Raw genomic sequence first — 57,671 nt, forward strand, 5'->3', positions numbered from 1 at the left:
AATTAAATAATCAGGTATTAGCCAATAAGCATAGTCCGCTATTATAAACTAAAGGGTTAACCCCACAGTCAAGCTAATAAAAAGAAATTTTTCCTAAAAAAATCCGTATTTCTAATCATAAACAATAAAGATATTGAGGGTGTACGCACCACAAAATATAACGTTCAACAAGATGTAACATTATGAACCAGTTAAAATTATGTTGTTTTTTGGTTAATGAAGCTGATTTTGTACATATCTAAAACTGTATTTAAGAAGTGTCATGTAGACAGCAAAACATTGTATTTAGCGATATCTAAAATCATTTTTAAATTTAGTTAAGCTGTATGGGTTGCTATTAGGGAGTGTCCTCAATTCAATTGATAGACATCTAAATGGGTTAAAAATGGCTAAATCTTGCCAAACAGCGTCAAATAACTGACTAATATCTCGATATTATCTGCGCTATTTTCCTTGTTTGACGACAATTTATCTCATTTTCATCACCATTTTTTAAATGAGGACACGCCCTAGAACAAATATTATTTCGTTATAAAAAGCAACCATCACGCAATTATAGTACTGCTTAGACTTATGAAACTTAAAGAAAGGTAACGATTTAACTAAAAGAACAAGTGTGTCAGTAATTAGAATGTTTAGCGAATGATATCAAATAGATAAATTTTGCCCAATTATATTGGACTATATTGAATACTTACAGGTTTGCATCTGCTCATAAGTGATACTGCTGATCATAGCAGTCTTGCGCTTGCAAGTTCAGTGAGTTGATATAAACCTAAACGGTAACGATTGTCCGGCAGTGTGCTAAGCGCATCTTGAGCCAGTTTGGTTTCTTCCAGCGCACGCTTTTTACAGTAGTCCAATGAGCCTGAGCTTCGCACTAGTTCAATCAGCTGTTCTGCATTTGGCGTTTTACCGGTTTGTACGGCAACTCTCAACTGCTCATAACCTAATGCATCACGGTCTTTTAATAGCTCAAGTGCTTTGATAGTGGGTAGCGTTGGCTTGCCTTCCGCAAGATCATCGCCAAGGTTTTTGCCCATTAATTCACTATCACCACTATAATCAAGCACATCATCAATAATTTGAAAAGCATTACCAAAGTGTTGACCGAAATCACCTAGTGCCTGCATATATTCTGTTTTACCTTGTAAGATAGCAGCTCCTTGCGTTGCCATCATAAACAGACGTGAGGTTTTACCATCAATAATGCGCAAGTAGTCTGATTCTGTAGCGCTAGGGTTATGCTGATGTTGTAATTGCAATACTTCACCCTCAGCGATATCGCATGTGCCATCAGAGAACACTTGTAATAATGGCAAGTTTTGAAAGCCAACGAGTAGATTAAAGGCCCGAGCAATCAGATAATCACCAACCAATACGGCGGTAGCGTTATCCCATGTAGCATTGGCTGTAGGTTTGCCACGACGTTGACCTGACTCATCAATAACATCATCATGAACTAAGGTAGCGGTATGTAACATCTCAGTGATAGCGGCCAAATGCATGGCTTGTTGTGATGGGTTGTCGTTGAACATACGTGCGCATAACAAGGTAATTAACGGGCGCATACGCTTGCCACCAGCATTAATTACATGCTGTGAAACGCTCATTACTAACTGAACCTTGGAGTTCAGACTACCGAATACTTGCTTATCCATAATCTCAAAATCACTAGACACGATACTCTGGATATCAGCATAGTTAAGTGTTGATGGCATGTTTAGATCTGTCTTATTTAGAGGAGTACTGGTCATAATAAATAGTCGTATTATAAAAGTGAAGAGAGTTTTCAGCCTTGGATCTCTAATGGATAAGGCGTTTTTTCTATAATAGCATAGCTGTGTCTTTAAATTGTTGGTTAAAGTATTTAGAGAGCAATGTACCTTTTCTATATCATGTTTGTTGAGCGTATGTAGACATTGAAATAAAACACTCAAAATTAGCTGAAATGCTACGTAGGTAAATAAATCTCTTTTTACTAGGGCATGTCTTCAATTCAATCGATAGTTATCTAAATGGGTTAAAAATAGCTAAATCTTGCCAAACGGCGTCAAATAGCTGACTAATATCTCGATATTATCTGCGCTATTTTCTTTGTTTGACGGCAATTTATCTCATTTTTATCACCATTTTTAAAATGAGGACACGCCCTAGATTTATAAAGAAAAAAGATATCTATAAAGAACTATAAGTAACTGATTATATAAGTTATAATAACGACCTTTAGGCATAAACCACTATCCACTATTATTTTGCGATGCCTCTTTTGTTGAGCGTTAGAATAGATGTGTTCACAATCAATAGCTTATATAGTAGCAAAAGGTATGCTTATTCGTGTAACCACCTTACAAAAACAAGATGTGCGGCTTGCTTTTATGAGCAAAAAGCCGTAAAATCTTGCCTTTAATTTTTCCCTGTCGTGTTCGTCGTAAAAGCGTTGGTATAACATCAGCCACGGCACACGGGTTAAACGGAGTCAGACAATGTACGCAGTAATCAAAACTGGTGGTAAACAGCACCGTGTAGTCGTCGATGAGTTGCTTAAAGTTGAACTACTAAAAGCAGAAAAAGGCGAAACTATCAAATTTGAAGACGTATTAATGGTTGTTGACGGCGATAACGTCAAAATCGGTCAACCTGTCGTTGAAGGCGCTAGCGTTGAAGTTGAAGTTGTTGAGCATGGTCGCGGCGAAAAAATCCGTATCATCAAGCACAACCGTCGTAAGCATTATCACAAAGAACAAGGTCACCGCCAATGGTACACCTTGTTAAAAATCAAAGCTATTAATGCCTAATTACCCATTTAGCAATTACTGCTAAACAGCGCACTAAATGCTTAAGAGTTGCCGCATCAGCGGTAAGTCAAATTAACAAGGAGATTTTCTCATGGCACATAAAAAAGCTGCCGGTTCGAGCCGTAACGGTCGTGATTCAAACCCAAAAATGCTAGGCGTAAAAATCTTTGGTGGCCAAGCTATCACAGCTGGTAACATCATCGTTCGTCAACGTGGTACAGAATTCCATGCAGGCGAAGGCGTTGGCATGGGTCGTGACCATACTTTATTTGCACTGAATGACGGTGTTGTAAAGTTTGCGACCAAAGGTAAATTTAACCGTCGTTATGTTACGGTTGAAAACGTATAATTATCTATTTAGGTCATTTTGTTCTTTGAATGCAATGATCGGATAATTAAAAAAGCTCCTATTGCCTTGTGGTAGTAGGGGCTTTTTTATATGTATTGATTATAAAAAGTATTGTCAAACGATGATAATAAACAACAATAGTCATTACTCATCCTGCTGAATATTATGTAACAATCATAATTACAAGCCTGTATGGCAGGTGTAGTAATGATTGCAAATCATGACTATGCGTGTGATAAAAAAACTGGCACACTACCTCTATTGTTTATAGACACTAGTTTGATTCTCGTCAAATAAGCACTGGTATAAAATTTTAATTGAAATACTGTATTTTTAAGCGATTATGCATTTTAAAGAGGATTAATGATGACTTTATTAACCAAACAATCAAAAAAACAGATAAGCTTAAAACAAAAAGTAGCGAATGGTGCTTTAGCAGGTATATTGCTGACATCGCTTGGCGTGGCGGCACCTATGATTGCGATGACACAGTCTGCTACTGCAGCACCCGCAGATAACCTAATCGCTGCTAAGCGCTTGAATACGCTTTTGACAAATACGAAGAGCATGACGGCTAACTTTACTCAAACGACTAAAGGTGCGAACAGCGGTACGTTCAGTGGCTCTATGAGTGTGCAACGCCCGAATAGTTTCCGTTGGGAGACCAAGTCACCATCAGAGCAGTTAATTATTGCTAATGGCAGTTCAATGTGGGTATATGATAAGGACTTAGAGCAAGCGACTAAGCAAAACGTGGATAGCCAAGTCGGTAATACACCAGCGTTACTACTATCAGGTGATCCGAGTAAAATTGATCAAAGCTTCAAAATTACTCAGCCATATGATAATAAAAACTACTACGTGCTGTATCCAAAATCAGACAATGCCAGCTTTAAGAGCTTGTCAATGAGCTTTAGTGGTGGCAAACCTGTAATGATGGTGTTGAACGATACTCTTGGCCAAACTACCTCTATTAAGTTTAGCAGTATCAAAATGAACCCAAGTATTAGTAGTAGTCAGTTCAAATTTACACCGCCTAAAGGTGTTGATGTTATCAATCAGTAAAATCAATTTCTGAACGGTATGACTACTCAGATAAAAACAGTATGATTACTCAAAAAAAAGGACAAATCTTAAATGATTTGTCCTTTTTTATGGCAATGAGTATAGCTATAAGATGGTGATAGTATTGCTATCTCGATATTGTGCGTTGAGTGCTTTCAAAGCGTTGATGTTTTAAGACATGGCTTTGATGGTCTCTATATCGGGCATTGGTGGTAACTCATCCAAGCTTGTTAGCCCAAAAGCATCTAAAAACTGTGGTGTGGTGTGTAGCAATGCAGGACGACCTAAAGTTTCTTTATAGCCATTTTCTTTTATCCACCCCTTATCAAACAATTGCCGTAATATATTGCTCGACAACGTCACACCGCGCACATATTCTATGTCGCTACGGGTGACTGGCTGTTTGTAAGCGATCACACTTAGGGTTTCTAGTAACGCTTGGCTTAGACGCTCCTGCCGCTGTGGAAAGACGCTTTGAATCAAGCTGCTATAGCCATCTGATATCTGTAGTCGATACCCGCTAGCGGTCTCGTGCAAGCTTAATACACCGCTATCTAATCGTATCTGCAATAAAGAAAACGCTTGATTCAACTCTTTCGCCGATAAAGAAAGGTGTTTCTTTAATGCATGAGCAGTTAGTGGCGCCTCCGAGGCATGTAATAGCACCTCAATATCTTTACTGATACTTTCTAAGTGCTGACGTTGCTCATCGGTCAATGACAGTAGCGCTACTGATGATGTTTTCTCATGGCGTTGCTTTAGGTTAGAGGTATCTGTCATGACAAAGCTACTCTTTTTAAATGTTGGTATGTATAAAGGCACGCTTTAATAGATAAATGATGATTATGCCAACCACTGTAACGTCAATAGGCCGGTTTGCTGATCTTGTTCAGTATCAGTGTTTTGATCAACAGTAGCGTTGTGATCAATAGCAGGGACACTTTCTAATTCAGTGTTCATGACACCAACCAACTGCCGTTTAATCAGCTCTAATACCGCGACAAAACTGACCACGACGCCTATTTTACCTTGTGATTTATCTAACAGTTCATAAAAAGAGTGTGCACCATCTGTGCTCAGTTGCCGACTGATACTAGCGATACGGTCAGCAAGTGGTACGATATCGACCTTAATATTATGCATTTGATAATCAGGCTGTAGCTGCATCTTAAATAAGCTATCAATCAACAGATTGGGTGAGTAGCTAGGTAACTCTGCATGCATAATGTCTTGGCTAGGCATGCTAACCATCGCCAAAAATACATCACGTTCTAGGCGAACTAAGTTATCCAAGCGCTGACTGGCTTCTTTGATTTGTGCATACTCTTCCAACCGCTCAATCAACTCTGCTTTTGGATCACGCTCATCAGTTGGTGTTTCTGGTTTTGGAAGCAGCAGCTCTGTTTTAATAGCAATCAATGTCGATGCCATTAGCAGATAGTCACCGGCCAACTCAAAGTGATCGGTATCCAACTCACTGATATAAGCCAAATACTGCTCAGTGATGGGCAGTATTGGCATTTGGGTTAGGTCAACGTTATTTTTTTTGACCAAATACAACAAAAAATCTAAGGGTCCAGCGAACTGCTCTAGCCAAATGGCAAAAGCTTGCGGCGGCACGTACAAGTCTTCTGGCAAGTGCTGCACTGGCGTCTGATAGATACGTAATGACATATCATGAGTGCTGGCAGCGGTAGCCGGTGCTTCTTCTAACAACTGACTCGTATCCAATGGATTATTTGAGCTTGGCAAGTGGTTTGATGCCAATGGCTCGGCGTGTTTTATCCAGTTGCTTGCGGCTATGACGACGTGCTTTTTCTGCGCCCATTTGTAGTATTTCTTCAAGTTCTTTTGGATTAGCCATCAGCTCTTGGTAACGTTCGCGGAATGGCGCGATTTCGTCATTTATTTTGTTGAATAAGGCTTTTTTTGCATCTCCCCAGCCTATACCAGTAGCAAACTGCTCACGCATATCCGCTATTTCTTCAGGCGTTGCAAAAGCTTTATAAATCTCAAAGATAGCTGAGTCGTCAGGGTCTTTTGGCTCATCAGGCAGCTGCGAGTTGGTGACGATTTTCATGATGGCTTTTTGCATTTGCTTTTCGGCGCTTACTTGCGGATTAGTATCGCCAAATAGCGGAATGGTATTGCCATAGCTTTTACTCATTTTACGGCCATCAAGACCTGTTAGTAATGGAATATCATCATCTACAACCGCAGATGGTAGCGTAAATAAAGTTTTGTATCGATGATTGAAAGTACCTGCGATATCACGCGCCATTTCGATATGTTGTATTTGATCACGACCTACAGGTACATGGGTGGCATTGAACATCAATATATCGGCTGCCATTAGTACCGGATAGCCAAATAGTCCCATGTTGATACCTTGATCAGGATCGACGTCTTCCTTTTCCATATTGATATCGACGGCTGCTTTATAGGCATGAGCACGGTTCATCAGACCTTTGGCACATGAGCAGTTCAATACCCACGCCAGCTCTGGAATCTCTGGTACATCTGACTGACGATAGAAGGTCACACGCTCTGGGTCTAGACCACAGGCAATCCAAGTCGCGGCAATGGCTTTGGTTGACTCATGAATGATAGTGGGATCGTAACAGCCAATAATACCGTGATAGTCTGCCAAAAAGAAAAATGCTTCATCATCACTGTTTTGAATCGCTTGGATGGCTGGACGAATCGCACCAACATAGTTACCCAAATGTAGGGTGCCAGTCGGTTTAATACCAGTCAAAACACGCTTTACAGCTGGTGCTTCGGTAGAGGTTTGGTTGTTAGATGTACTATTACTAGTCATAGGAATTCCGTTATTTCGTTTATCAAATTATTATAAATGCGTTGTTATTTATGAATGATCATATTGAAAATATTGACCATAAAGTATAACAAATTTTTTGACCATTTTTCTTTGGAATGACCGCTACTTATAGATATTCGTGCGACCTGACGGCCCATGCTTAAAGCGCCGATGAAACCACATCCACTGGGTGAGATCGATACGAATGAGTCCTTCTAAAATTTCATTAATCTGAGTGGCGTCAGCAACCTCATCATTACTAGGATAGTTACTTATTTCAGGTGTAATCGTCAGATGATAATGTGGGCGTTTGCCACTGGGTAAATTGTCTGGCGTTTGCCGATAAGTATGTAGCGCCATAAACGCTGGTGGATGAGTCTTGTCGCCCAATTTAGCCATACGCCGTGAGGCAGTTATAGTGGCTGCTGGCACACCGAAAAATGGTGCCATGACGCCCTGCTTAAGACCATAGTCTTGATCAGGAGAATACCAAACAACGTGTCTTGCCTTTATGGAGCTGACCAAGCTACGCATATCTCGACTGGAGATTTGTTTACCGAAGATATTGGTACGACCGTTATAAATGAACCAGTCAAGGAGCGGGTTATTTTGCGTACGATACATACAGTCTAAGGCAAAAAACTGAGCACAAAACAAGCCACCCAAATCAAGCATGGTGTAATGCGCACCGAGTAAGATAACAGGACGACCTTCATTCTGTGCGTTAACTAAATGCTGTAAGCCCGAAATAGAAACCGTGCGGGTAAATATGTTTGGTCGAAACCAAGCACATAGGGTTTCAAATACGCCGATTCCTTGATTGACAAAGACTTGCTTGGCCATTAATTCTCGTTCAACTTCTGGCTTTTCTGGAAAGGCTAGTTTGAGATTAATCAAGGTATCACGTCGGCGTGAGCCCGCTATTTTATACAGTAAAATACCCAAGTTACGACCTAGCCAAAACTGATAGCGTAAAGGTAAATAAATCAGCGGCAAAACCAAAGCGAGTAATAACCATATCCCCCAGTATTTAGGCGATAAAAACTGCCATTGAAAAGGTTTTTTATCAGCTTGCGCTGTACGCTTATGGGTTTGTCTAATAGTTGGCGTACCATCAGGTAGGGCAGGCGACTTCGCTGACGGCTGTATGCTTGGTGGAGGCATGCTGTCTTTTGAAGGTGGTTTACTGGGATCATACTGTTCGGGCGCTTTCATAATATCCTTTTGCAGCACTTATTATGGCATCGAATCATTGCTATTTTACCGCATTGAAGCTAATGATGAAAAGTTATTACGATAATGGGGTAGTGCTTGCTAGTTTACAAGTTAGGTTTTGATACAGTGGGTCTGTGGTGAGTTATTGATATTGAAAGTTAGGCATAAAAAAACCTTACAAGCTGCGAACAGCTTGTAAGGTTTTGCAAATCTATTCTTAGTATTTAATGCGATAACTGCCGCTCCGAGAAAAAGACAACAGCCGTAAAATAGTAAGAAATAGCTTTGATTAACGTTTTGAGAATTGTGGACGTTTACGTGCTTTACGTAGACCCAACTTCTTACGTTCAACTTGACGTGAATCACGAGTAACAAAGCCAGCTGCTTTTAGAGCAGGTTTTAGCGCTTCGTCAGCTTCGATTAGTGCACGAGTGATGCCGTGGCGGATTGCGCCAGCTTGACCACTGATACCACCGCCTGCAACAGTTACATATAGATCATATGCGTTAACAGAGTCTAGTAGTTCTAATGGCTGACGTACAACCATGCGTGAAGTTTCACGGCTGAAGTATTCGTCAAGTGGTTTACCGTTAACAACGATGCTACCAGTACCTTTTGATAAAAAGACACGAGCAGTAGAAGTCTTACGACGACCAGTTCCGTAATTGCGTTCCATAAGTGTATCCTTAGATGTCTAGTGCTTTAGGTTGCTGTGCTTCATGTGGATGTTCAGTACCCGCATATAGTTTCAGCTTCTTGATCATCGCGTAGCCGAGAGGGCCTTTTGGAAGCATACCCTTAACTGCTTTGTGTAGAACATCTTCAGGCTTATGTGCAAGCAATTTACTGAAGTTAGTTTCTTTGATACCACCTGGGTAGCCACTGTGACGATAGTACTTTTTATCTTGCGCTTTTTTACCCGTTACCGTGATTTTGTCAGCATTGATGACAACAATAAAGTCACCAGTATCAACGTGCGGCGTAAAAGACGGCTTGTGCTTGCCACGTAAGCGACTAGCGATTTCAGTGGCTAAGCGACCAAGGGTTTTGCCGTCAGCATCTACGACATACCAGTCATGGGTCACTTCAGCTGGTTTTGCACTAAGTGTTTTCATGATAAAACCTTAAAATTAGAATTCGTTGAGAGTTTAGCTGGGAACGGGGCTCTCAAAAAACAGACTGCACATTATAAGCAGTAGAGCCTACGCTTGCAAGCTGCATTAGGGTTTATTTTTGCCTTATATACATTTAACTGCAGCGTTTGGCCAGTTTTAAGCAGTTTTAGACATTTTTTAGTGATATTAAATGATTTATCAAATGTGACAAATGACACAATCGTCAATGTTACGTTTGGTAATCACCGTGCAATTATGACGATGATAGACGATAAAGTCCAGCAACAACTTGTCCAACTTTGGTTTGTTTTAAACATTCAAAATTTAAGTGCTGTAGTATTGTTTGCCGCTGAGCGGCTAAGTCATTATTCAAAGTATCTGCTAGTTGCTGCAGTTGACTCTCTAGGTCTTTGTCGGCCTCTAAATAGATCAACGTATTTGTATCAATTAATGATTGAGTGATGAGGGCCATCAAAATCGGCTGCCACAGATCCTGAGCATAAGGTGGATCAATAAAAACAATATCGAAAGTATGAGCAGTAAGCCGCTCCCGTATTAAGATTTGTTCTGCTGTACCTGTGATGATTTGATGGTTGTCAGTATTGAGGCGTAATTGCTCAGCACTTTTTTGCAGCATAGTGCTTTGAGCACGATTTATTTCAATAAAAGTACAGTGTGCAGCCCCGCGAGACAGTGCTTCAAAGCCTAGCACGCCACTACCTGCGCAGCTATCAAGCACATAGGCATCATGAATATCAGCGAGTAGCCAATTAAATAACGTCTCGCGCAGTCGATCAGGGGTTGGACGTAAACCTTCTGCATCGATGAAACTTACAATACGACGTTTAAATTGACCTCCAATGATACGCACATCGCCTGCTGCAGAGACTTTTTTGGTTTGAGTATTTTTTTTAGCTTTATGGCGGCTCATAGGTTTATTCATTATCTTATCTCACGGGCAGTCTTCTTACTCGGAGGTAGCGACTGCTTCTTCTTGTGCTTTTAGTGTAGCCTCTTCTTTATCACGTAAGGCATCACTCATGGCTTTTTCAAAGGCTTTTTGGCGTTTAATGACTTTTAATTCATCAGTAGTCGGTGGCAAAATAGGATTGCTCTTGCGTTGTAGGACCCAATAGTCAAAAAGTGCGCGGCCGATAGGGGCGGCAACCGTACTACCGCCACCACCGTTTTCGACCAGTACTGCAAGGGCAATCTGAGGGTCTTCGACTGGCGCAAAACCATTGAACCAAGCATGATCCCAATGGCGTTTATCTATTGCGGACTTATCATAACGTTTGCCCTGTGCAATAGACTTTACCTGAGCAGTACCGGTTTTGCCGGCGATACGGTAACGAGGGGTATAAATACCACGAGCAGTCCCGCTTTTTACGGTATTTTCCATCGCATCGTGCATACGTAACCAATCAGAAGATTTACCATTATAATCAATTTTACCATCAGGTTTGGTGATGACGTCAACTTTGGCTTCACCGTTACTATTTTTGAGTAAGTGCGGGGTAATATGGTAGCCTTTATTGGCCGTCATGGCTGTGGCGTTAGCTACTTGTAGCGGGGTAGCCAAAAAATATCCTTGACCAATACTGACTGAAATGGTCTCGCCCGGTAACCAGTTTTTATCGTAGGTATCTTTTTTCCACTTTGGAGAGGGCATAATGCCTGTTTTTTCATTAGGTAAGTCAATACCAGTTTGTTCGCCAAAACCAAAGCGTACCATCCAGTCATGAAAACGTTGGATACCCATCTCGTAGGCCAACTTGTAATAATAGGTATCTACCGACTGCATGATGGATTTTTTTAAGTCGACGGTACCGTGTCCTCCTCGTTTCCAATCACGAAAACGGTGTGAATCACCAGGTAAACTGAAATAACCGGGGTCGTAGATAGTGCTATCCCAATTACGTAAGCCGTAGTGGATACCGCCCAAGCCCTCAAAAGGTTTGATAGTAGATCCGGGTGGATACATGCCTTGAAGCGCACGATTATATAATGGCTGATCAGGACTATCTCGCAAGTCGCCATAGTCTCTAAAAGAGATACCTGAAATAAACGGGTTAGGGTCATAGCTTGGATTGCTGACAAAGGCCAATACATCGCCGTTCTTGGGATCGATCGCTACGATTGCGCCGCGTCGGCCATCAAGCTGTTGTTGAGCGACTGTTTGTAAGCCATAGTCCAGAGACAATGTGATGTCATTACCAGCGATAGGCGGCTTGGTATCCAGTTGGCGAATGATATTACCAAGAGCATCCGTTTCGACTGATTGATAGCCTGGTTGCCCGAGCAACACATCTTCATAATAGTCTTCGATACCGATTTTGCCGATTAGATCTGTACCAGCGTAACGGTCTTTATCAATACGTTTGCTTTCTTTGTCGTTAATACGACCCACATAGCCAATGACGTGTGCGAATAGCTCGCCATAAGGATAGTCGCGCGTTAACTTGCTTTGGATACTCACACCACGAAAAAAGGGTTTGCGTTCACTAAATTGTGCCAGCTGTGCATCAGTTACATCAATTTTTATGGTCACAGGATCATTTTTATTTTTGTTAAGACGCGCCAAAATATCAGTAATGTCTTTTGTTGTTAGATCGAAAATAGGCGCAAGTAACTGTAAGGTACGTTCTGGGTCTTCAACCTCATCAGGGCTTATCATTGCGGTAAATACAGGCTGATTGTCTGCCAGTGTTATTCCATTACGATCATAAATATAACCACGGCTCGGCGGTGAAGATATTAGCTTGATACGATTGTTATCAGCTTGTGTTGTGTATTTATCATGGGCATAGACTTGTAGATAGCCATACCGCGTTATTAAACCGCCTAACCCAAGAAATATCAAAATACCAAAAACGATAATACGATGGATAAAGATACGACTGACCTGTTCAGTGTTGGGAGTTATTGGTTTATTCATATAAAATTAGAGCCTGAACGGTCAGATTAAGTCAATAAAATAAAAATAGGCAGGGTCGTTAACCAGTATGCAGCAAACATAAAGGATAATATAAGGGATTTCAAATATATAGAAGCAATCGTTTGAAATAACAACGAATCAACTTGTCTATAGATATGCGTTGTCACTGAATCATAAATTATAACAGAACAAGTTAGAATACGCAGTATTTTGCTATCTGTTTTGCTTTTATTATTGCTATCTCAATGATAGCTTATATTTGGGTCTTTTCTATCTGCGTAGGCTGATAAAGCATCTCATCTCTAGCCACAACTTGCTTAAGGTCTGCGTGTGCTAATACATAGCAAGTATGCTAAAATCAGGCGATTTATTTTATAGTAATTATTATGGGTAGAGCGTGTTTTTGTAAAGCGTTCTAATTTAGAAACGGCGCGTTATACGTTATTAGTAAGACAATATCGGCAACGACAATATTAGCAACGATAATCAACCTGTCAGGGACAAGATAAATCATGGACCCAACTTCATTGTGGCAGACGATAGCTGAACACCCAGAATTTTTTGCCATGCTAACGATTCCTCCTGTGACCGCATTTGTCACATGGATACATGTGTGGATGGCACTAAAAATGCTGTTTTACCCCATTAAATTTTGGGGTGTTCGTATTCCAAACCTACCTTTTTTTGGGTTGCCAGGTGTTGGTTGGCAGGGTATTGTTCCACGCAAAGCTGGCAAAATATCAGGTGTCATCGTTGATCAAACGTTATCAAAGCTTGGCTCACTTGATGAGTTTTTTCAGGCGATGGAACCTAAGCAGCTGGCGACATTTATCACGGATACTGTTGATAATAACCTTGAAGCACTGATTGACGAGATCATGTTAGATCATTCGCCAGGACTGTGGGGTAATTTGCCTTATGCAATCAAACGCCGTGTTTATGCCCAAGCGCATCAAGAATTACCTAGTATTATGCAGTCTTTAGTGACGGACTTGACCCAACATGTCGAAGACCTGGTTGATATGCGTCGAATGATTGTCAATACGATGGAGAGTGATCGTCGTTTGATGGTTAATATGTTTTTAAGAGTGGGCCAAAAAGAAATCGATTTTATTTGGCATATTAGTGCTTTTATTGGCTTGTTCTTTGGTATTACTCAAATGTTTATATTTTTGCTAGTGCCGCAACATTGGACGGTACCATTTTTTGCAGCAATTTGGGGGTTTCTCACCAACTGGATTGCTATCTGGATGGTGTTTAATCCAGTAGAGCCGCGCTTTATATCCTATGTGAAGTTTTTTTCTGTGCAAAGTCATTTTCCCTTTATCAAACCGCAGTTGCCACGTATTGAAAAGTATCGTTTGCAAGGCGGTTTTATGAAGCGTCAAGAAGAAGTTTCTGAGGTTTTTGCTGAGATTGTTGTAAAAGATTTGGTCACGCTTGAAAACATCATGAATGAGATGATGTATGGTGATCGTGCTGTGCAAACGCGTGAGTTGATGAAATCGCATTTATATACAGTATTAGAGTCACCTGTTATTAGTACGACGTTGCGTGTGAGTTTAGGTCGACGTGAATACGGTCAATTAAAAAATACGATTATTGATAAGTCAATTGTAGCAACAATGGTGCCACTGCGTGATCCTGAATTGAATGAAAGTCGTGCTAGTAAAATATTTGGGCTGTTTCGTGACCGTATTCGTGCACTGACGCCAAATGAGTTTCAAAATTTATTACGTCCAGCTTTCCGTGAAGACGAGATGACATTGATTGTACTTGGTGGGTTGACCGGATTTTTGGCTGGCTGGTTGCATCTGGTGTTAGTGTTTTTCCCCGCAGTTCAATGATAAGTATCTTTTTATGTTGTTTACACACATCACATACAGAGTGGATACAAGAATGTGACAAGTTGGCGCTAATGTACCATGCTGTAAAGGTCTCGAATTACACAGGCTGGTGGCGATAATCATCGCAGTCATACATACAGCAGTCATAAATATTAGATGTTCTAGATATTTTAAATGTCTTAAAATTCCAATCCCTAAAATAAACTATGACCGTATTAAGGTAAACAAGGTTAGACCGTATGTTAATCACAGAATTGGGTTATTTTGCCTTGCTGGCCGCCTTTATGTTGGCGATCTTGCAGGTGGTATTGCCGACCGTTGGCGTCATGCGCGACCATGTTGCATGGCAGCGTCTAGCACCAAGCCTAGCATGGGCACAGTTTGCTGCAATGATCACATCATTTGGCGCACTGATGGCAGGTTTTTATTACAATGACTTTAGCCTTGTCTATGTCACGCAACATTCTAATACATTGTTGCCTTGGTATTATAAACTGTCAGCAACGTGGGGTGGACATGAAGGTTCATTGCTACTTTGGATGACTATTATGGCCACTTGGTGTGCGTTGGTTTCTTATTTCAGTCGCGGTTTACCATTGTCGATGCGTGCACGAGTCTTGGTTATCTTGGCAGGTGTGCAGATGATGATGCTAGCGATGCTTATCTTTACCTCATCGCCATTTGATCGTACATTGCCTAATTTACCTGTTGATGGTGTGGATCTAAATCCTGTGCTACAAGATTTCGGTTTGATTATTCATCCGCCTATGTTGTATATGGGTTATGTGGGCCTGGTCGTGCCATTTGCTTTTTGCATGGCTGCATTGTGGGAAGGTCGTTTAGATGCGGTATGGACACGCTGGTCGCGTCCATGGGCGCTCGCTGCTTGGGGCTTTTTGACAGTCGGTATCGCACTTGGCTCGTGGTGGGCTTATTATGAGCTAGGCTGGGGTGGTTGGTGGTTTTGGGATCCAGTAGAGAACGCCTCACTGATGCCATGGCTAGCTGGTACTGCTTTACTACATTCACTTGCGGTAACTGAGAAGCGTGGTGTCTTTAAAGCATGGACCATCATGCTAGCAATTTTTGCTTTTGCGCTCAGTTTGCTAGGTACATTTCTTGTGCGCTCAGGTGTGATTACCTCTGTGCATTCGTTTGCCGCTGATCCAACACGTGGTTTGGTGATCCTTGTGATTCTTGGCGTGATTATCGGTGGCGGCTTATTTATGTTTGCTGTCCGAGGCTGGCGTTTGACTGTTGAAAGTCAATATCAATTGATTTCACGTGAGTCTTTTTTAGTTATCAATAACGTCATCCTGTTGATCTCAACCTTAGTCGTCTTACTTGGTACGTTATATCCTATTATTGCTGACTCCTTTAATTTAGGACAAGTATCCGTCGGTCCTCCGTATTTTAATGCGCTGTTTGTGCCATTGACTTGGTTGATACTGGTCGCAATGGGTATGGGATCCAATATTCGCTGGAAAAAAGACAGCCGACCGCTATTGGGTTCTGGTACGGTCATTGCGGCAAGCAGCATTGTATTGGCAGCGATTATCACCTATTTCGTCAGCCCGTCTGCGATGCTCAATATCGGCGTTACATTGGCAGTTAGTTTTTGGGTATTGTTCTGGATGGTCGTAGACTTTAAAGACAAAACTAAAAATGCACCTAGTTTCTTCAAAGGTTTACGTCAGTTACGTCTCAGCTATTGGGGTCAGCAGACCGCTCATATCGGTGTAATTGTGGCGGTTATCGGTGTTGCGTTTACCAGCACGTTGAGCATTGAGCGTGATGTTGCGCTTGGGCCAAATGATAGTGTTCATGTTCAAGGTTATGACTTTACCGTCAAGGGCTTTAGTGAAATAAAAGGCAGTAATTTTGATGCCACGCAAGCTGAAGTTGACATCACCAAAAATGGTGAGGCTGTGACAACACTATACCCTGACAAACGTAATTATATTATTAGTATGATGCCGATGACCGAAGCCGCTATTGATGCCAGTTTGATGCGCGATGTTTATGTGGCACTTGGTGAGCCTATTGCCGAAGGTAGTAATGAATGGGCAGTACGCATTTATGTTAAACCGCTCATTCGCTGGATATGGCTTGGCGCGCTGATTATGGCGTTTGGTGCATTATTGAGCATGTTTGATAGTCGTTATCGTATCAAGAAAATCAAGACGCCTGCACAAATAGCGGCGAATAAAGCAGGATTTTCGACTGTTGCCGATTTAGAAGCAGCCACTATGAAAGCGGGGGATAAGTAACATGAGTACATCAAACCATACCCCTGATCAGCACGATAAGAAAAGCAGCAGTAAAACCATAAACAAAAAGCAACTTAAGTTATGGTTTTTAATACCGCTCATTGTTTTCTTCGGATTGGTCGTTATGCTGTACATGCGTCTGGGTAAGCCAACAGAAATTGTTACTAATACCGCGCTTGAACGTCCAGTACCAACTTTTGAGCTACCATTATTGTCAGATACCAGTCGTATCATGACCAACGCGAATTTGCCCAATCAGCCTTTTTTGATGAACATATGGGGCTCTTGGTGTCCTACCTGTATCATTGAGCATCCTTTTTTGATGCAGCTAGAAGAACGTGGTGTCAATATAGTAGGCGTTAACTATAAAGATGAAATCGGTGATGCTTTGGGGTATTTGAACCGAGGTGGCGATCCCTTCTCAATGTCTATTCAGGATTTATCCGGTCAGTTTGCTTTAGATTTAGGTTTAACTGGTGCGCCCGAGACTTTCGTTGTGGACGGTGAAGGTATTATTCGCCAGCACATTATTGGTGAGATTAATGAAAGTAACTGGCAAAGCCGTATTACACCTTGTTTGATGGTACTCAATGACGCTAATAATAACGACGTTACTCCAGAGTTAAGTCAGATTGAGGAGGCGTGTAAATGATTGCTCATCAAATGAAGGCAGGGTTGTTAACGCTAGCAGGCTTTATTATAGCTGCTCTATTGAGTGTGACCAGCTATGCTGCGATTGAAGTCTATGATTTTGATTCTCCACAGCAAGAAGCGCAATATCGTGGTCTCATAGAAGAGCTACGCTGTCCAAAATGTCAGAATCAAAACTTAGCAGGCTCTGATGCACCTATTGCTCAAGATCTGAAACAAAAAACCTATGACTTGATAAAAGATGGTCGTAGTGACGGTGAAATACGTGCCTATATGCAAGAACGTTATGGCGATTTTATCAGTTATAAGCCACCTGTACGCCCATCAACATGGATATTGTGGTTTTTTCCGCCATTATTGCTCATCATTCTATTGATAGGCTGGTTTTGGCAAAGCAAACGACGCCAGCTTGTTGTTAGTGGCGAAAGTGGCGTGTCAGCGAATAATACTGCTACGGCACTGTCTGCTGCCGAAAAAGCTGAACTGGATCGCTTGTTATCACGTGCTGATAGCAATGATAAGAAAGATCAGGACATCACCAGTCTCGAGGACAAAAAATGACCATATTTTCTACTGTGGGCTTATTTATCTCTATAAGTTTACTTATTGCCTTAATACTTGCTGTGATTGTTATCATGCCGTGGTTAAGAGCGCCTCGTTCGCAACAGAAACAGATAGACAATCAGCTGTTAGATATTAATCTTGCTGTATTTCGCGAGCGTTTAGCGGAGCTAAAAACAGATAAAGATAGTGGTACTATTGATGACAGTCATTATCAAAATCAAAAACTTGAGCTTGAGCGTCAGCTGCTAGATGCTCAACGTGATGTCACACCGATGGTTACACCTGGTATTAAAAGTCGACTGATTATTATTGTTTGGGTACCTGTATTGACAGGTATGTCTTATCTGATGGTTGGTGACCGTACACCTGTATTTGAACTTTGGACAGCTGAAGACAAAGTTGCTCAAGTTGCTGATGATTTGTTGACGGGTAAAATTGATCAGCCACCTGCTTGGGCAGTCGAAGATGGTCAGCAGCTGATCAGTGCTATGCAGACCAATGTATATCGTCATGCTGATGACCCAGATCGCTGGATGCGTCTATCTGAGTTGTTCTTATCATTAGAAGCGACAGATTCGGCGTTAGAAGCGTTGTCACGTGCTTATCGTTTATCACCAGAAAATGAAGAGATTGCGACAACTTACGCACAAATTAGCTTTTTTGCTAATAACGGTCAGCTAGATGGTAATAGCCGCCGAGTATTAGAAGGTGTGTTGGCCAAAAATCCAGGTCATGAAGGCGCGCAAATGCTCATGGCAATGGGTGAGGCTCGTAGTAGTAATTTTGATGAAGCACAAGGTTGGATTACGCGTCTACGTGACAGTATTTCTGCCAAACCAGGTGACCATACCCAAGCACTGGCAAGTTTAGATGAGTTAAGTGCTAGCGTAGCTAATCAGCGTGCGCAAGCGTCTGAAGGGGTTGAAGTTACTGTGAAGGTAAGTGCTAGCTTGTTACCTTTAGTCAAGGGTGATGACGTGTTGTTTGTGGCGATACGAGATGTTAATGGTGGACCACCATTTGCAGCTAAGCGCTTACCAATTAGCGTTATTAAGCAGGGCGAAGCCAATATTAGCCTAAGCGATTTAGATGCGATGATGCCTGAACGTACGTTAAAATCTGCGCGAGATGATAAAGTTCAGTTAGCCGTCATCGCACGTATTAGCCATAGTGGTACAGCCACTGCAGAGACAGGAGATTTGTCAGGAAACCCTGTTGTTATTGGTCCTGAGCAAACTGAGGTCAATGTAGAAATTAGTCAACAAATCCCATGATACACTCAATCTATTGTAGGTTTGTTTTGCTGTGAGACTCTATAATATAAGCGCTATCGCCAGATATAGTATCGTGCAACTGTGTTATATGAACAGATAAGTCATGGTCACGTATCATCGCAAATAATTAAAGTACTTGAGCTTTGCAAAGCCACAAGGTAAGGTAGCTTTGCAAACAACCAATCCCAACGTTCAATCCCAACGTTGTATTAGTCCCAAAATCCTATCTATTAAGAGGAGAATCGTATAATGATGCGTATTATTTTGCTAGGCCCACCAGGCGCAGGTAAAGGCACTCAAGCCCAATTCATTTCGAAGGAATATGATATCCCGCAAATTTCAACAGGTGATATGCTGCGTGCAGCGATCAAAGAGGGTAGCGAGCTGGGTAAAAAAGCCAAAGATATCATGAATGCTGGTGGCTTAGTTTCTGACGACCTCATTATTAACTTAGTGAAAGAACGTATCGCCAAGCCTGATTGCGTAAATGGCTGTATCTTTGATGGTTTCCCACGTACGATTCCACAAGCTCAAGCGCTTGCAGATGCAGGTGTTGCCATTAATCATGTGGTCGAGATTAGTGTTCCTGATGACGAAATCGTTAACCGTCTGTCTGGTCGCCGCCAGCATCCAGGCTCAGGTCGCGTCTATCATATCCATCATAATCCACCTAAACAAGAAGGTTTAGATGATGTCACTGGTGAAGAATTAATTCAGCGCGAAGATGATAAAGAAGCCACTATTCGTGATCGCTTAGCGACTTATCATGAGCAGACATCAGCTTTGGTTGGTTTTTATCAAGACAAAGCAAAAGAAGGTGCTGATGCGCCTAACTATGATAAATTTGATGGTACGCAAGGTATCGATGATGTGAAGCAACAAATTTTATCAGCACTAAAAGGCTAATCATTCATTTTAGATGATTGATGACGCTAGCGCAGACCCTGCCCATTATTTATTGGCAGGGTTTTTTTATACCTAGTGATAAAAAAGGTTGTTTCTATAAAGAATAGGTGTCTAACAAAGCACAAATAACAGAGCACAAAAAAGCCGCTAACTCATGCATAATAAGTCAACGGCTTTTAGATGCTGTTATCTTGATATATTATCAATCCAAGATCTAAGCGTTACCCTGCGCACCGACTTGTGCTTGCTGCTGGCTTTGCGCGTAAGCTTGATCAAAGTTTACAGGGGCAAGTAGTAGTTGTGGGAAGCTACCACGTGTGACGATGTCACTGATGACCTCACGAGCATATGGGAATAGCACATTAGGGCAGTAGGCACCTAGGATTTGACCAATTTGGTCTTCTGGAATATCTTTCAATAAGAAAATACCTGCTTGATGAACTTCAGCGATAAACGCTGGCTCTTCAGCATTTTTTGCGGTAACGCTCACGGTCAAAATGATTTGATAATGATCATCATCAAGCTTTTCTGCGTTGCTAGACAGGTTGATATCAAGCTCTGGGTTCCACTCTTTGGTAAATACGCCAGCACCTGGCACTTCAAGTGACATGTCTTTTACGTAAATACGCTCTAGTGCCAATTGTGGTTGTGCTTGTTCTTCAGCCATAATAATTCCTCTAAAATTGAATCAAATAATTAAGAAAATATAATTGTAATATAAATCGAGACTGAATTTGGATATTTCATCTCGATATTTTTATCACCAGTTTCACTATCTATCTTTATAATAGTTGAAGACGGTAAAGTAACGGATTAACCTGCTAATAGCTCGTCTAGTTTACCTTGTTGGTTCATTTGATTGAGTTCATCAAAACCACCAACAAAGGTATCGCCAATGAAGATTTGTGGCACAGTACGATAGTTATTGGTTTTTTTCATTAATGCTTGGCGCTCTTCTCTGCTTATGTCGTGCATACCAATCTCTTCATAATCTACGCCTTTATTTTGTAATATTTTTTTGGCATTTGTACAGTATGGGCAAATAGGCGTAGTATATACTTTAACAGATACAGTCATGGTAAATCCTTATTTATAAGTGTGTATGAGGCAAGGGGTTAATTATAATTAGTTTGGTAAACTATCATAGTTTACGCCTTGTTATAATATGTCATCCATAAGTAATGCCATTCACAAAAATGAGTTCAGCAAGCAAAATGGGTGTAAATACTACACATGGTAGACTAGACAATTTTGATACGGCTAATGGTATTTTTAGGGTTAGTGTAAAGGGTAAATATATTTTGTGCCGCTTATTACTACAGTGGGGATGAGCATCGCGAATTCAAGATGTTGTCGCATAAAAGTACGGCAGGTGAGCATAAATATCACAAAAAAAAGACACCCATTGATAAGGTGTCTTTTTAATTGTTATTACCAATCCACTGCTAATAATTGATACTGGTAGAAGGCTACTCTACTTATGTAAGCTGGGTTTGGCTTTATTTTTGCCTTTACTTTTTGACTTAGTATCTTTTAACTCCACCAGTGGCATGCCTGAGGATTTCCAGCCACCGACACCACCTTCTAAACGGTAGACATCATCTTTACCGATCATCTGGATTGCAGCGCCTGCTTGCACGCCTATATCACATACAATGATTACTGGCTGTTCTATCGCACGAATTTCTTCTAGGCGATCTTTTAGCACAGTAAAAGGTATGTTGCGGCTACCTTGAATATAGCCTGACTCAAACTTCTTTTTTTCACGAATGTCGATAAGCTGCGCATTTTGCGAGTTCACCATCATACCAAGAGTGTTGGGCGATATTTTTTTGCCGCTACGTTTGCTTTCAATCGTAAAAAACATGACGGCAAGTACGGCTAATATACCAAATAAAAACGGGTGATTGCCCAAAAAATCCAGCGCACGTTCCAAACCATACCTCCAAGAAAATAAGTGTTCTATTAAGCTGAGATATCAGCCTAACGATATTGAACAAGGCGCTATTATACCGATTAGACCATCCAGAGTAAACGTGCGATAGACAACCTAGCAGTTAAGCGTTAATAAGACCTTAATAAGGCTTGGTATCTGCTTCTTCTCTGAGAGTGACAAGGTTTTCGACACGGCGCTGTAATACGTCACCGTTAGCCACTGCTTGCCATAACGCACAACCTTTACTGTTATGAGTATGACGACAATCCCGGAACTGGCAATCACCTGCGAGTGGTGCAAGCTCTATGAAGCCTGAGATAATATCGTCAGGACTTAAGTGCCAAATACCATACTCACGGATACCAGGGGTATCGACGATACCGCCTTGGGTCAAATCATTTGGGTGAAAAGGTAGTAAACGGCTGGTCGTCGTGGTGTGCTGACCGAGTTTTGAGTTCTCAGAAATAATATTGACGCTCTGTGCTGACTTTGGCAATAGTGCATTAATTAGGCTGCTTTTACCGACGCCAGACTGACCAGCAAAGATAACCAGCTTTTTATCTATATAGTGTTTTAGCTCATCAAGTCCTTGCTGGTCAGTGCTGTCTGCAATATTTTCAGGACAGTCTACTGACGTGAGCACGCTCTCATAACCGAGTGCGGCATACTGCGCTAGTAGTTCATTGGTATCTACGCCGTTTTCTTGCGCCAGTAGATCGGCTTTATTGAGCACCAATAACGGCTTTACACCAGCGTGATGACAAACGACTAAATAACGATCAATAAGCGTTGGCGCGGCAGCAGGCAATGGGGCAAAAACAATGGCCAAAATATCAACATTGGCGGCGACGGGTTTGAGCTTATGATAGCGATCAGGACGCGACACAAGCGAGCTACGTGGTTTGACGGACTCGATACGTCCAAAACCTGTATTAGAGTCCGCAGTCCAGCGTACTTGATCACCTGCTGCCAACATTGGCAGGTTGGTACGTACGTGACAGCGCCAGATATCATTTAATTCAAGCGTCTGCCAAAACGGTTCAGGATCGTCAGGGGCAATCTCTGGCTGTACGGGTATCACAGCTGGCAAGCTAGTGACCTGTACTTCCAGTTGTTTGCCATAATGCGCCATGACCACGCCATCCATCAAACTGTCATCGATACTGTCTTGACTGTCCAATTGTTGTTTATCGATGCGACGAATCTGCTGTTTGGTCAGTTTGCGCTGCCTGATTAATGCCATGGGTTTTGACCTATTAAAAAAATATTGCTAAGTGTAGCGTGAAAATTTGCTAACATACAGCCTAAAGCGCCTATACCAGACGGTGGTTTTGTAATGTTTTAATTTTTAAACGCATTATAAATTGGTAAGCGCAAAATAATATCATTTGAGCATGACCATTTATAGATGGTTTATCTAGTTAGAATTGCGCCAACGTTGAGCCAATGTTGTGCCAAAATTTATTTACCATAGGATAAAATATGAGTACCGATGACCATCCCAATAAGATTAAAATCAAAAACCAAGGCAAAAAAGGGCTGGTATGGATTGACCTAGAAATGACCGGACTCGATACCCTAAACGATGAGATTATCGAGATTGCTACTGTCGTAACTGACGAAGATTTGAACATACTTGCTGAAGGCCCTGTGTTTGCTATCAAAGTATCGGACCAAGTCTTAAATAAGATGGATGACTGGAATACCAAGCAACATGGTCAGTCAGGGTTGGTCGATCGTGTGCGCCGTAGTACGGTGACATTGGCAGAAGCAGAAGCAGAGACCATTAAGTTTTTAAATAAATGGGTCGATAGTGGTAGATCACCAATGTGTGGCAACTCAATTTGCCAAGATCGCCGTTTTATGGCACGTCAAATGCCAGAGCTTGAACGTTTTTTCCATTATCGTAATCTCGATGTCTCATCAATCAAAGAGTTGTGTTTCCGCTGGCGCCCTGATATTTTACGAAACTTTGAAAAAGGTGGTAGTCACTTAGCGTTAGATGATATTCGCGACTCTATTCGTGAGCTAAAGCATTATCGTCAGCACTTTTTTAAGTTAATTCCTTAAAACATAAAGCGTTTTAGATACAAGCTAACAGTGACAAAATGGTAAAAAGGGTCAACTCATAAGTGAGCTGACCCTTTTATATATCTGAAGTACACTTAAAACATATATCAAACGAGTGTTTTAAACTCAACCAATTCAAATTCAGCATTATTACTACTAAAGCTATCATGTGTATTTTCGTTGCCTGTCACTGCGCCAATCACCGCACTGACTTTTGGCTGGCGTGTATCCTTGTCTAACAATCGCCAATCGCCTAAGACATAACGTTTCTTATCAGCAGTCGCCTGATGAATGTCTGGACGATGTGTGTGCCCATGTAATAGAGCATCACTATCAGTGATTGCTTGTATCACGGCGTCCTCGTTGACATCCATAATATGAGTGGCTTTTTTGGCATTGTTTTGCTGGCTTTTTTGGCGCATTTTTTCAGCGATAGCCAAGCGTTTCTTTAATGATTTATTGAGCAAATACCATTGAGTCAAACGATTGCGCATTATTTTGCGAAAAAACTGATATTTCTTATCATCGGTACAGAGCGCATCGCCATGCTCTAAGCGATAACTTTGCTGCCCGACATTTAGGGTGTATGGCTCATAAATAAGCTGACCACCGAAGAGGTTGCAAAACGGTTGATCTAATAAGAAATCACGATTGCCATGCATCACTAAAATCTCACAGCCAGCTACTCGCAGTGCTTTTAACTTCAAGATAATCGTAGTGAGCCAGTGGTTCTGGCGCTCATCCTCTGATAATGATAAGTAAACGTCATCACCTAGCCATACTTCGAACCAATCACCCAAGATAAATAAGCGTTTTAGCTTAGGTAAGGCAAGACAATCATCAAGCAGTGCCAAAAAAGCCTGCACTAAGGCAGGCTCTTCAGGCGATAAATGCAAATCGCTAATCAATACTTGTCGCACCTCATGAGGGCGGGTTGTAATTAGGTGGTCAAAACTTTGCATTTATCCTTATCCTCGTAACTTATAAGAGTGTGTTTTTTGAAATACTCTCTGAATAAGTGCTTACTGAATAATATCTATCAAATAATAATTAACTGTCAATTACTATTGAGAGACAATAGTCGCTGAGTTGATCACTACTGGCTCTTTTGGTACATCAGCATGCATGCCGAAACGACCAGTAGGAACGCCTTTCATTTTTTCAATCACATCCATACCGCTAGTGACTTTACCAAATACGGTGTAGCCCCAACCTTGCATGTTTTTGCCAGTGTGATTTAAGAAGCCATTGTCTTTTACGTTTATAAAGAACTGGCTAGTCGCTGAATGCGGGTCTTGTGTACGTGCCATCGCAATCGTACCAGCATCGTTCTTTAGACCGTTGTCAGCTTCGTTTTCAATTGGCGCATTGGTTGGTTTTTCGTTCATTTCAGCGTCCATTCCGCCGCCTTGAATCATGAAGCCATCAATGATGCGATGAAAAATCGTACCGTTATATTGACCAGATTTTACATAGTTCAAAAAGTTTTCTACGGTTTTTGGTGCTTTTTCTGCATTGAGTTCGATAACGATCGCACCCATATTGGTATCTAGTTCTACTACTGGTGGCATGTCTACCATGTGATATTCCTTGTTGGTTGCAGCGCCTCAAGTGACGCTGTCAAGTGGTGGCTAAAAGTTGGTGGTTAAAAAGTTATGGCTAGTCTAACGGCTTTTTTAGTCTGTGTCATGTATCAGGCTGTTAATGCCTTTGCAAAAGCTGATAGAATAACGCAACTTTATCCCTTTTTATTATAATTTTTTGATGACCTGTTTTTAATGGTTTGGTTTGAATATTCCATGATGTGTGATGGCACGCATCGTGAACTGATAATTTGCGTTAGGAGCAATGCCCGATGAGTGATAACTCAAGCAACAATGCACAAAAAGACGAACAAAAAAACGATTTTATTCGTAATATCATTCGTGACGATGTCAATGCGCAAAAACAGCAACAAATCGTGACGCGTTTTCCACCTGAGCCAAACGGCTACTTGCATTTGGGTCATGTAAAGTCTATCTGTTTAAATTTTGGTGTGGCTGAAGAGTTTGATGGTGTGTGTAATTTGCGTTTTGATGACACCAATCCGACAGCAGAAAAGCAAGACTTTATCGATAATATCGAAAATGATGTTAAATGGCTTGGGTTTGAGTGGGCAGGTGAAGCACATCATGCGTCAGGCTATTTTGACCAGTTGCATGCTTGGGCAGTACAACTGATTGAGCAGGGTGATGCCTATGTCGACTTGCAATCACCTGAACAAATGAAAGAAAATCGCGGCTCATTTAATGAGGCTGGCACGCCATCACCACATCGTGACGCTAGCGTTGAAGAAAACTTAGCGCTCTTCAATGATATGAAAGCGGGTGAGTACGCTGAGGGCAAGGCTGTGTTACGTGCCAAGATTGACATGGCAAGCCCCAACATGAACATGCGTGATCCTGTCATCTACCGCGTCATGCACCAAGCGCATCATCAGACTGGTGACAAATGGTGCATCTATCCGATGTATGATTTTGCCCATCCGCTCTCTGATGCACTTGAGGGTATTACTCATTCATTGTGTACATTAGAGTTTGAAGACCATCGCCCGTTCTATGATTGGGTCATTGAAAAAGTTGGTTTTGCCACGCCGCCGCACCAGTACGAGTTCAGCCGCTTGAATGTGGATCATACGTTGACCAGTAAACGCAAACTTAAGCAGTTGGTTGACGAAAGTATTGTTAGCGGTTGGGATGATCCACGTATGCCAACCATCGCTGGCATGCGGCGTCGTGGCTATACACCAGAGGGTTTACGTGATTTTTGTGAACGTGTGGGCGTGACAAAAGTAGATAGTGTGGTTGATTTTCGTTTATTAGAGTTTAGTATTCGTCAATCATTGGAGACGACGACTGCACGTGGTATGGCGGTACTAAAGCCGTTAAAAGTGACGATTACAAACTTTGCGGAAGCGGTTAGCAGCTGGGAGTCACAAAAAGCCGATAGCGTCATTGCACGCTTTGATGATGATTCGCAGACTTTATGGCTCACGCAGCCAAAGCATCCTAATGTCGATATGGGCGAGCGTGAAATCCCGTTCACTGAGACCATCTATATCGATCAAGGTGATTACGAAATTGTACCGCCAGCAGGCTACAAGCGCTTGTCACCCGAAAAACCTGAAATTCGCCTACGTAATACTTATGTATTGGCCGTGACTGAGCATATTACTGATGAATCTGGCAATGTGGTCGAGCTAAAAGCCACGATTGACCCAACTACCTTGGGCAGCAATCCTGAAGGTCGTAAGGTTAAAGGTGTCATTCACTGGGTATCAGCCAGTCAAGGCGTGCCAGCAACGGTACGCATGTACGATCAGTTATTTAGTGTTGAAGATCCAAGCAGCGTTGCTGACGTCCATCAAGCATTGAATCCTAATTCGTTGATTGAACTCAGTGCGGTGGTTGAGCCATCACTTGCCAATGCTGATGCTGGTACGCGTTTCCAGTTTGAGCGTGAAGGTTACTTTATCTCTGATAGCGAAGACCACAGCAAGGATAAACCGGTCTTTAATCAAATTGTTAGCTTACGTGATAGTTATAAGCCTGCTTAATGGGCAGTATAAATAACTTTTATTTAAGGCAAGACTAAACAATAGTAGTTTGCAAATATACCCATTTCTAGTACGCTAGAGGTGGGTTTTTTTGTGGATAGGTATAAATTGTAATAGTAGAAATTGAGGATAAAAAATGGCAAAGTTTTTAAACAGCAGTGGGACGACTTATCACTTAGAAGAGTTAATCAAAAATGCCTCTGATAGACTGGTTATTATCAGTCCATATTTAAAGCTTAATGAACGTATTAAAGAGCTATTGGAAGATCGCAATCGTCTGAAAATTGATATTAGAATTGTTTATGGTAAGAATGATCTACATCCTGAAGAAATTAACTGGCTTAAAAACCTGACCTTTATTCGTACCAGTTTTTGTAAGAATCTACATGCCAAATGCTACTTGAATGAAAATGAGTGCATTATTACCAGTTTGAACCTTTATGAGTTTAGCCAAGTCAATAACAATGAAATGGGGGTACTCATTTATCGTAATGAGGACGCTAAACTCTACGCCGATACCTATGAAGAAGCACAGCGTATTATTCGTATTAGCGAGGAGGTGCGAATGTCTCTTGAAAAAGTCAGTGCATCTGACGGTGGAAACGATGACAAAGTCACCTCTAGCAACTCTACGGCGAATACCAATACTAATACTAATACAACAGCGAAATCTAGCACAGAGTCGGCGACACCAAACTATTCTAAATTAACGACAGCTAAGCTTGCGAAAGAGTTGGGCTACAAAACACAAGAATTAAATAACAAGTTATTGGCAGCTGGTTATCTGCAAGAGAAAGAAGGCGAGTTGGTCTTAACAGACGCAGGACGATCAGCCAGTGGCATAAGCAAGAGAGGGAAGTTCGGGGAATTCTGCTTGTGGGATGCAGGGATGGTGGTGTAACAGATTGTCTCGGTATATACTAATTTGGTTGGTAAAAAATGGAATAACTGCATTACAATCCATCACAAGACAGTAATAAACAGTTTGATAATATAGGATGAAGTTTTTGCTGACGTACTTTGCATTATTGTGTAGTATCTAACAGAGTACGTTGATAATAATAGAGAGTGTGGATATCTTTGGATACTAGCACTCATCACTAACTCGTTAACAAACGAACTGATTAACAAACATAATAAGGAATAAAGCATGGCACATTTACGTTTAGGCGATACCGCACCAAATTTTGACGCAACGACGACAGATGGCGATATTAGCTTCCATGATTGGGCAGGTGATAACTGGGTTGTTTTCTTCTCGCATCCAGCTGACTTCACGCCAGTTTGTACCACTGAGCTTGGCCGCGCTGCTGCACTGAATGGCGAATTCCAAAAGCGTGGTGTTAAACCAATCTGCATCTCAGTCGATGGTATAGACGATCATCATGCTTGGGCAAAAGACATCGGTGAGACTCAAGGTACTGACTTGAACTTTCCAATCATCGCCGATCCAAACAAAGAAGTCGCCGAGCTATACGACATGATGCATCCAAATGCCGATAGTACTCATACCGTACGTAGCGTGTTTATCATTGATCCAAGCAAAAAAATTCGTTTGATTTTAACCTACCCAGCTAGCTGTGGTCGTAACTTTGATGAGATTCTTCGTGTTATTGACGCGCTACAACTGTCTGATGAATACAATATTGCAACACCAGTAGATTGGAAAGATGGTGATGATGTGATTATTCCACCAAGTGTTAAGAATGAAGACATTGCTGCTAAATATCCTAAAGGTTATACAGAGGTTAAACCTTATCTACGTACCACACCTTCACCAAATAAATAAGGTGGAGCAGTCCTGTCATTAAAAATAATAAGCCCTGTAACGTAATGTTATGGGGCTTTTTACTATTTATATAACAAGCATTATTAGGTTTTGCTATGATGAGCATAGTAGGCTATAACTGTTATATAGCGTATTGGTATTCTGAACTATACGCTATAGTACGATAACCATAACAAAGTCTATCAGCGCTGAGTCGCTTTGAGTCCAACTTACAAGGAGTTTGTCATGAAAAAATTATACGTAACCCGTACCGCACCAAACCCACGCAAGGCACTTATCTTATTAGCATCAAAAGGTATTGACGTTGATGATATTGATGATATCGACGTCATTGATATTGATTTCGCTGCTAATGAGCAGAATTCAGATGAGTTTACCCAAATAAATCCGATGCGAACCGTGCCAGTGTTGGTATTAGGTGATGGCACAGTACTCAATGATTCACAGGCCGTTTGCGAATACCTAGATCGTGTTTATGGTGAGCGCTCAGTGATGGGTAATGATGTCATACAACGCGCCCAAGTGTGCTCTATGCGCCGTATTGCAGAGTTTGAAGTCTTGTATAACTTTATGTTGGCATTTCAGCACAGTAATCCTGCAAAAGCCCAACGTGTTGAGCAAGTGCCAGAGTTTGTCACACCATCTATCGCACGAGGGGTCAAAACACTCGCGTATTTTGAAAACATCTTAGAAGGCCGTGAGTATCTGGTTGGTGAGCAATTGAGTTTTGCTGATATCGTCCTATATATCGGTTTAGATTTTGGAAAAGTGCTGAAAGTAGATCCTAATGAGCAGGGCAAAAATTTGGCTCGTTTTTATCAAATGATGAATGAGCGCTTTAGTATTAAAAATATGGCAAAAGCCAAACTTGCTCACAAAGATGCATAGATAAAACGTCAAAATTAACAAGTGACTTATCATCGTTAGCCTTGGTGGTTGATAGTAGCATCAACTATTCAAGGCTTTTTTATGACGGTATATGGAAAAATAGTAGTCAGAATGGCAGTTACTATGAAACTATAAAATCGAACACTTTGTTACAACCAAAACAGTCACTAGCGCTATAGTATGCAGGTATTTACACTATATATTAGGTTGATGCCATATATTAATTTTATGTCATCAATTGTTTAGACTTGTAAGAAAAGGATAATTATGATGCATACGAATAGCTACAAGGTATGACTGTTATGACATCGTCTGTTAAAAAACGACCTGTTAGTTTGATCTGTGTGTCCAGCTTGTTGGCAGCCAATGTGGCACTAAGTGCCTGTCAAGGCTCGTCTACACCCAGTGAAAATATGGCAGTAGATAATGCTAACGCAGTCACGAGAAATACAGATAATATGGATGGTGACATCATATCTAACGTTATGGTTGGAGAAGATCAAGCAACGGTGAAAGAGATGAGTGCTGAAGAAGCCATGATTCACAATCTTTCACGTTATCGTTGGACGCTCATATCTGCAGCCGATAGTAGCGATCAACCATTAGATACATTGATGCAAATCACTAACCAAGTACGTTTGTCATTCAATCAACACCAAGGTCAAAACACCTTAAACTATAGTGTCGGCTGTAACACTATGAGTGCTGTGTATCAGCTGCAAGGTTCTGCCTTAACTATTGAAGACAGCATGAGTACCAAGATGTCTTGTGGCGATCTTGATAAGGCCGAAAACAGCTTAAGTCAGCTGATGCAAGGCAATAGTCAACTTGTTTTTGCGACAGGTAGTGATGTTTTTAAAGATGATACACCAATACTGACGCAAGTAACTAACGACTCGGCTACTTTGGTTTGGGAAGGCAAACTCACACCACAAGCTAAGTATAATAGCAAAGGTGAGGCAGTATTTTGGGCGGTAAGTGCTGATATGGTACCGTGCGCAGACAGTGACGCACCGACGTGCTTACGAGTTAAACCGATTACTTATAATAATCAGGGTATTAAGGTCAGTGAAGGCGAATGGAGTGTATTTACTGGTGAGATCGATGGCTACCAGCATGATAGCAAGCATGATGAAGTATTACGTCTACAGCGTTATCGACTAAGTAACAGTGATGGAACAAAAGGCAGTGCATCAGGTGAAGAATACGCTTATGTCTTGGACGCAGTTATTCAAAGCTCGGTAGCGGAATAGTTTTAAGTCTAGATCATATGAATGTTTCGGTCAAACGTATTAGTTTTAACCTTTACTAAGTTTGCCGTTCAAATCAAAACACGCGCCATATAGACGCGTGTTTTTTTATGGTTGTCTATATTTAACGTAGATTACCTAAATCTTCTTCGGTCAAACGCCAGCGGCCTTTTTTCTTGGAAGCACCGCGTCCACGCATAGCGCTGTTCAGTAGCAATTTATTCATCGAATGGCTTGAATGTGCATGACAAATAGCGCAGGCAAGTCCATCAGCTGCATCTTGTTGCGGTATCACGTCTAAAGATAATATCCGGCAAACCATTTCCTGTACTTGTTCTTTTGCTGCTGCACCATAACCACAAACGGCTTGTTTAATCTGACGTGCGGTATACTCTGAGACTTCCAAGTCCAATGCTACCATAGCAGCAATCGCTGCACCTCGTGCTTGTCCAAGCTTAAGTGCAGAGTCTGGATTTTCAGCCATAAACACCTGCTCAATAGCGGTGTAAATAGGCTCGTCAGTATATTTCAAATGATGTTGGGTAATTCGTGTTAAGCCATTAAAAATACGCTTAAGTCGCTCAGGCATCTCTTTGGTATCTGTACGGATAGTGCCCGCATCGATATATATCAATTTGTCGCCGGTTTGATGAACGATACCATAACCCGTCATGCGCGAGCCTGGATCAATTCCGATAATAATGGCCATAGTACTCCGTTTTTTTACATTTTGTTTTGGGTTCAATCTTATATAAATTGGATATAGAATACGATTTGTCCAGCACTACTACTCGCAGTGCTTTTACTCAACTTGCTTGTATCCAAATTATATTGTACCGACTATATGACTTAAAAATGAGCCTATAGTTTGATAGTATAGCAATCAATCCCCATATACATCATATGTTAGCCATCTTAATTTGCATGGCACTCAATTTATTGATTTTTATTTTAAAGGACGACACTTTATGGGTCAGATAGTTGGTATTGCCATCGTTTGGTTTATTATCGAGATGCTACTATGGTATTTGCTTGCTCAATTTATGAGCGGCTGGTGGGTGTTCATGTGGTTTATCGTTGCTGCAGTCATTGGTATTTCACTCATCCGTAAAGGAATGGCAGCACTCAATCCAATGGCACAGCAGATGAAAGCTGGTGGCATGATGAACCCATCAATGCGTCCGCAAGAATCGACCATGATTAAAAGCGTGGCGATGGCAGCAGCGGGTATTTTACTCCTAATTCCTGGTGTGCTCAGTGATTTTCTCGCGTTACTAGTTATATTACCACCAGTGCAAAAGAAGCTTAAAGACTTTGCCAATAATTACGTCATGAACAATCAGCAAAAAATGATGGAAATGATGGCCAAGCAGATGGGTGGGCAAATGGGCGGTGGACAAAACCCGTTCGGCGGTATGGGTGGTCAAAACCCATTTGGTGGAGCAGGTGGTATGAACGGACAGAACCCGTTTGGTCAGCAACAACAAAACCCGTTTGGTGATGTTTTTAAACAACACACAACTGTAGATGGTACTGCCAAAAACATTCCTAAAGACGTGAAAAAAATCACTAAATCTGCCAATGATGAATAATCATTAACAGATAGGTATAAAAAAGCCCCTTTTGTTGATGACAAAAGGGGCTTTTTGTTGGTTATAACCAATTAATTATAAGCTCATTCGTTATACTTCAAAAGGTTAAAACCGAATATAACAACCGAAGTGCCGCCGCAAGATGGTGACCCATGAACCGTGAAGTTCAGGGCGGATGCGTCATTGCCTCTGTAGGTTTCCTGATACACCGCAAGCGGTGCAGGCATACGCATTGAGACAATAGGTACCACATCCTGGTAAAGCATTATCGGCTCAGGGAATAAACATCTACTAGCCAACACTTCAGAATATAATTATCTTAACCAATGGTTTGGGTGATTGCAAGTGCGATTTACAGATTGCTACTGTAGGTTTGATGTTAGGTATTATTGATGCTGATTTTTAAGCTTATTCTGAGTAAGCAATCAGTGCTGCTAGCCACTAATTATGGGCTTGCAAGGGCTGTTTTTCAGCTATTTTAAGATGTGTGTTAAGATAGAAGGCTTTAAACATCCTAATACAGCATTATAGGCGTTCATTCACTTGAGGAGCGGTAATTCATGACCCATAATAACCATCAATCAGAATCTCTTAATAATAGTCAAGCTCAACTCAATAATAAAAAAATACCGCATGTCTTAATGATACTAGATGGTTTTGGAAATCGTGAAGAAGATAAAGATAATGCGATTGCGGCTGCTGATATGCCAAATTTAGATAAGATTTATCAGCAGTATCCGCATGGGCTAATATCAGCTTCAGGAGAAGATGTTGGTTTACCAGATGGTCAATTTGGTAATTCAGAGGTTGGGCATATGAACTTGGGCGCTGGCCGTGTTCTTTATCAAGATTCCACTCGTATTTCAAGCGAGCTGTCTAATCGTGAGTTTTATAAAAACGAAGCGTTGGTAAATGCTGTTAAAGCTGCAAATGAGCTTGGTGGTAATGTACACATCATGGGGCTGTTATCAGATGGTGGGGTGCATTCTCATCAGGACCATATCGAAGCAATGTGTCACTCAGCATTGGTACATGGCGCCGAAAATGTCTTCGTCCATTGTTTTTTAGATGGTCGTGATACACCGCCGAAGTCTGCCGATAAGTATATAAACCGTCTACGCACGCATATTAATAAACTCAATGAGCATTATGAAGGTGGTCGAGTACAGATAGCGAGTATTATTGGTCGCTACTATGCAATGGATCGTGATAATCGCTGGGATAGAGTCCAAAAAGCCTATGAGCTTATCACTGAAGGTAAGGCTGATCGTTTAGCTACTCGTGCAGATGGTGCAGTACAAGCTGCTTATAAAGCACGTGAGACGGATGAGTTTGTTAGTCCGACTACTGTGATTGGACGTGATGAAGTACCATATACTGTCGACGACAATGATGCGCTTATTTTTATGAATTTCCGTGCTGATCGTGCTCGTGAACTTGCCCAAGCATTTGTACTGCCAGATCATGAGTTTCCTGGATTTGCTCGTAATAAACAACCGAAACTTGCAGCGTTTGTGATGCTGACCAAGTATTCAGATGTGTTGGCTGATAATTCAAAAACCAGTATCGCTTATCACCCAACATCCTTGACGAATACACTTGGCGAGTATTTGCAAGATCAAGGTAAAACACAGCTACGTATCGCAGAAACCGAAAAATATGCTCACGTGACGTTTTTCTTTAGTGGTGGTCGTGAAGACGAGTATCAAGGCGAGACTCGTATTTTAGTACCTTCTCCAGATGTGGCTACTTATGACTTACAACCTGAAATGAGCGCACCTGAAGTAACAGATAAATTGGTAGAGGCGATTGAGTCTGGTCAATACGATACACTCGTAGTGAATTATGCCAATGGTGATATGGTTGGGCATACAGGTATATTTGATGCTGCTGTCCAAGCTGTTGAGTCGCTAGATGTCTGTGTGGGTCGTGTGGCGGCAGCAGTGCGAGCAGCTGGTGGTGACATGCTTATCACAGCTGATCATGGTAACTGTGAACAGATGCAGGATTATGAAAGTGGGCAAGTACATACGCAGCATACTACTGAATTAGTACCTTTGATTTATGTGGGTGATAAGAAGCTGCAAGTGCGTAGTGGTGGTAAGCTGAGCGATGTTGCTCCTACTATTTTGGCACTGATGGATCTCGAAATACCAATTGAAATGACAGGTAAAAGCTTATTGCTTCCTGTGTCATGATTTATTGCTGAGTGATTTTAGTCTTTATATTTTGACAGTATATTAGTATTGTTTATAGTGATAAAAAAGGAGAGATACCAGCTATCTTTCCTTTTTTTTCGATACATTTTCCCTAAATTACGTGCAATACTAGTCTAGTCTTAAGCCCATGCTTGGTGTTATGTTGTGAGACACATATTGATGAATACATCATTAACAATGATTTTGTACATTCTATTATTTAATTGAGTTCTCTTATGCCTCCTTTCTACTTTATACGCTCGTCTGTGTTTAAACGATTGGGCAAGCCAATGATACGCTTATCAAGCGCACCTACTGTCTGTAAGCCTGTATTGATAATTGGTTTGCTTGGATTAAGTACGGTTAGTATGTACGCACAGGCAGCAACACTAGAGACAACTGATACGACTCATAGTCCTACGGCAGGTTTGCAGCTTATTAGTCTAAATGATGATGAAATAGCCACCGAAAATGATATTGATAATTTATCAGATATTGCTGATATGCTCGATGCTGCAGATGAGCCTGATGACTCAATAGATAGTATTCCAGATGAAACAGCGCTAACTGATGATACGGATGATATCGATACCAGTATTCCACCTGAAGTTGCACAAGTATCATTAAATGCCATTTCTCCAGAGACGCTTAAGACGTTTGTCGCTGTAGTAGATTTAGTGCGCCGTGAATATGTGGATACGGTGAATGATGAAGAGCTTTTTAGTAATGCAATGAGCGGAATGCTAACCAAGCTTGATAGTCACGCTGAGTTTTTGGATGCTGAAGCCTATGAGAACCTGCGTGCTTTTACAGAAGGTGATGTCGGTGATGTTGGTATTAAAGTCACTTATCAATCCGCATCTGGCCATTGGGTAATCACAGAGGTTAGTGATAATTCACCTGCTGATAAAAAAGGCATTGCTGTTGGTGACTACTTGCATCAAGTAGATGAGTTTAAACTTAATGCAAACAAAGAAAGCAATGATGTCCAGCAGCTCTTAACAGGGATTGCTGGTACGCAAGTAGATATTGTGACGTCAACTGCTGGGCGTCGTAAGCATACGACTACGTTGCAGCGTAATAATAGTCACCCTCAAGTGATTGAAGCAAGGCTGGTCAACGGTATTGCTATCGTCAAATTACCTGCTTTTCAAAACAACAGCCGTGAAAAACTGTTAGAAAGCTTAATTGATTTAGACGCACCCATACAGGGTATCTTGTTAGACATGCGTGATAATCCAGGTGGTGTATTAACATCAGCGGTTAGCGTTGCTAGTTTGTTTATGACTGATACGGATGTGGTACAAGTAAAAGCGCGTCAAAGTGATTCACGTACGCTCTCGACTCAAGGTGCAGCATTACTTGAACCATTGCCATTAGTGGTGTTGCAAAATCGCTATTCAGCATCAGCAGCTGAGGTGTTGGCCAGCAGTTTACAGGCGCAAAAGCGTGCTACTATCGTTGGTGAAGTGAGTTATGGTAAAGGCTCGGTACAGTCAGTGATTCCACTAAATGATGAACAAGCTGTCAAGCTCACCGTTGCGAAATATATGACAGCATCAGGTAAAAGAATAGATGGTATCGGTGTAAAGCCCGATGTGGCCTTTTCAGGTAATGAGGGTACTTGGGAGCAGCAAGCACTAACTCTTTTAAAAACCAGAGCATTGGCTTCGGGCATTCGTTTTGTTCGTAAGCCTACTCAGGTCGATAAAACGATAGACAAAACAAGTAATTAAGTTTTGGCTGTTGACAGAATGCCGTTGTCAACATTGCCAACCATGAATCATAACGTTTGAGACGTTATGATTCGGATTGATCCTCGGCTATTTCCAATTTTTTCATGCGATAGCGTAAAGAGCGGAAAGTTGTGCCTAGAAGTTCAGCTGCCTGAGTTTTATTCCAACCAGTTTGTTTAAGTGCGGTGATAATTAACTGCTTTTCTTGCTCTTGTAGGTAGTTCTCTAGCCCTTCAGAGGGTAGCTGTCCGTCTGGTAGTTCGTTTATTCTGACTTGCTGACCATCCCTATTTTGCGTCGCTTGATAAATGGTGGTGTCGTTATTGCAATCCTGACTGGCTTCATTCAATGCCTCTATATGATTGTTAGTTGATGGTTGTATCATATTAGGGAAGTGTTGAATATTAGTACGATATGGGTGCAAATTGGTTGTTGTTTGCTGAACCTGAGTGGTTTGTGTTGAATGGAGACGTGTTTCGCTACTTTCTAGCGTTTGATCAGCTGTTTTATGAGTTTTCTCTGGTTCTGGTAAGTATGTATTGTTCGTATTCTCAGGACTTTGGATATTTGTAATGTCTTGATGAGTGTCGATATCAGCGAGGCCCAAGTGAATGGTATCAATGGTTGAATTTTCTGCTAGCGTGACTGCACGTTCAAGAATATTACGTAGCTCGCGAACATTGCCAGCGAAGTTATGATGTTGTAAGCGCGCGCAGGCATCTACAGTTAAGGAAGGTACGGTCTCTAACTGCCATTCATTGGCAATCATTGCCAAGAAGTGCTCAGCCAAAACAGGAATGTCATCACGGCGAGCGTTAAGCGTGGGTAGTTTTAGCTCGATCACATTGATGCGATAATATAAATCTTGTCGAAAGGCTCCGTCTTGTACTAGGCGGTTTAAGTTTTTATGTGTGGCGGATAGAATACGGATATCAACAGGTATTTCTTTAGTATCACCAATAGCTCGCACTGTCTTTTCTTGAATGGCACGCAGTAGTTTTACTTGCATTGCTAAAGGCAGGTCTGCGACTTCGTCTAAAAATAATGTACCGCCATTTGCTTGTTGAAACAGCCCTTGCTTGTCAGTAACAGCGCCTGTGAAGCTGCCTTTTTTGTGACCAAAAAACTCTGACTCTACTAGCTCTGAAGGGATGGCACCGCAGTTAACTGGCACAAAGCTACCATCCCTACGAGGGCTTAGGTCGTGAATTAGTCTCGCAACTACTTCTTTTCCTGTGCCAGAAGCACCTGATAAAAATACAGGTGCTTGTGAGCGTGCTAATTTTAAAATGGTGTTCTTAAGAGGGTGCATCACAGCAGAGTTACCGATAAGCCTACTGTTCAACATTTTTTGCTCAGGTGAAGATTCAGGTGTGCTGGTCGATGCACTGTCTTGATGAATAACCTTTAAAGCATTCTCTACTAACTGTCGTAAACGTGGTAGCTCTAGTGGTTTATTGACGAAATCAAAAGCACCTAACTTTAACGCCTCGATAGCCAAGTCCATACTACCATGCGCAGTAATTACAGCGACAGGAGTGCTAGAGCTACCATTGATTTCTTTTACCAAATCTAGTCCTGAGCCGTCAGGCAGATTTAAATCGGTTAGGCAAAAATCATAATCATTATCTTGCCAGTAGGATTTTGCTTGTGACAGAGTGTAAGCCACATCACTTTTTATCCCCATTTTAGTCAAAGTAATTTGCATTAATCTGCATAGATCTACTTCGTCATCAACGACTAGCGCGGTTGTTGTCATACATCATCTCATCGTATTTATATCTACAAAATTTAAAAAGATAGCATTTTCTAATTAGGACATGTTTGATATTTACAATATATTTAACATTTAAAAATAGTCACTGCTGATCATCAAAACAGCTCCAGACAAGGCGTAAAGTGATGGTAATGCTCGAACCTTAACGAGTATTAAACATGCATTAGACAACCCTTACTTATAGAGCATTTTTATCTCGCATTCATTATGTTCGGACTAGAGCCCACAGAAGGTGCTATTAAGCGAAAACAGGTTTTTTTATGTTCAGGAATATAAAGTAAGCGAGTCTGGTTGGCTTCACAAAATGCTTGTGATAAGTACAACCCTAAGCCAGTACCTTTTTGATCTGTGGTGAAAAAAGGATTGAATAAGTGCTCGAGACTTTCAGAGCTCACACCATCACCATTGTCTAAAACATCGATTATAACATCGTTGTCGGCACAATAAATTTCAATTTCCACATAAGCATGAGAGTGGGCATAGCTACTGTAGCGTAAGCCATTGTTTATTAAATTGATTAAGACTTGTTCCAATTGGTGAGTATCAAATGATATCGTGGGCTGTGCGTTTACTCGTAAAAAAACATCATGTTTTGAAAAGTAGTTTTCCAAAAATGTTGGCATCCATTCAGCCAGTACGATTGACTGCTGATTTGCTGCTTGCTGGCGAGACAGCTTTAAGACATCTTCGATAATGCGATTTACCCGTTTGGTTTGTGAAAATATCATTTTATAAAGCTCGTAATTATTATCGATATCATCATCTGCTGCGTTTTTTTCCTCAGTTTCTGTTACGTCTTCCATTAATAGCTGACTGGCTTGAGAAATAGCTGCTAACGGGTTTCTTATTTCATGGGCGATACTGGCCGTTAATTGCCCTAAAGAAGCCAGTTTTAATTGTTGAGCACTGGCTTGCTCACGGCGTAAATCTTCTAGCATGATGAGTTTGCTATCATCTTTTAAGGGAACGATTTGCACACGTAATTTACCGAATATAGAGGCATTTGCTACTGCTGGTAAATCATAAGTAAAAGTGCATGATTGGCCTTCTACTACTGACAAGCAGGCTTTTAATAACTGTGCATGCTGCTTACTGAGTTGTTGCTCAAAATTGGTTAAGAGCTCAGTATGATTGTTGTTGCGTGCGTGGCTAGCTTCACTGGACGGGTTAGGTAATGGTACTGATACTGACAAATTGTATGAAAGACTCAGTAATTGATGGGCCGCAAGGTTAGCTAGGACAACACGCTGCTTATCAATGACGATGACACCATTCGCCATCTGTGCGATTACTTCTTGATTGATGACATTCAATCGTTCTACTTCTTTTGCTTGTCCCGCTGCTACTTTTTCAAGTTGCATCAGGCGCTGCGAAATAGACCAACTTAAAAAGCCAACGGCCAAAAAGCTGACAGACATGAGTAGAGCATTACCTAAGTTTGCCAAATTTATACTATTGGCAATGGCATAAAAAAACTGCTGATAAATAACAAAAATAATTGCAAGTAGGGTAACAATGAATGCTTGTGAGGCATTGAGCAGCATAAAGCTCGCTGCAACCACTACCATATATAGCATGGTGAGCTGTAAGTCAGGAGCGCCAGCTGTATAAAGTAATAAACTCAATATCACAACATCTAATACCAAACCAAAAGCGAGTTGGCGTTGCATTTTTTTATGTACTACATAAAACAGTCCAAGTAAGATTAGACTCAGTAGAATATAAAAGCTAAGGGCAGTTTGTTGCAAAAAGCTTGGCAGAGAGACATTATCATTAGCCTGAGCTGTGACATATCCCATCAACATAAAAAATGTACTAAGGACAAAGCGATAACTGCTATAGATGAGCCCTAGCTTTCGTAGCTGTGTTTGTGGAAGGGTATCATCGTGATGTAAATAATGAGTAATAGCAGGCTTCATAAATAGACCGTGGTTGAGAAAGAGTGACTAGGGCGTGTCCTCATTTTCAGCCTGTTTAGATTTTTATGTTCAGACTGAGGACACGATCTAAGTAGTTTACGGCTGAATCAAGCCGTGACGAATGGCCAGATGCGTCAATTTAACATCACTGTCAACGCCGACTTTTTCATAAATGCGATAGCGATAAGTATTGATGGTTTTGACACTGACAAATAGTTGATCAGCTATTTGTTGAGGGCTTTGGCAGTTAACCACCATCATGGCTACCTGCTTTTCACGATCACTTAATAAGTCAAAGGGTGAGTTGGCATTATCTGATAATAAAACATCAGCCAATTGTTCCGCGACATCTTGGCTAAAATAACGACCACCTTGATAAATCTTTTTGATAGCTCGTATCATTTCATCAAGTGGCGTGCCTTTGGTAATATAACCATTGACGCCCGCTTTTATGAGCATCGATGGGTAGGGCTGTGCTGACATACTACTGACGGCTAATATCTTGATACCCATATCCAGTTGAATCAACCGCTTAGTTGCTTCGAGCCCACCGATATTAGGCATATTAACATCCAGCAACACCACATCAGGGCGCAGTTTTTTGGCCAGTTTAATAGCCATATCACCGCTGTCTGCTTCGCCGACCACTTCGATATCGACACTATCTGATAGCATACGACTGATACCCATTCTTACCAAATCATGATCATCAACTACCAATACTTTAATCATAACGATACTCTTTATTATTCGTGAGAATGAAGGTTTTGACTGATGCTAAATGACAAGTAGATTCCAGACATCTGAGTCATCTAAAGGTTGTGGTATTTAAAATATTATTATCTAATATATAGCGTGTTGAACATACCCTATATTGAATATGGATGATAGCCACATTCAAAATGAATGCATGTTTCTAAAACGTAAATCAATGTTTCTACAATATAAGTTGGTTGTAGAGAAATTTGAATTCGGTAAAAATAAACCGTTAAATCAGTTTGATGCATTAAACTTAAATGCAAACCATGATACACTAAAAATACAAAAACTCTATACGAGTACTTACAAACACATCTATAAAGGCTACGTACGTTCTTGGCGCCAGACAGTGTATAACTGACGTGATAACGACAGCAGGGGGCATAATGAGACAACTACCATTAACCAAACAGCAACTAATCGCTGCTATGATTTCATTGAGTTTGGGCAGTGCATCACAAGCGGCACTTACGATTAATGGTAGCACTGATACTGGTTCTAGTGCTCGCATGAGTTGGGGCGGTGCTGATAGCCTGTCTGAAGCGCGTAATATCATGTACAAATCCAACAGCTCCACTATCACAAAAACTGATAATGGTTCTGGTGCCACTTTCGCTAGTAATAACAACAGTTACAATACCACTTACAGTGGTAAGTTTGGCAGTAGCGACATGCTGCCAATCAGTACTGATTCGCGCAGTGTCGCGGTAATCGATGCTGAAACTGGTGAATCTATTTATGAAAAAAATGCTGATGCTGCGCGCCCGATGGCCAGCATCACAAAAATTATGACCGCGATGGTTGTATTAGATGCAGGCCTTGACATGCGTGAAGAAATTACGCTTGATGCAGAAGATTTTGTTGGTCCAAAGCGTGCTAGCTCTCGCCTGAAAGCTGGTGATCGTTTGAATCGTGCTGAAATGCTATTAATGGCATTGATGAAATCAGAAAATCCAGCAGCGAAAAGTCTAGCGCGTAATTATCCAGGTGGCTATAGCGCCTTTATTCGTGCTATGAATCGTAAAGCTCAAGATTTGGGTATGACTACCGCTTTCTTTGGCGATCCAACGGGTCTTGATAAGCGCAATGTCGCTTCATCAAAAGATCTCGTAAAAATGGTACGTGCCGCTGGTAATTACGATGTCATTCGTCGTTTCTCCACCACTAAGAGCTACGATTTCTTTGTCTCAAACTATTCAAGTGGTAACCGTACCTATAAAGCCAACAACACTAGTAGTTTGGTGCGTGATGGTAGTTACCCAATTGGTATCTCAAAAACAGGATTCATTAATGAAGCAGGTCGTTGTGTCGTGATGGAAACTCGCGTAAACAACCGTCCAGCGATTATTGTTATCTTAGGCGCGAACAGTTCAGCCACACGTTGGGGTGATGCCAAAAACATCCTCAACAGTTTAGCGACACGCCGTACGGTGTAAGCTTATTGTTTTGGTACTTATAAAGAGGCTGTTATATGATATAACAGCTTTTTTATTGTGTGGAAATTACGGACGTATTATATGATTCAGTTATCAAATATTTTACAGCCTCAGTTGTATTTGCTGACCAACGATGACGAGTTTGAGATTCTCTATCAAAAGTTAGAAGCAGCACTGGCAACAGGATTAATTGCGCTACTACAAATCCGCCGTAAGAGAACACTTTCTCTACCTGATGGTGCCTCAGAGTTGTATAAAGAGGCGACGCAAATAGTCGATTTGGCCAGTACGTATAACGTACCCGTTGTTATTAACGATGATATTGGTTTGGCAGCAAAGCTTGGCGTTGGTGTACATTTGGGTCAAAAAGATGGCAGTATTAGCGATGCCAAAAAATATCTATCATCAAATCAAATCATTGGCCGTACGTGTCACTGTGAGTCGGAATTAGTGGCAGAGGCAAAAAAAGATGGCGCGAGTTATGCTGCGATGGGCGCAGTCTTTACGTCTATGACCAAACCAAATGCCGATATTGTATCGCATGAGCAGCTTGTTTCAGGTTGTCAGCAAGGCATCGACATGTGTGTGATAGGTGGTCTAACGGCTGAAAATGTCTCGAATTTAGCAGGATTACCGATTAAGTATGTCGCGGTAGTAGGCGATATTATGGATTTACCCATCCCAGAAATAGCAAATCGCTGTCGTGAGTGGCAGCAGGCGTTTTCTGAGTGGGGACCACCTGCTTTATAATTTATTCGTCAGAAATAGCAGTAAATAGTTATTCAGCATGCTCCATACATAATGTAGCGTAGGGTAGTGCTTCTAAGCGTTTTTCTTCGATTTGCTTGTCACACACCTCACATTCACCATAAGTGTTGTTTTCGATGCGATTGAGAGCATTTTCGACATAGCTTAAGTTTTGGCGCGCTTCGTCCATAAGGTTTTTGCGCATACCGTTTTGACGATAAGAAATCGCTTGGTCGTCCCAATGCTCATTGAGATCATCTTGTGGGTTTTGAATATGATCTTCTATTTTGCCAATTCTAATTTCATATTCGTCTTTAAGTTTCAACAGATTTTGTTTGGCAGTGTTTAGATTAATACTCATTGTATTCTCCTAATAATTATATTTTCCTAATGATTGTAGTCATGCTGGCCTATATCCGTAAGCCTTTTTTTATTGATTGTAGTAATGCGAATTGTCTTATGGTAAAGGACAGGTTTTTCAGAAACCACCACAGAATGTTAAGGTTTCTTATTCCACTACATTCTCATGTTAAGTTTTTAATTAATATGTTGGTTATGAGCTGTTGATATAAACTGGTAGAATACATCGCCATCGACTTTGGTTCGTTAAATCACATTACTACTATAAATGAGCCAAAACACGGTGCGGAATATAGAAAATCTTTGTCATATAACTACAAAGATATCTTTTATCCAGTCAAAAATTAGAAATAAATAAAATGATTGAGGATACACATCCAGGAAATGATGGTGAGTAATTCTTTTTATAGCAACATTTAGCAATAACAGTAAGCTTAAATTAACCAACAGATTGATGCATAGGAGCAGTTCATGAATTTTTTGCGTATGAGTGAGTTGAACTTAACGGATAAAGTGGTATTAATTCGAGAAGATCTAAACGTACCTATTAAAAACAATAAAGTTACGAGTGATGCTCGCTTGCAAGCAAGTTTGCCTACTATTCAGATGGCATTAGAAAAAGGCGCTGCCGTTATCGTTTGTTCACATTTGGGACGCCCGACTGAAGGTAATCTAGAAGCAATATATTCATTAGCACCTGTTGCTGATTATTTGAGCGATAAGCTAGCGGTGTCAGTGAGTCTCAATCGTGAGTATTTGACTGAAGGAGCACCTATCAAAGCTGGTGAAGTCGTACTATTAGAGAATATGCGTTTTAATGAAGGTGAAAAGAAAAACGATGCTTCTTTGGCAAAAAAGTATGCCGACTTATGCGATGTATTTGTGATGGATGCTTTTGGTACGGCACATCGTGCGCAAGCATCAACAGAAGGTGTCACTCAAGCCATGCGTCAAGCAGGAAAAACAGTCTGTGCAGGTCCTCTATTGGCTGCTGAGCTTGATGCTTTGAGCTTAGCACTTGAAACACCAGCACAGCCAATGCTTGCAATTGTTGGTGGCTCGAAAGTATCAACAAAATTAGAAGTCTTACATAGCTTGGCTGAAATATGTACACAGATTATCGTTGGTGGCGGTATTGCCAATACTTTTTTAGCAGCGCAAGGTCATAGTGTTGGTGCTTCACTATATGAAGCAGACTTGGTGGATACTGCCCGTGATATTATGAATAAAACGGAAATTTTATTGCCTGATTATGTCATTGTTGCTGATAAAAATGACATTGATTTTGACGATTTTACAGGTTCATTGCAAAAAGCGACTGCCACTGTTAAGTCTGTTGATGCGATTGGCGAAGATGACATGATCTTAGACATCGCGCCAGAAAGCGCAAAACAATTGGCTGAGGCCATTCTCAATGCAAAGACTATTTTATGGAATGGTCCAGTAGGTGTGTTTGAAGTAGATGCTTTTGGTCAAGGTACTCAAATATTGGCAGATGCTGTCAAAAATAGCCAGGGCTTCTCTATTGCTGGTGGCGGTGATACTTTAGCAGCAATTGATAAATATCAAGTTGCTGATGGTGTTAGCTATATGTCAACAGGAGGTGGTGCATTCCTGGAGTTTGTAGAAGGCAAGGTTCTTCCTGCAGTTGCTGCGCTACAAATTAGCGCTTAATTTATTAACATTAATTAACATTTTTGAAACATTATTGGTACAATTTAAAACAAGTATTAAAAGTAAGCTATGCAAGCTAATATGTCAGCTATGATTTTTGTTTGTTGATTTTGGATAGAAAACAGGCATAACTACTGATTATTAAGTAGCTATTATTTGTATATATACTGAAAATTGTTATTGCATGTCTTATTTGCACTCTATAAAATAGCGCAACCATGTATATTGACATGTTTTATTTATGAGAGGTTTATTATGTTAAAACGTCATTTGTTACTTGCTAGCGTACTTGCTGGTACTTTTGCAGTTACTGCATGTAGTCAACAAACAGAAGAAAACGCTGAAGCGGCTACTGAGTCTGCTGCTGATGATATCGCTGCAGAAACTGAAGCAACTGCTGCTGAAGCTGAAACTGCTGCTCAAGATGCTGGTACTGAAGTTGCCGAAGGCGCTGAAACTGCTGGTGCTGCTGCAACAGAAGCACTAGAAGACACTGGCAATGCTATCACTGAAGGTGCTAGTACTGTTGTTGAAGGTGCTAGTACTGTTGTTGAAGGCGCTGCTACTGCTGTTGCTGACGGTGCTGACGCTGTTGCTGACGGTGCAGAAGATGTTGCTGTTGATGCAGAACAACAGTACTAAGCAATGTAATGACTGGTTTGTTGATCTTCTACTGATTGATAGGTAATCCATTAAATCAGTTATGGACATATTTGTTTATTATAAGCTCTCAAAATACTAGAAAAGCCTTGGTGATTGCCAAGGCTTTTTGCATTGCCTCTGACTTGTCTTCAATACATTCTAAACGTTAAATGGGTTGAGAATAGCTAAAACACTGCCAAATGGTCTCAAGTCGCTGATTGATATCCTGGTATTATCTGCATTATTTCCCTCATTTAATGACTGTTTTTTAAATGAGTATGAACTTAGATTTTGTTGGTTAAGTTACAACATTGGTTTTATAAAAAGATAGTTCGATAAATAGTGATGCAACTGCTACGAAGACATCGCAAATTTTGCTATAATCACCGCGTATTAATTACCCTTGAAATGATTAACTGTTTTGCAGATTGACAGTGCTGTCACTGTTATTAAGCAAGGTTCTTTGCTGTTTATTCTAAAGCCCTATTTCAAAAGCTGTCATTTTAAGAGTTATTTTCAAAAACACTATTCAACCTTTAATTAGAGAGCGCTTTATGGCCTTAATTTCTTTACGTCAACTTTTAGACCATGCCGCTGAACACAGCTATGGTGTTCCTGCCTTTAACGTCAATAATCTAGAGCAGATGCGTGCAATCATGATGGCTGCAGATGCTTGTGACTCACCTGTGATTGTACAAGCCAGTGCTGGCGCACGTAAATATGCAGGGTCTGCGTTTTTGCGTCATCTAATTATTGCTGCAATCGAAGAATGGCCGCATATTCCAGTAGTTATGCACCAAGATCATGGTATGTCAGCGGCTATCTGCCAACGCTCAATACAGCTTGGCTTTTCGTCAGTGATGATGGATGGCTCGCTTGGTGAAGATGGCAAAACGCCAATGGATTACGACTATAATGCCAACGTTACTCGCGAAGTTGTGAAAATGTCACATGCTTGCGGCGTGTCTGTAGAAGGTGAAATTGGTTGCTTGGGTAGTCTTGAGACTGGCATGGCAGGTGAAGAAGATGGTTCTGGTGCAGAAGGTGTGCTAGACCATGAGCAGCTATTGACCAGTGCTGACGAAGCTGAGCAGTTTGTTAAAGATACCAACGTCGATGCTCTTGCTATTGCCATTGGTACTAGTCATGGCGCTTATAAATTTACGCGTCCACCTACAGGTGACATCCTGTCTATTGAACGTGTTAAAGAGATTCATGCCCGTATTCCGAACACGCATTTGGTTATGCATGGCTCGTCATCAGTACCGCAAGAATGGCTAAAAGTCATCAATGAAAATGGCGGTAATATTGGTGAGACTTATGGTGTACCTGTTGAGCAAATCGTTGAAGCGATTAAGCATGGTGTACGTAAAGTGAATATTGATACAGATTTACGTTTGGCATCGACGGGCGCTATCCGTCAGTTTCTTGCAGAAAATCCTAGCGAGTTTGATCCACGTAAATACTTCAAAGCCTCTATGGTTGCGATGTCAGATGTCTGTACCAACCGTTTTGAAGCCTTCGGTTCGGCTGGTCAGGCACATAAGATTCGTCCGTTAAGCCTTGAGGCTATGGTCGATTTTTATAAATAGTTTATTAGGCGTTAAAATCGTGGTTAGATGGCCATAGAGTAGAATCTTTGCCTTCATTGGTTGTGATAGGATAAGAGGTGGTAGATATGATTGGACTTATTACTGGACAGGTGCAGTATTTGATGGCACCAACTGCCTGTATCATGACTGCTTCTGGTGTTGGCTATGATATTGAGTTGCCGCTGCCTTCCTTTTGTCAATTACATCTTAATGAGCAGGCGAGTATTTGGACGCATTTTCATGTGCGTGAAGATGCACAGTTACTCTATGGGTTTATCGATCGAAAAGAACGTGATGTCTTTCGCCAATTGATTAAGATCAATGGGGTTGGGGCAAAAATGGCATTGGCAATGTTATCTGCGATGTCAGCCGCTGAGCTCAAAATGCATGTCGAGCAAGAGTCAGAAACCGCATTGACTCGCATACCAGGTATCGGTAAAAAAACAGCGCAACGTTTATTGATTGAGCTAAAAGACAAACTAAAAAATATCGAAGTTGATAACAGTAATTTAGAGTTTGCGATTGAGCCTGCCGCTATGTCTAACGAAGGTAATATCATTGCTGAAGTCGAGGGGGCATTGATAAGTTTGGGCTATAAAGAAAAAGAAGCTCAGCAAGCGATCAAAGCCGCTAAGAGTAATGGTGACACATTTACAGACACGCAAGGATTATTAAAAGCGACATTGCAGCAGCTATCAACGTTTAAATAATTTTAGTCGTTATTGCTATTCATGGTTATATCAACACATATCGAATAAATAAGCGACATTAATTGTCGCTTATTTTCGTTTTAGCAGATAACTTTTGATGTTTTGCATGACTTATAGATGGCCTTTGGTTATGCTATTTATTAACTAACTTCTCAATATAATGAAAAACTTATGACGCATGATCGTTTGATTAATCCGTTAGAAGGGGCAGGGGATTCCCCTGATTCTAATATTCGACCAGCATTATTGGCTGAGTATATTGGTCAGCCAGTGGTCCGTGAGCAGATGGAGGTTTTTATTGGTGCTGCACGCGGTCGAAATGAAGCGTTAGATCATACGCTTATTTTTGGTCCTCCGGGTTTGGGTAAAACAACCCTTGCCAATATTATTGCACGTGAAATGGGTGGTAATCTGCGTTCGACTTCGGGACCTGTGCTTGAGCGTCCAGGAGATTTGGCCGCTATGTTGACCAATCTAGAAGAAGGAGATGTACTGTTCATTGATGAGATTCATCGGCTGAGCTCAGTCATCGAAGAGATACTGTATCCCGCGATGGAAGATTTTCAGCTCGATATTATGATTGGTGAAGGCCCTGCTGCTCGTTCTATCAAGCTGGATTTACCACCGTTTACACTAGTAGCCGCGACGACCAGAGCGGGGTTATTGACATCGCCACTACGAGATCGTTTTGGTATTGTACAGCGGCTTGAGTTTTATAATATTGTTGATTTGACGACGATTGTTAGCCGTGCTGCACGCTTGATGCGTGTACCGATGAGTGAAGATGGTGCAGTGGAGATCGCTCGCCGCGCGCGTGGTACGCCAAGGATTGCCAATCGTTTATTACGGCGTGTGCGTGATTATGCTGAGGTTAAGGGCGATGGCAGTATTAACGGTCAGATAGCGGGTAGCGCGTTAGATATGCTAGCAGTGGATAGACGAGGTCTGGATCATTTAGACAGGCGTTATATTGAAATATTGCATGAGCGCTTTGATGGTGGTCCTGCCGGAGTCGAAGCGGTAGCAGCGGCAATGGCTGAGGACCGAGGGACGCTTGAGGATGTGATTGAGCCGTACTTAATTCAACAAGGTTATGTGCTGCGTACCGCTCGTGGTCGGGTATTGACCCAAATGGCTATAGATCAGATGTTATAAGGGTTTTCTGCAAGCAAAACCCCTAATGATCCATATCGTGGACGCTAGGGGTTTTTAGTTTCTATTTCTATAAGACCGTTCCTGAAGCGTTCACAGTTAGACCTAGCACAGGTTAAACGCAATAAACGCTGTCACTCTTAGCAAGCTTAACCTCTCAGCAATTTCAACGGTGATTTTAGGCCAAAACACGCCAAATGATTGCCAGTATCGCCATGATATAAAATAAAGGTGCTAGCCAGCCAACGACTTGCGTGGCAACAGCAATACTTAGTCCAAACCCTGCCAGTGCCATCCAGTCGCGGCGGCGATCATTCAACATATCAGCGCGAATTTGCTGTATTTCACGTAGTTGACTGTCCTGACGCGATCCTTGTGAAGCAAGGCTTTGTAACCCTTGATCCAGTAACTTAGGAATATCCGTGGTAGATAGTAGTATCTCAGGCAGTTGCTGGCGTAACTGCTGCAAATTACGTATCGGATCGAGCTGCTCTTTGATCCAATTGCTCAAAATAGGTTTGGCAAGTGACCAAATATCAAGATCAGGGTATAAATCACGACCCAACCCTTCTACGTGTACCAGCGTTTTGAGCAATAGCATCAACTGCGGTGGAATACTCATATGATGGCGACGGGCGATATCCAAAATCTGCATCAATACGCCAGCAAAGTCGATATCATTGATAGGTTTGTTTAACATGGGTCCGACAGTACGCTTCATATCACGCATGAGCGCATGCTTATCAGCGCTTGGTGGAATCCAGCCAGCTCGGCTCACGATATCAACCATGGCGGTAAAGTTATCATTCATAACAGCTAGCAGCATCCGCGCGACGATGAGCTGATCTTCTTTTGATAAAGTGCCCATGATGGCGCAATCAAGCCCGATATAGCGAGGTTCATGACCTAAATCAACTGCTGGCGCATCAGCATTCATTGTAGTGAGTGAGGGTGTTTCTACAAACACATTGCCCGGATGCATGTCAGCATGAAAGAAATTATCACGAAAGACTTGAGTGAAAAATATGGTTAGCCCTTTTTTGGCTAATGCAGCTCGGTCATAGCCCAATTTATCAAACACTTCGATTTGTGAAATGGGTATGCCTTGAATACGCTCCATCACCATCACGTTCTTGGCAGCATCATAAACTTCTGGCACATACATCAAGGCAGAACCCAGAAAGTTATTGCGCATTTGGATGGTGTTGTCGGCCTCAAGGGTTAAATCTAGCTCGTTGAGCATGACTTGACGATAGTCTTCGACGATATCGATGATATGTACCGCTCGTGCGGCTTCAATACGAGCCGATGCCCAATTGGCCAGTTCGAGGAGCAATTCAAAGTCAGTCACAATAGTCGTGCGAATATCTGGGCGTACCACTTTTACGACCACTTCACGGCCATCATGCATGGCGGCGGTATGTACTTGGGCGATAGATGCTGCTGCTAGTGGCTTTACATCAAAACGGGCAAATAAATTTTCAATAGATTTACCCAGACCGTGTTTGCTATCTTGGATTTGTGCAATAGCAACATCTGCGTCAAAAGGCTTGACTTTATCTTGTAGCTGGACCAATTGCTCGATAATCTCAGGTGGCACTAAATCACGACGGGTTGAGAGCAGTTGCCCCAGTTTCAAAAACAGCGTACCCATGTCTTCTATGGCATATTTGATGGCATTTGGTTGATGTTTCTTACCCCAAGCGGCTGGGTGCATGCGAATTAAACGTGCTAACGGTTGTAGTTGCGGCGCTTCTTCGATAGCGAGATGCGTATCAATGCGATACGTTGCGGCGATACGCCAAAGCTCAAATAAACGGGCGCGATGAGATAGTAGCATGAGGTATAAGTACTCTAGAAAAATTTAGAAATAGGGTAAACACTTTGCTGATCTATAGGTTTTGTTGATGTATGAATAATACAGTCAATAATAATGTTTTTTATCTACTGAATAGGCTATTGATGAAACGAGTTGTCAAGAAAGCGCGCCTGTTCTTCTTTGATAGCGGCCAATTTGGCTTCCTCACGTTCGACATCTGCGCGCAGCTTTAGCAACTGCTGCTTGAGATCATTTAGCTCTGCCGTGGCAACTGGATCAGGTGCAGCATTACCTGCTACATCATTGGCCCAGTCACTGACATCATCAAAGGCGCGTTTGGCATTATGTCGCAAGCTGGCTTTTAACTGCGAAATGAGCAGATGTAACTGACTGGCCATCGGCTTACCAATGAGCGGCTCAAGCTGACCGGCAACGTCGGGATCAAATCCTGCAACCAGCTGTTTAAGCTGCATCAACACTTTATAGTCACCAGCGATAGGCATATTACCTTCAGCACCACGCATCAGATTGAGCAATTGAGCAGGATTATCCACGGTAAGGGTACAGTCTGGATGGCTGTGACCCATACGTGCGTTTTCCATATTGGCCGCTTCACGCTCATTTATTTGACCACTTGGCTCAAACAAGCTTTCGGTGGTCACTGGCTCAAAACGTAGATGCTCATCAGTAAATAGCACATCTAGATGAATTTCGGGCATACCTATATTTAGCCGTAGCACTTTTCCAGCGAGCGGTGCTAGACCTGATTTGGTGATCTCATCGCTTGCAATGGCAAGGTTAATCAGTTTTTCGGCACCAGCCAAAAGTAAGACCGTTAGCATATGTCTCTCGCATATTTGATTGAGCGCCTTTAATAAGGCGCATCGTTAATTTGGATCAGTAGCTCATTTATCACGACTGTTAGATATGGCTAGGTTGCCCCTTATCACCAAGGTGTTGTCGTTACGCTTTAAAGCCACGATGTACGGCGACGATACCAGCAGTCAAGTTGTTATAGTCGCAATTTTCAAAGCCCGCTTCTTGCATCATTTGCTTGAGTGTCTGCTGATCAGGGTGCATACGAATCGATTCAGCCAAGTATTGATAGCTTTCAGAATCATTGGCGATCAGCTTGCCCATAATAGGTAAAGCGGTAAATGAATATAGATCATAGGCTTTAGATAATGGCTCAAATACGGGTTTTGAGAATTCTAAAATCAATAGGCGACCACCTGGCTTAAGTACGCGATACATGGATTTGAGCGCCGCATCTTTATCCGTGACATTACGTAGACCAAAGCTGATAGTAATCAAGTCAAAGCTGTTGTCATCAAATGGAGCGAGTGTCTCAGCATTTGCTAATACAAAATCAACGTTGTTGCAGCCAGCATTAATTAAGCGTTCGCGGCCTACTTCTAGCATGGCAGCATTGATGTCTGACAATACCACGTGACCGTTTCGGCCGACTTCACGGCTAAATACTTTGGCCAAGTCACCTGTACCGCCTGCGATATCTAATACGTGCTGACCTGAGCGCACGCCCGATAAGCTAATGGCATAACGCTTCCATAGACGGTGAATACCAAATGACATTAAATCATTCATAATGTCATATTTTTTGGCGACAGAGGTAAACACATCAGCCACACGTGCTTGTTTTTCCGCTTTATTGACTGTCTTATAACCAAAGTGAGTTTGTTCATTACCATCAGTATCAGGCGTGTGCGGATTGTTGATATCATCACGTTGATTAAAAAGGGTCTGCTTGGTGGTTTGTGTGTTTTCGTTATCTACGCTATTAATCGTATTGTTGTTTGGCATGGTGGTTTGTTGACCTTGTGGTGTTCCAGTTGGTAAGTCTTGGACTTGCGTGAAGTCATTCGTACTTGCAGTATGGTTGCTGTCTTTTACAGTGGTTTGTCGTGCTTGAACTTGAGCCGTTATATTTTGATTGTGAGTGATACTGTCTTTTACCAACTTATCTTGTAAATGAGCGTTGGTGGCGGGTTTTTTGTCGAGGTGAGAGTTATTACTTGCAGTATCGTTCATGGTGGTGTCCTGTTATTCATTTTTATGATTATTTTTTGAAAAGCTATAAAATAGTGATAAGTTAAGCGTACTATAATGGCTATGATACACCAAACGTCATTGGCTTACTGCCATTATCCATATCATGAACTTGATCAATAATTATCAGTTCACGCTTACAAAATGGCTCGATAAAATCACTCACACTTTTGAGAGGCTTCATGGCTTTGAACCCTGTATCAATAAAGTCGTAAAGTGGTTGGAATTTATAGCGATATGCTGTGCCTTTAGCCAGCGCAAACGCTTTTTTTAGCATAAATGAGTTTAGGTGCTTGTCAGTGCGATAACAGACTTCTTTTAGGTTGCTGATTTGTACTCGGCGCTCTTCAGCTTCATCGACAGCGCGATAGGCGGCAAGCATGTTATCCTCATTGACTGGCAAGTTTTCACTAAGCAACCACTGAGCCAAATGCAAGTCTAGCTCAATCGCTAAAATTGCTGCATGGATACCCATACTACCAGCTTCCAAAGCCGACTCTTTGGCTAGGCGCTCAAGCTTTTGGGCTTTAGGAAGAATTCGTTCTAATTGTTCCGCCAGTATCTTGAATTCATCACCGCCATACAACTGCGTCAAAAAGTAATCTGCCATCAGTTGATTTTTTGGTTGTTCAAATAGGTCGCTGTGCGTTTTTTTAAGACGCTGTTGTTGCCATGATTGTACGTCTTTCAGTTTGATGTCTAAAGCTTTGTCTTGATGGTGTGGTAGTGCCCAAAAACGGGTTAAATGTTGTTGCAGGTCGGCTAAAGCGGCCATGTTAATAAATCCTATAAAAAGTAAATAATTTTATCAAATTGTTGAAAAAAATAGTGTAATAGTCTGCGTGTAACTGCTTTATAAGTAATGCTGGTTTTTAAGATGCTAAGACAAAGTATGGAGACTGTTCTAAGATAGCTTCGTAGATTGTGTTCACCTTAAAAGAAAATAAACTAGAATACAAATGTCAAACTGTTACATAGCGGCGTCATTGACTGGATTGGTTGAATGCTATGATTAAAATGACGTATTTTCAATCAGAGGATGATTTTAATTATGAGTAAAAAAAAGAGTAAGTCTAATTCAGTAGCCCCAGAGCCAGTCAACGCACAATTTAGTAATGAAATGGTCGAGCAGCGTTTAACGCCCAACCCACTCAGCCAGTTCTCTATGGATGAAGATGGGCTGAGATTAGCATTAGTTACAGCCCAGTATGCTCTGCGTGCAACACGGCAACGAACACCGAAAACCACCAATAAACCTACAGGACTGTTGGTGTTAGTCAATGGTATGGAGCAGGCAGGTAAAGGAACTGCGGTTAAGCAACTGCGGCAATGGGTCGATCCTAGACTGTTAAAGGTTGAGGCGACCATTGGCTCTTGTCCATTAACCCATCAACCAATGTGGCAAGCGTATACCAAATCCATGCCACGTCATGGTGATGTTATGGTTTATTTTGGCAATTGGTACGCTGACTTACTCTACAACGCCATGCGTCTGGCAATGTCAGATGACAAAGACGATACTGAGTCAGTAAATCATAGCGTATTTCCTATTGCGACATGGCAAGCATATTTAGAACAGCAACTGGCTAAGCTACAAGTGTTTGAACAAGATCTTATTGCTAATCAAACAAGGCTGCTAAAGTGCTGGTTTCATGTTGATATCGAAACATTACAATCGCGGCTTCATGACAAAAAGGCGGATCCACATTTTTTGTATCAAATTGACTGGAACAGCCAAAAAGTTATCGAAAAGTTTAACGAAGTAGCAGCGATGTTATTGCGCCAGCAAGACGACTGGATCATCATTGACGGTGATGATAAATCACAAGCGGCAGATCATTTTTGTCATGAAGTGCTGCATGCAATGCAGACAGCATTAGTAAGTAGTGCCGTCAATGTAGATAAAACAGCTGAAGAACAAGTATTTGAATCTGTAAAAATACCTAAGCAGTTGACGAATATAAAAGAAGAGGATATAGATAAGTCTGACTATCGTAAGTTGTTGGCAGAGAAGCAAGCTTGTCTCGCTGAGTTATTGCGCGCCCGCAAAGGTCGTCACGTTGTATTTGCTTTTGAGGGTATGGACGCTGCTGGCAAGGGCGGGGCAATCAAAAGGTTGGTAGCGCCGCTTGACCCACGTGAATATCAAATTTATAACATTAGTGCACCGATGCTGTACGAATTGCAGCATCCTTATTTATGGCGTTTTTGGACAAAGCTTCCTGATGAGCAGACCGACCGAATCAGTCGTATCGCTATCTTTGATCGCACTTGGTATGGGCGGGTGTTGGTTGAGCGTGTCGAAGGGTTTGCGACCAGTGATGAGTGGCAACGCGCTTATGATGAAATCAATCGCTTTGAGGCAGACTTGACCGATTCAGGAGCGATCGTCATCAAGTACTGGCTGGCGATTGATAAAAAAGAGCAGTTGAAACGTTTTGAGGGGCGCCAAGAAACACCGCATAAGCAGTTTAAGCTGACCGACGATGACTGGCGTAATCGTGATAAATGGTCGGACTATGTACAGGCTGCAGCGGATATGCTGGCACGCACTGATAGTAAAAATGCACCTTGGTGTGTCATCGCTACTAACGAAAAGCGTCAAGCGCGTTTGGATGTGCTGGATCATGCTATTGAGCAATTATCGGCAAGGTACGACAGTTAACCTTTGATTATATTGAGTGACTGAAACTCTTTATTTATAATTTTAATGTTTATACAAAAATAGTATAATAATACGATAAGTCACTGAAAAGTGATGTTAATTGAATATGACCTTGGCAGTTACAAATCTCGCAATATCATCATGCATTAGGCGCTTATATTTAATATAATAGGCGCCTAATGTTTTCTGCTATACATAATATGCTATAGCAAATAGGGCGTTATAGTTGTTCTATGCGTCCTAGTGTTACTATGGCCACAATAAAACTTCAAAGCCGCAAGATGCTGTAATCAGACGATTTAGCAATATTACTTGCGGCTTTGTGACATGTTAAGAGACGTGTTTTACCTAAAATTAGTTTGTAATTTTAAATCAAGTAAAACCCGTCAATGAGATAGAACATGCATCAGCAGTCAATCGCTTCAGGCCAATGTATCAGCCGTACTATCGAAAATATCGTTGCTTAAGTCATTACTTAAATCACTAATTAGATCGCTACTTATCGAGTACATCACGCGTTTTATAGACGTTACCACAATGCTAAATAGTATAGTTATAGTAGTATTTAGCATTACAGTGCAATGTTATTAACCGCATATAATTTCAATCAGCTTACGCAGGACGTATTAACGTATGGGTATTAGCAGTAGTTCTACAGAGTCAGTCAAATCAGTCGGCTCTATGAGAATAAATATATTTTTTGCCATTGTACTGATTGCGATGACCGCCTATTTTACGTGGTGGGGTCTAGACTACACAATGCATCAACAAACGACGCTATTTATTGTAGCAACCGCTTTTGGTGTCTTTATGGCATTCAATATTGGTGGGAATGATGTCGCCAACTCCTTTGGTACCTCGGTAGGTGCCGGCACATTAACCATTCCTCAAGCATTGGGTATTGCTGCAATATTTGAAGTGTCAGGTGCTGTACTGGCAGGTGGCGAAGTTACTGATACGATCAGAAAAGGCATCGTTGACCTAGATGGTCTAACGGTGACACCTAATCAATTTATTTATGTCATGCTCTCAGCTTTAATCGCTGCTGCATTTTGGTTATTGTTTGCCACCAAAAAAGGCTTACCGGTTTCGACCACGCACTCCATTATCGGTGGCGTTGTTGGTAGCTCTATCGTACTGGGTATCACATTGGGTGGTACGGAAATGGCTTTATCAACAGTGAGTTGGGGAACTGTTGGTACGATCGCTATTTCTTGGGTGCTATCACCGTTGCTAGGTGGTGTATTATCCTACCTGTTATACGGACAGATTAAGAAAAATATCATCGAGTATAATGATCGAACAGAGGCACATCTTGCGATTCTTAAAGGCAATAAAAAAACCTTAAAGCAAAACCATAAAGAGTTTTTGGAAGGTCTAACAGAATCAGAGCAGCTGGCTTATACATCGGCCATGCTACGTGATCAAGAAATCTATAAAGATGATGATTGCGTGATAGAAGATCTAGAGACAGATTATTACAAA

General features: G+C 41.5%; 51 protein-coding genes and 1 other RNA gene (1 of these 52 running past the window's edge). 27 read left to right on the top strand and 25 right to left on the bottom strand.

Annotation, left to right across the window (positions count from 1 at the left end; genetic code table 11):
* Nucleotides 1–731: 731 nt before the first annotated feature.
* Nucleotides 732–1,757, bottom strand: coding sequence for a polyprenyl synthetase family protein (locus ACT3RN_RS00005; RefSeq protein WP_442439978.1), 1,026 nt, complete (start codon nucleotides 1,755–1,757; stop codon nucleotides 732–734).
* Nucleotides 1,758–2,486: 729 nt separating this feature from the next.
* Here ACT3RN_RS00005 and rplU point away from each other — a divergent pair.
* The 3 genes from rplU (at nucleotide 2,487) to lolA (ending at nucleotide 4,212) form a co-directional block, all read left to right on the top strand.
* The gene (rplU, locus tag ACT3RN_RS00010; RefSeq protein WP_110922591.1) at nucleotides 2,487–2,798 is read left to right on the top strand and encodes a 50S ribosomal protein L21; all 312 of its coding nucleotides are present in this window, start codon (nucleotides 2,487–2,489) and stop codon (nucleotides 2,796–2,798) included.
* Between the two features lie 91 nt (nucleotides 2,799–2,889).
* Nucleotides 2,890–3,147 carry a 50S ribosomal protein L27 gene (rpmA, locus tag ACT3RN_RS00015; RefSeq protein WP_192518276.1) on the top strand — a complete coding sequence of 86 codons (258 nt, stop codon included), beginning with the start codon at nucleotides 2,890–2,892 and terminating at the stop codon, nucleotides 3,145–3,147.
* Nucleotides 3,148–3,513: 366 nt separating this feature from the next.
* Nucleotides 3,514–4,212 (top strand): outer membrane lipoprotein chaperone LolA, encoded by a 699-nt coding sequence (gene lolA, locus ACT3RN_RS00020; RefSeq protein WP_192518314.1) that lies wholly within the window; start codon nucleotides 3,514–3,516, stop codon nucleotides 4,210–4,212.
* A gap of 171 nt (nucleotides 4,213–4,383) precedes the next feature.
* On the opposite strand, the gene scpB is transcribed toward lolA, so the two are convergent.
* The 8 genes from scpB to mrdA form a co-directional block, all read right to left on the bottom strand.
* Entirely contained in the window at nucleotides 4,384–4,929 is a 546-nt protein-coding gene (gene scpB / locus ACT3RN_RS00025) for an SMC-Scp complex subunit ScpB (RefSeq protein WP_413038421.1), read from the bottom strand.
* Nucleotides 4,930–5,055: 126 nt separating this feature from the next.
* Nucleotides 5,056–5,886, bottom strand: coding sequence for a segregation and condensation protein A (locus ACT3RN_RS00030; RefSeq protein ID WP_225739064.1), 831 nt, complete (start codon nucleotides 5,884–5,886; stop codon nucleotides 5,056–5,058).
* Between the two features lie 61 nt (nucleotides 5,887–5,947).
* Nucleotides 5,948–7,033, bottom strand: coding sequence for a tryptophan--tRNA ligase (locus ACT3RN_RS00035; RefSeq protein WP_192518278.1), 1,086 nt, complete (start codon nucleotides 7,031–7,033; stop codon nucleotides 5,948–5,950).
* A 123-nt stretch (nucleotides 7,034–7,156) separates the two neighbouring features.
* Nucleotides 7,157–8,248, bottom strand: a complete 1,092-nt coding sequence (locus ACT3RN_RS00040; protein WP_192518279.1) for an LpxL/LpxP family acyltransferase — start codon at nucleotides 8,246–8,248, stop codon at nucleotides 7,157–7,159.
* A gap of 289 nt (nucleotides 8,249–8,537) precedes the next feature.
* The gene (gene rpsI / locus ACT3RN_RS00045) at nucleotides 8,538–8,924 is read right to left on the bottom strand and encodes a 30S ribosomal protein S9 (RefSeq protein ID WP_192518280.1); all 387 of its coding nucleotides are present in this window, start codon (nucleotides 8,922–8,924) and stop codon (nucleotides 8,538–8,540) included.
* 10 nt (nucleotides 8,925–8,934) lie between these two features.
* Nucleotides 8,935–9,363 carry a 50S ribosomal protein L13 gene (gene rplM, locus ACT3RN_RS00050; RefSeq protein ID WP_192518281.1) on the bottom strand — a complete coding sequence of 143 codons (429 nt, stop codon included), beginning with the start codon at nucleotides 9,361–9,363 and terminating at the stop codon, nucleotides 8,935–8,937.
* Between the two features lie 253 nt (nucleotides 9,364–9,616).
* Nucleotides 9,617–10,294 (bottom strand): 16S rRNA (guanine(966)-N(2))-methyltransferase RsmD, encoded by a 678-nt coding sequence (gene rsmD / locus ACT3RN_RS00055; RefSeq protein WP_225739062.1) that lies wholly within the window; start codon nucleotides 10,292–10,294, stop codon nucleotides 9,617–9,619.
* Nucleotides 10,295–10,330: 36 nt separating this feature from the next.
* Complete coding sequence (gene mrdA / locus ACT3RN_RS00060) at nucleotides 10,331–12,301, bottom strand: penicillin-binding protein 2 (RefSeq protein ID WP_442439977.1); 1,971 nt, start codon at nucleotides 12,299–12,301, stop codon at nucleotides 10,331–10,333.
* Between the two features lie 512 nt (nucleotides 12,302–12,813).
* Between mrdA and ACT3RN_RS00065 the strand changes: the two genes are divergently transcribed.
* The 6 genes from ACT3RN_RS00065 to adk all read left to right on the top strand — a co-directional run bounded on the left by ACT3RN_RS00065 (nucleotide 12,814) and on the right by adk (nucleotide 19,813).
* Nucleotides 12,814–14,148 carry a hypothetical protein gene (locus ACT3RN_RS00065; RefSeq protein ID WP_192518284.1) on the top strand — a complete coding sequence of 445 codons (1,335 nt, stop codon included), beginning with the start codon at nucleotides 12,814–12,816 and terminating at the stop codon, nucleotides 14,146–14,148.
* 239 nt (nucleotides 14,149–14,387) lie between these two features.
* On the top strand, nucleotides 14,388–16,418 hold the full coding sequence (locus tag ACT3RN_RS00070) for a heme lyase CcmF/NrfE family subunit (protein ID WP_192518285.1): 2,031 nt from the start codon (nucleotides 14,388–14,390) through the stop codon (nucleotides 16,416–16,418).
* A gap of 1 nt (nucleotide 16,419) precedes the next feature.
* On the top strand, nucleotides 16,420–17,070 hold the full coding sequence (locus ACT3RN_RS00075; protein ID WP_192518286.1) for a DsbE family thiol:disulfide interchange protein: 651 nt from the start codon (nucleotides 16,420–16,422) through the stop codon (nucleotides 17,068–17,070).
* Between the two features lie 11 nt (nucleotides 17,071–17,081).
* Nucleotides 17,082–17,630, top strand: a complete 549-nt coding sequence (locus ACT3RN_RS00080; protein WP_192518315.1) for a cytochrome c-type biogenesis protein — start codon at nucleotides 17,082–17,084, stop codon at nucleotides 17,628–17,630.
* Complete coding sequence (gene ccmI / locus ACT3RN_RS00085) at nucleotides 17,627–18,907, top strand: c-type cytochrome biogenesis protein CcmI (protein WP_192518287.1); 1,281 nt, start codon at nucleotides 17,627–17,629, stop codon at nucleotides 18,905–18,907. Before ACT3RN_RS00080 ends, ccmI begins: the two co-directional genes overlap by 4 nt.
* A 252-nt stretch (nucleotides 18,908–19,159) precedes the next feature.
* Nucleotides 19,160–19,813 (top strand): adenylate kinase, encoded by a 654-nt coding sequence (gene adk / locus ACT3RN_RS00090; protein WP_192518316.1) that lies wholly within the window; start codon nucleotides 19,160–19,162, stop codon nucleotides 19,811–19,813.
* Nucleotides 19,814–20,027: 214 nt separating this feature from the next.
* Here the strand turns inward: adk and secB are convergent, their stop codons facing one another.
* The 4 genes from secB to rsgA all read right to left on the bottom strand — a co-directional run bounded on the left by secB (nucleotide 20,028) and on the right by rsgA (nucleotide 22,992).
* Nucleotides 20,028–20,483, bottom strand: a complete 456-nt coding sequence (gene secB / locus ACT3RN_RS00095) for a protein-export chaperone SecB (RefSeq protein WP_192518317.1) — start codon at nucleotides 20,481–20,483, stop codon at nucleotides 20,028–20,030.
* A 143-nt stretch (nucleotides 20,484–20,626) separates the two neighbouring features.
* The gene (grxC, locus tag ACT3RN_RS00100) at nucleotides 20,627–20,890 is read right to left on the bottom strand and encodes a glutaredoxin 3 (protein ID WP_192518288.1); all 264 of its coding nucleotides are present in this window, start codon (nucleotides 20,888–20,890) and stop codon (nucleotides 20,627–20,629) included.
* A gap of 397 nt (nucleotides 20,891–21,287) precedes the next feature.
* A complete protein-coding gene (locus tag ACT3RN_RS00105) occupies nucleotides 21,288–21,749 on the bottom strand; it encodes a rhodanese-like domain-containing protein (RefSeq protein WP_192518289.1) in 462 nt (153 codons plus the stop codon).
* A gap of 139 nt (nucleotides 21,750–21,888) precedes the next feature.
* Nucleotides 21,889–22,992 (bottom strand): ribosome small subunit-dependent GTPase A, encoded by a 1,104-nt coding sequence (gene rsgA, locus ACT3RN_RS00110; RefSeq protein WP_192518290.1) that lies wholly within the window; start codon nucleotides 22,990–22,992, stop codon nucleotides 21,889–21,891.
* A 239-nt stretch (nucleotides 22,993–23,231) separates the two neighbouring features.
* Between rsgA and orn the strand changes: the two genes are divergently transcribed.
* Nucleotides 23,232–23,819 (top strand): oligoribonuclease, encoded by a 588-nt coding sequence (gene orn / locus ACT3RN_RS00115; protein ID WP_192518291.1) that lies wholly within the window; start codon nucleotides 23,232–23,234, stop codon nucleotides 23,817–23,819.
* A gap of 107 nt (nucleotides 23,820–23,926) precedes the next feature.
* Here orn and ACT3RN_RS00120 read toward each other — a convergent pair whose 3' ends face one another.
* Nucleotides 23,927–24,781 (bottom strand): UDP-2,3-diacylglucosamine diphosphatase, encoded by an 855-nt coding sequence (locus ACT3RN_RS00120; protein ID WP_192518292.1) that lies wholly within the window; start codon nucleotides 24,779–24,781, stop codon nucleotides 23,927–23,929.
* Between the two features lie 102 nt (nucleotides 24,782–24,883).
* Entirely contained in the window at nucleotides 24,884–25,399 is a 516-nt protein-coding gene (locus ACT3RN_RS00125; RefSeq protein WP_192518293.1) for a peptidylprolyl isomerase, read from the bottom strand.
* A gap of 275 nt (nucleotides 25,400–25,674) precedes the next feature.
* Here ACT3RN_RS00125 and ACT3RN_RS00130 point away from each other — a divergent pair, with 275 nt between their 5' ends.
* The 5 genes from ACT3RN_RS00130 (at nucleotide 25,675) to ACT3RN_RS00150 (ending at nucleotide 31,344) form a co-directional block, all read left to right on the top strand.
* Complete coding sequence (locus ACT3RN_RS00130; RefSeq protein ID WP_192518294.1) at nucleotides 25,675–27,414, top strand: glutamine--tRNA ligase/YqeY domain fusion protein; 1,740 nt, start codon at nucleotides 25,675–25,677, stop codon at nucleotides 27,412–27,414.
* Between the two features lie 136 nt (nucleotides 27,415–27,550).
* On the top strand, nucleotides 27,551–28,315 hold the full coding sequence (locus ACT3RN_RS00135; protein ID WP_442072878.1) for a phospholipase D family protein: 765 nt from the start codon (nucleotides 27,551–27,553) through the stop codon (nucleotides 28,313–28,315).
* A 249-nt stretch (nucleotides 28,316–28,564) separates the two neighbouring features.
* A complete protein-coding gene (locus ACT3RN_RS00140; protein WP_192518296.1) occupies nucleotides 28,565–29,203 on the top strand; it encodes a peroxiredoxin in 639 nt (212 codons plus the stop codon).
* A 225-nt stretch (nucleotides 29,204–29,428) separates the two neighbouring features.
* A complete protein-coding gene (locus ACT3RN_RS00145) occupies nucleotides 29,429–30,091 on the top strand; it encodes a glutathione S-transferase family protein (protein ID WP_192518297.1) in 663 nt (220 codons plus the stop codon).
* A 302-nt stretch (nucleotides 30,092–30,393) separates the two neighbouring features.
* Complete coding sequence (locus ACT3RN_RS00150) at nucleotides 30,394–31,344, top strand: META domain-containing protein (RefSeq protein WP_192518298.1); 951 nt, start codon at nucleotides 30,394–30,396, stop codon at nucleotides 31,342–31,344.
* A 121-nt stretch (nucleotides 31,345–31,465) separates the two neighbouring features.
* Here the strand turns inward: ACT3RN_RS00150 and ruvC are convergent, their stop codons facing one another.
* A complete protein-coding gene (ruvC, locus tag ACT3RN_RS00155) occupies nucleotides 31,466–32,050 on the bottom strand; it encodes a crossover junction endodeoxyribonuclease RuvC (RefSeq protein WP_192518299.1) in 585 nt (194 codons plus the stop codon).
* A 259-nt stretch (nucleotides 32,051–32,309) separates the two neighbouring features.
* Here ruvC and ACT3RN_RS00160 point away from each other — a divergent pair, with 259 nt between their 5' ends.
* Complete coding sequence (locus tag ACT3RN_RS00160) at nucleotides 32,310–32,933, top strand: FxsA family protein (protein WP_192518300.1); 624 nt, start codon at nucleotides 32,310–32,312, stop codon at nucleotides 32,931–32,933.
* A gap of 117 nt (nucleotides 32,934–33,050) precedes the next feature.
* On the opposite strand, the gene ssrS is transcribed toward ACT3RN_RS00160, so the two are convergent.
* Nucleotides 33,051–33,246: non-coding RNA, 6S RNA (ssrS, locus tag ACT3RN_RS00165), on the bottom strand.
* A 247-nt stretch (nucleotides 33,247–33,493) separates the two neighbouring features.
* On the opposite strand from ssrS, the gene gpmI reads away from it, so the two are divergent.
* On the top strand, nucleotides 33,494–35,131 hold the full coding sequence (gene gpmI, locus ACT3RN_RS00170; protein ID WP_192518301.1) for a 2,3-bisphosphoglycerate-independent phosphoglycerate mutase: 1,638 nt from the start codon (nucleotides 33,494–33,496) through the stop codon (nucleotides 35,129–35,131).
* Nucleotides 35,132–35,367: 236 nt separating this feature from the next.
* Complete coding sequence (locus tag ACT3RN_RS00175) at nucleotides 35,368–36,867, top strand: S41 family peptidase (RefSeq protein ID WP_192518302.1); 1,500 nt, start codon at nucleotides 35,368–35,370, stop codon at nucleotides 36,865–36,867.
* A 64-nt stretch (nucleotides 36,868–36,931) separates the two neighbouring features.
* Here the strand turns inward: ACT3RN_RS00175 and ACT3RN_RS00180 are convergent, their stop codons facing one another.
* The 3 genes from ACT3RN_RS00180 to ACT3RN_RS00190 all read right to left on the bottom strand — a co-directional run bounded on the left by ACT3RN_RS00180 (nucleotide 36,932) and on the right by ACT3RN_RS00190 (nucleotide 41,295).
* Nucleotides 36,932–38,626, bottom strand: coding sequence for a sigma-54-dependent transcriptional regulator (locus ACT3RN_RS00180; RefSeq protein WP_192991710.1), 1,695 nt, complete (start codon nucleotides 38,624–38,626; stop codon nucleotides 36,932–36,934).
* A gap of 209 nt (nucleotides 38,627–38,835) precedes the next feature.
* Nucleotides 38,836–40,563, bottom strand: a complete 1,728-nt coding sequence (locus tag ACT3RN_RS00185) for a sensor histidine kinase (RefSeq protein ID WP_192518304.1) — start codon at nucleotides 40,561–40,563, stop codon at nucleotides 38,836–38,838.
* A gap of 96 nt (nucleotides 40,564–40,659) precedes the next feature.
* The gene (locus tag ACT3RN_RS00190) at nucleotides 40,660–41,295 is read right to left on the bottom strand and encodes a response regulator (protein WP_192518305.1); all 636 of its coding nucleotides are present in this window, start codon (nucleotides 41,293–41,295) and stop codon (nucleotides 40,660–40,662) included.
* 413 nt (nucleotides 41,296–41,708) lie between these two features.
* Here ACT3RN_RS00190 and ACT3RN_RS00195 point away from each other — a divergent pair, with 413 nt between their 5' ends.
* Both ACT3RN_RS00195 and ACT3RN_RS00200 read left to right on the top strand, forming a co-directional pair.
* Nucleotides 41,709–42,758 (top strand): serine hydrolase, encoded by a 1,050-nt coding sequence (locus tag ACT3RN_RS00195; protein WP_192518306.1) that lies wholly within the window; start codon nucleotides 41,709–41,711, stop codon nucleotides 42,756–42,758.
* An 81-nt stretch (nucleotides 42,759–42,839) separates the two neighbouring features.
* On the top strand, nucleotides 42,840–43,508 hold the full coding sequence (locus tag ACT3RN_RS00200) for a thiamine phosphate synthase (RefSeq protein ID WP_442439975.1): 669 nt from the start codon (nucleotides 42,840–42,842) through the stop codon (nucleotides 43,506–43,508).
* Between the two features lie 28 nt (nucleotides 43,509–43,536).
* Here ACT3RN_RS00200 and ACT3RN_RS00205 read toward each other — a convergent pair whose 3' ends face one another.
* Nucleotides 43,537–43,866 carry a TraR/DksA family transcriptional regulator gene (locus ACT3RN_RS00205; RefSeq protein WP_192518308.1) on the bottom strand — a complete coding sequence of 110 codons (330 nt, stop codon included), beginning with the start codon at nucleotides 43,864–43,866 and terminating at the stop codon, nucleotides 43,537–43,539.
* Between the two features lie 470 nt (nucleotides 43,867–44,336).
* Between ACT3RN_RS00205 and ACT3RN_RS00210 the strand changes: the two genes are divergently transcribed.
* The 5 genes from ACT3RN_RS00210 (at nucleotide 44,337) to ruvB (ending at nucleotide 49,638) form a co-directional block, all read left to right on the top strand.
* Complete coding sequence (locus tag ACT3RN_RS00210) at nucleotides 44,337–45,539, top strand: phosphoglycerate kinase (RefSeq protein ID WP_442439974.1); 1,203 nt, start codon at nucleotides 44,337–44,339, stop codon at nucleotides 45,537–45,539.
* 255 nt (nucleotides 45,540–45,794) lie between these two features.
* Nucleotides 45,795–46,181: a hypothetical protein gene (locus ACT3RN_RS00215; protein ID WP_442439973.1), complete on the top strand. Its 387-nt coding sequence runs from the start codon at nucleotides 45,795–45,797 to the stop codon at nucleotides 46,179–46,181.
* A gap of 554 nt (nucleotides 46,182–46,735) precedes the next feature.
* Nucleotides 46,736–47,773, top strand: a complete 1,038-nt coding sequence (fba, locus tag ACT3RN_RS00220; RefSeq protein WP_192518311.1) for a class II fructose-bisphosphate aldolase — start codon at nucleotides 46,736–46,738, stop codon at nucleotides 47,771–47,773.
* A gap of 86 nt (nucleotides 47,774–47,859) precedes the next feature.
* Nucleotides 47,860–48,483 (top strand): Holliday junction branch migration protein RuvA, encoded by a 624-nt coding sequence (gene ruvA / locus ACT3RN_RS00225; protein WP_442439972.1) that lies wholly within the window; start codon nucleotides 47,860–47,862, stop codon nucleotides 48,481–48,483.
* Nucleotides 48,484–48,654: 171 nt separating this feature from the next.
* The gene (gene ruvB, locus ACT3RN_RS00230) at nucleotides 48,655–49,638 is read left to right on the top strand and encodes a Holliday junction branch migration DNA helicase RuvB (protein ID WP_192518313.1); all 984 of its coding nucleotides are present in this window, start codon (nucleotides 48,655–48,657) and stop codon (nucleotides 49,636–49,638) included.
* 175 nt (nucleotides 49,639–49,813) lie between these two features.
* Here ruvB and ACT3RN_RS00235 read toward each other — a convergent pair whose 3' ends face one another.
* The 4 genes from ACT3RN_RS00235 to ACT3RN_RS00250 form a co-directional block, all read right to left on the bottom strand.
* Nucleotides 49,814–51,475 (bottom strand): ABC1 kinase family protein, encoded by a 1,662-nt coding sequence (locus ACT3RN_RS00235; protein WP_442439971.1) that lies wholly within the window; start codon nucleotides 51,473–51,475, stop codon nucleotides 49,814–49,816.
* A 116-nt stretch (nucleotides 51,476–51,591) separates the two neighbouring features.
* Entirely contained in the window at nucleotides 51,592–52,296 is a 705-nt protein-coding gene (locus ACT3RN_RS00240) for a ubiquinone biosynthesis accessory factor UbiJ (protein WP_192520647.1), read from the bottom strand.
* A gap of 121 nt (nucleotides 52,297–52,417) precedes the next feature.
* Nucleotides 52,418–53,503, bottom strand: a complete 1,086-nt coding sequence (ubiE, locus tag ACT3RN_RS00245) for a bifunctional demethylmenaquinone methyltransferase/2-methoxy-6-polyprenyl-1,4-benzoquinol methylase UbiE (RefSeq protein WP_442439970.1) — start codon at nucleotides 53,501–53,503, stop codon at nucleotides 52,418–52,420.
* Between the two features lie 79 nt (nucleotides 53,504–53,582).
* The gene (locus ACT3RN_RS00250) at nucleotides 53,583–54,296 is read right to left on the bottom strand and encodes an FFLEELY motif protein (RefSeq protein WP_442439969.1); all 714 of its coding nucleotides are present in this window, start codon (nucleotides 54,294–54,296) and stop codon (nucleotides 53,583–53,585) included.
* A 276-nt stretch (nucleotides 54,297–54,572) separates the two neighbouring features.
* Here ACT3RN_RS00250 and ACT3RN_RS00255 point away from each other — a divergent pair, with 276 nt between their 5' ends.
* Both ACT3RN_RS00255 and ACT3RN_RS00260 read left to right on the top strand, forming a co-directional pair.
* The gene (locus ACT3RN_RS00255; protein ID WP_442439968.1) at nucleotides 54,573–56,186 is read left to right on the top strand and encodes an ATPase; all 1,614 of its coding nucleotides are present in this window, start codon (nucleotides 54,573–54,575) and stop codon (nucleotides 56,184–56,186) included.
* Between the two features lie 633 nt (nucleotides 56,187–56,819).
* A protein-coding gene (locus ACT3RN_RS00260; protein ID WP_192520432.1) for an inorganic phosphate transporter crosses the window boundary here: on the top strand, nucleotides 56,820–57,671 show its 5' portion. Its footprint extends 756 nt past the window's final position; the window shows 852 of its 1,608 coding nt (coding positions 1–852); its start codon is at nucleotides 56,820–56,822; its stop codon lies beyond the right edge, outside the window.

Source organism: Psychrobacter sp. AOP5-GZ1-6, assembly GCF_052376345.1.
Classification (GTDB): Bacteria; Pseudomonadota; Gammaproteobacteria; order Pseudomonadales; family Moraxellaceae; genus Psychrobacter.

Bases quoted from the DNA above. Each gene is read 5' to 3' on its own strand.
- ACT3RN_RS00030 (WP_225739064.1), bottom strand. From the start codon at position 5,886: ATGTCATTACGTATCTATCAGACGCCAGTGCAGCACTTGCCAGAAGAC.
- ACT3RN_RS00040 (WP_192518279.1), bottom strand. From the start codon at position 8,248: ATGAAAGCGCCCGAACAGTATGATCCCAGTAAACCACCTTCAAAAGAC.
- ACT3RN_RS00130 (WP_192518294.1), top strand. From the start codon at position 25,675: ATGAGTGATAACTCAAGCAACAATGCACAAAAAGACGAACAAAAAAAC.
- rsgA (WP_192518290.1), bottom strand. From the start codon at position 22,992: ATGGCATTAATCAGGCAGCGCAAACTGACCAAACAGCAGATTCGTCGC.
- ACT3RN_RS00145 (WP_192518297.1), top strand. From the start codon at position 29,429: ATGAAAAAATTATACGTAACCCGTACCGCACCAAACCCACGCAAGGCA.
- ACT3RN_RS00005 (WP_442439978.1), bottom strand. From the start codon at position 1,757: ATGACCAGTACTCCTCTAAATAAGACAGATCTAAACATGCCATCAACA.
- ACT3RN_RS00125 (WP_192518293.1), bottom strand. From the start codon at position 25,399: ATGGTAGACATGCCACCAGTAGTAGAACTAGATACCAATATGGGTGCG.
- ruvB (WP_192518313.1), top strand. From the start codon at position 48,655: ATGACGCATGATCGTTTGATTAATCCGTTAGAAGGGGCAGGGGATTCC.
- gpmI (WP_192518301.1), top strand. From the start codon at position 33,494: ATGACCCATAATAACCATCAATCAGAATCTCTTAATAATAGTCAAGCT.
- lolA (WP_192518314.1), top strand. From the start codon at position 3,514: ATGACTTTATTAACCAAACAATCAAAAAAACAGATAAGCTTAAAACAA.
- ACT3RN_RS00215 (WP_442439973.1), top strand. From the start codon at position 45,795: ATGTTAAAACGTCATTTGTTACTTGCTAGCGTACTTGCTGGTACTTTT.
- ACT3RN_RS00240 (WP_192520647.1), bottom strand. From the start codon at position 52,296: ATGCTAACGGTCTTACTTTTGGCTGGTGCCGAAAAACTGATTAACCTT.
- ACT3RN_RS00195 (WP_192518306.1), top strand. From the start codon at position 41,709: ATGAGACAACTACCATTAACCAAACAGCAACTAATCGCTGCTATGATT.
- adk (WP_192518316.1), top strand. From the start codon at position 19,160: ATGCGTATTATTTTGCTAGGCCCACCAGGCGCAGGTAAAGGCACTCAA.
- ubiE (WP_442439970.1), bottom strand. From the start codon at position 53,503: ATGAACGATACTGCAAGTAATAACTCTCACCTCGACAAAAAACCCGCC.
- ACT3RN_RS00175 (WP_192518302.1), top strand. From the start codon at position 35,368: ATGCCTCCTTTCTACTTTATACGCTCGTCTGTGTTTAAACGATTGGGC.
- ruvC (WP_192518299.1), bottom strand. From the start codon at position 32,050: ATGGCCATTATTATCGGAATTGATCCAGGCTCGCGCATGACGGGTTAT.
- ACT3RN_RS00065 (WP_192518284.1), top strand. From the start codon at position 12,814: ATGGACCCAACTTCATTGTGGCAGACGATAGCTGAACACCCAGAATTT.
- rplU (WP_110922591.1), top strand. From the start codon at position 2,487: ATGTACGCAGTAATCAAAACTGGTGGTAAACAGCACCGTGTAGTCGTC.
- ACT3RN_RS00190 (WP_192518305.1), bottom strand. From the start codon at position 41,295: ATGATTAAAGTATTGGTAGTTGATGATCATGATTTGGTAAGAATGGGT.
- ACT3RN_RS00160 (WP_192518300.1), top strand. From the start codon at position 32,310: ATGGGTCAGATAGTTGGTATTGCCATCGTTTGGTTTATTATCGAGATG.
- ACT3RN_RS00210 (WP_442439974.1), top strand. From the start codon at position 44,337: ATGAATTTTTTGCGTATGAGTGAGTTGAACTTAACGGATAAAGTGGTA.
- rpmA (WP_192518276.1), top strand. From the start codon at position 2,890: ATGGCACATAAAAAAGCTGCCGGTTCGAGCCGTAACGGTCGTGATTCA.
- ACT3RN_RS00135 (WP_442072878.1), top strand. From the start codon at position 27,551: ATGGCAAAGTTTTTAAACAGCAGTGGGACGACTTATCACTTAGAAGAG.
- ACT3RN_RS00150 (WP_192518298.1), top strand. From the start codon at position 30,394: ATGACATCGTCTGTTAAAAAACGACCTGTTAGTTTGATCTGTGTGTCC.
- ACT3RN_RS00080 (WP_192518315.1), top strand. From the start codon at position 17,082: ATGAAGGCAGGGTTGTTAACGCTAGCAGGCTTTATTATAGCTGCTCTA.
- ACT3RN_RS00180 (WP_192991710.1), bottom strand. From the start codon at position 38,626: ATGACAACAACCGCGCTAGTCGTTGATGACGAAGTAGATCTATGCAGA.
- rplM (WP_192518281.1), bottom strand. From the start codon at position 9,363: ATGAAAACACTTAGTGCAAAACCAGCTGAAGTGACCCATGACTGGTAT.
- ccmI (WP_192518287.1), top strand. From the start codon at position 17,627: ATGACCATATTTTCTACTGTGGGCTTATTTATCTCTATAAGTTTACTT.
- ACT3RN_RS00140 (WP_192518296.1), top strand. From the start codon at position 28,565: ATGGCACATTTACGTTTAGGCGATACCGCACCAAATTTTGACGCAACG.
- ACT3RN_RS00070 (WP_192518285.1), top strand. From the start codon at position 14,388: ATGTTAATCACAGAATTGGGTTATTTTGCCTTGCTGGCCGCCTTTATG.
- ACT3RN_RS00255 (WP_442439968.1), top strand. From the start codon at position 54,573: ATGAGTAAAAAAAAGAGTAAGTCTAATTCAGTAGCCCCAGAGCCAGTC.
- ACT3RN_RS00035 (WP_192518278.1), bottom strand. From the start codon at position 7,033: ATGACTAGTAATAGTACATCTAACAACCAAACCTCTACCGAAGCACCA.
- grxC (WP_192518288.1), bottom strand. From the start codon at position 20,890: ATGACTGTATCTGTTAAAGTATATACTACGCCTATTTGCCCATACTGT.
- ruvA (WP_442439972.1), top strand. From the start codon at position 47,860: ATGATTGGACTTATTACTGGACAGGTGCAGTATTTGATGGCACCAACT.
- rpsI (WP_192518280.1), bottom strand. From the start codon at position 8,924: ATGGAACGCAATTACGGAACTGGTCGTCGTAAGACTTCTACTGCTCGT.
- ACT3RN_RS00075 (WP_192518286.1), top strand. From the start codon at position 16,420: ATGAGTACATCAAACCATACCCCTGATCAGCACGATAAGAAAAGCAGC.
- rsmD (WP_225739062.1), bottom strand. From the start codon at position 10,294: ATGAGCCGCCATAAAGCTAAAAAAAATACTCAAACCAAAAAAGTCTCT.
- ACT3RN_RS00120 (WP_192518292.1), bottom strand. From the start codon at position 24,781: ATGCAAAGTTTTGACCACCTAATTACAACCCGCCCTCATGAGGTGCGA.
- ACT3RN_RS00235 (WP_442439971.1), bottom strand. From the start codon at position 51,475: ATGCTACTATCTCATCGCGCCCGTTTATTTGAGCTTTGGCGTATCGCC.
- ACT3RN_RS00200 (WP_442439975.1), top strand. From the start codon at position 42,840: ATGATTCAGTTATCAAATATTTTACAGCCTCAGTTGTATTTGCTGACC.
- mrdA (WP_442439977.1), bottom strand. From the start codon at position 12,301: ATGAATAAACCAATAACTCCCAACACTGAACAGGTCAGTCGTATCTTT.
- orn (WP_192518291.1), top strand. From the start codon at position 23,232: ATGAGTACCGATGACCATCCCAATAAGATTAAAATCAAAAACCAAGGC.
- ACT3RN_RS00185 (WP_192518304.1), bottom strand. From the start codon at position 40,563: ATGAAGCCTGCTATTACTCATTATTTACATCACGATGATACCCTTCCA.
- fba (WP_192518311.1), top strand. From the start codon at position 46,736: ATGGCCTTAATTTCTTTACGTCAACTTTTAGACCATGCCGCTGAACAC.
- ACT3RN_RS00250 (WP_442439969.1), bottom strand. From the start codon at position 54,296: ATGGCCGCTTTAGCCGACCTGCAACAACATTTAACCCGTTTTTGGGCA.
- ACT3RN_RS00205 (WP_192518308.1), bottom strand. From the start codon at position 43,866: ATGAGTATTAATCTAAACACTGCCAAACAAAATCTGTTGAAACTTAAA.